The sequence below is a fragment of the Rhizobium sp. BK060 genome (assembly GCF_014193145.1).
In the GTDB taxonomy this organism is placed as follows: domain Bacteria; phylum Pseudomonadota; class Alphaproteobacteria; order Rhizobiales; family Rhizobiaceae; genus Rhizobium.
Map to the genome: position 1 here is coordinate 1 of NZ_JACHYW010000016.1, position 56,534 is coordinate 56,534.

Annotated in this window: 52 protein-coding genes and 4 pseudogenes (1 of these 56 running past the window's edge); 26 read left to right on the forward strand and 30 right to left on the reverse strand. The window is 61.2% G+C overall.

The features are described from left to right. Nucleotides 1–5,128 (forward strand): proprotein convertase P-domain-containing protein (locus FHT71_RS18165; RefSeq protein ID WP_183721289.1); only part of this gene is annotated, 5,128 nt, incomplete at its 5' end. Between the two features lie 338 nt (nucleotides 5,129–5,466). Here the strand turns inward: FHT71_RS18165 and FHT71_RS18170 are convergent. Next, entirely contained in the window at nucleotides 5,467–6,090 is a 624-nt protein-coding gene (locus FHT71_RS18170; protein ID WP_244423722.1) for a GGDEF domain-containing protein, read from the reverse strand. A gap of 454 nt (nucleotides 6,091–6,544) precedes the next feature. Here FHT71_RS18170 and FHT71_RS18175 point away from each other — a divergent pair, with 454 nt between their 5' ends. The 5 genes from FHT71_RS18175 to FHT71_RS31750 all read left to right on the forward strand — a co-directional run bounded on the left by FHT71_RS18175 (nucleotide 6,545) and on the right by FHT71_RS31750 (nucleotide 13,161). Continuing rightward, nucleotides 6,545–7,906, forward strand: coding sequence for a TolC family outer membrane protein (locus FHT71_RS18175; RefSeq protein ID WP_037081881.1), 1,362 nt, complete (start codon nucleotides 6,545–6,547; stop codon nucleotides 7,904–7,906). 19 nt (nucleotides 7,907–7,925) lie between these two features. Next, a complete protein-coding gene (locus tag FHT71_RS18180) occupies nucleotides 7,926–10,088 on the forward strand; it encodes a type I secretion system permease/ATPase (RefSeq protein ID WP_007789234.1) in 2,163 nt (720 codons plus the stop codon). Further along, entirely contained in the window at nucleotides 10,085–11,380 is a 1,296-nt protein-coding gene (locus FHT71_RS18185; RefSeq protein ID WP_007789232.1) for an HlyD family type I secretion periplasmic adaptor subunit, read from the forward strand. The genes FHT71_RS18180 and FHT71_RS18185 overlap by 4 nt, the downstream gene beginning before the upstream one ends. A 1-nt stretch (nucleotide 11,381) precedes the next feature. Then, nucleotides 11,382–12,041, forward strand: coding sequence for a ribbon-helix-helix domain-containing protein (locus FHT71_RS18190; RefSeq protein WP_132592176.1), 660 nt, complete (start codon nucleotides 11,382–11,384; stop codon nucleotides 12,039–12,041). A 508-nt stretch (nucleotides 12,042–12,549) separates the two neighbouring features. Next, nucleotides 12,550–13,161: a hypothetical protein gene (locus FHT71_RS31750; protein WP_246699424.1), complete on the forward strand. Its 612-nt coding sequence runs from the start codon at nucleotides 12,550–12,552 to the stop codon at nucleotides 13,159–13,161. Nucleotides 13,162–13,242: 81 nt separating this feature from the next. Here the strand turns inward: FHT71_RS31750 and FHT71_RS18200 are convergent, their stop codons facing one another. Next, complete coding sequence (locus FHT71_RS18200) at nucleotides 13,243–14,079, reverse strand: transglutaminase-like cysteine peptidase (protein WP_246699423.1); 837 nt, start codon at nucleotides 14,077–14,079, stop codon at nucleotides 13,243–13,245. Between the two features lie 349 nt (nucleotides 14,080–14,428). Between FHT71_RS18200 and FHT71_RS18205 the strand changes: the two genes are divergently transcribed. After that, complete coding sequence (locus tag FHT71_RS18205; protein WP_183721295.1) at nucleotides 14,429–15,676, forward strand: hypothetical protein; 1,248 nt, start codon at nucleotides 14,429–14,431, stop codon at nucleotides 15,674–15,676. 18 nt (nucleotides 15,677–15,694) lie between these two features. Here FHT71_RS18205 and FHT71_RS18210 read toward each other — a convergent pair whose 3' ends face one another. Beyond that, nucleotides 15,695–17,215, reverse strand: a complete 1,521-nt coding sequence (locus FHT71_RS18210; RefSeq protein ID WP_132592170.1) for an ABC-F family ATP-binding cassette domain-containing protein — start codon at nucleotides 17,213–17,215, stop codon at nucleotides 15,695–15,697. 459 nt (nucleotides 17,216–17,674) lie between these two features. Between FHT71_RS18210 and FHT71_RS18215 the strand changes: the two genes are divergently transcribed. Next, entirely contained in the window at nucleotides 17,675–17,977 is a 303-nt protein-coding gene (locus tag FHT71_RS18215; protein ID WP_132592168.1) for an alkylphosphonate utilization protein, read from the forward strand. Between the two features lie 64 nt (nucleotides 17,978–18,041). Here FHT71_RS18215 and FHT71_RS18220 read toward each other — a convergent pair whose 3' ends face one another. Next, the gene (locus FHT71_RS18220) at nucleotides 18,042–19,601 is read right to left on the reverse strand and encodes a helicase HerA-like C-terminal domain-containing protein (protein WP_132592188.1); all 1,560 of its coding nucleotides are present in this window, start codon (nucleotides 19,599–19,601) and stop codon (nucleotides 18,042–18,044) included. Between the two features lie 231 nt (nucleotides 19,602–19,832). Between FHT71_RS18220 and FHT71_RS18225 the strand changes: the two genes are divergently transcribed. Further along, on the forward strand, nucleotides 19,833–20,228 hold the full coding sequence (locus FHT71_RS18225) for a hypothetical protein (RefSeq protein ID WP_132592166.1): 396 nt from the start codon (nucleotides 19,833–19,835) through the stop codon (nucleotides 20,226–20,228). A 56-nt stretch (nucleotides 20,229–20,284) separates the two neighbouring features. On the opposite strand, the gene FHT71_RS18230 is transcribed toward FHT71_RS18225, so the two are convergent. The 7 genes from FHT71_RS18230 to FHT71_RS18260 all read right to left on the reverse strand — a co-directional run bounded on the left by FHT71_RS18230 (nucleotide 20,285) and on the right by FHT71_RS18260 (nucleotide 26,406). After that, nucleotides 20,285–20,716, reverse strand: a complete 432-nt coding sequence (locus FHT71_RS18230; protein WP_007789212.1) for a hypothetical protein — start codon at nucleotides 20,714–20,716, stop codon at nucleotides 20,285–20,287. Between the two features lie 120 nt (nucleotides 20,717–20,836). Then, on the reverse strand, nucleotides 20,837–21,043 hold the full coding sequence (locus FHT71_RS18235; protein ID WP_007789209.1) for a hypothetical protein: 207 nt from the start codon (nucleotides 21,041–21,043) through the stop codon (nucleotides 20,837–20,839). Nucleotides 21,044–21,416: 373 nt separating this feature from the next. Next, complete coding sequence (gene zwf, locus FHT71_RS18240) at nucleotides 21,417–22,925, reverse strand: glucose-6-phosphate dehydrogenase (protein WP_132592164.1); 1,509 nt, start codon at nucleotides 22,923–22,925, stop codon at nucleotides 21,417–21,419. A gap of 146 nt (nucleotides 22,926–23,071) precedes the next feature. Continuing rightward, entirely contained in the window at nucleotides 23,072–23,842 is a 771-nt protein-coding gene (gene tam / locus FHT71_RS18245; RefSeq protein ID WP_132592162.1) for a trans-aconitate 2-methyltransferase, read from the reverse strand. A gap of 260 nt (nucleotides 23,843–24,102) precedes the next feature. Next, nucleotides 24,103–24,570, reverse strand: a complete 468-nt coding sequence (locus FHT71_RS18250) for a cupin domain-containing protein (protein WP_037081872.1) — start codon at nucleotides 24,568–24,570, stop codon at nucleotides 24,103–24,105. 393 nt (nucleotides 24,571–24,963) lie between these two features. After that, a complete protein-coding gene (locus FHT71_RS18255; protein WP_183721298.1) occupies nucleotides 24,964–25,308 on the reverse strand; it encodes a patatin-like phospholipase family protein in 345 nt (114 codons plus the stop codon). Nucleotides 25,309–25,365: 57 nt separating this feature from the next. Next, nucleotides 25,366–26,406 (reverse strand): zinc-dependent alcohol dehydrogenase family protein, encoded by a 1,041-nt coding sequence (locus FHT71_RS18260; protein WP_132592160.1) that lies wholly within the window; start codon nucleotides 26,404–26,406, stop codon nucleotides 25,366–25,368. Nucleotides 26,407–26,655: 249 nt separating this feature from the next. On the opposite strand from FHT71_RS18260, the gene FHT71_RS18265 reads away from it, so the two are divergent. Next, the gene (locus FHT71_RS18265; protein ID WP_132592158.1) at nucleotides 26,656–27,543 is read left to right on the forward strand and encodes a branched-chain amino acid aminotransferase; all 888 of its coding nucleotides are present in this window, start codon (nucleotides 26,656–26,658) and stop codon (nucleotides 27,541–27,543) included. A gap of 179 nt (nucleotides 27,544–27,722) precedes the next feature. Here FHT71_RS18265 and FHT71_RS18270 read toward each other — a convergent pair whose 3' ends face one another. Together FHT71_RS18270 and FHT71_RS18275 are read right to left on the reverse strand one after the other, a co-directional pair. Then, a complete protein-coding gene (locus FHT71_RS18270; RefSeq protein WP_132592156.1) occupies nucleotides 27,723–28,952 on the reverse strand; it encodes a multidrug efflux MFS transporter in 1,230 nt (409 codons plus the stop codon). Continuing rightward, nucleotides 28,949–29,258: pseudogene (locus tag FHT71_RS18275) on the reverse strand (YbhB/YbcL family Raf kinase inhibitor-like protein); the annotation flags it as partial. The gene FHT71_RS18270 and the pseudogene FHT71_RS18275, both read right to left, overlap by 4 nt. Before the next feature lie 96 nt (nucleotides 29,259–29,354). Between FHT71_RS18275 and FHT71_RS18280 the strand changes: the two are divergent. Next, a complete protein-coding gene (locus tag FHT71_RS18280) occupies nucleotides 29,355–29,699 on the forward strand; it encodes a nuclear transport factor 2 family protein (protein WP_132592154.1) in 345 nt (114 codons plus the stop codon). 187 nt (nucleotides 29,700–29,886) lie between these two features. On the opposite strand, the gene FHT71_RS18285 is transcribed toward FHT71_RS18280, so the two are convergent. After that, a complete protein-coding gene (locus FHT71_RS18285) occupies nucleotides 29,887–30,330 on the reverse strand; it encodes an SRPBCC family protein (protein ID WP_132592152.1) in 444 nt (147 codons plus the stop codon). A gap of 156 nt (nucleotides 30,331–30,486) precedes the next feature. Between FHT71_RS18285 and FHT71_RS18290 the strand changes: the two are divergent. Next, nucleotides 30,487–30,789 (forward strand): annotated as a pseudogene (locus FHT71_RS18290) (HIT family protein); the annotation flags it as partial. 10 nt (nucleotides 30,790–30,799) lie between these two features. Here the strand turns inward: FHT71_RS18290 and FHT71_RS18295 are convergent. From FHT71_RS18295 to FHT71_RS18310, 6 genes are all read right to left on the reverse strand, one after another. Continuing rightward, entirely contained in the window at nucleotides 30,800–31,600 is an 801-nt protein-coding gene (locus FHT71_RS18295; RefSeq protein ID WP_132592150.1) for an ATP-dependent Clp protease proteolytic subunit, read from the reverse strand. Beyond that, complete coding sequence (locus FHT71_RS18300) at nucleotides 31,597–32,898, reverse strand: hypothetical protein (RefSeq protein ID WP_132592148.1); 1,302 nt, start codon at nucleotides 32,896–32,898, stop codon at nucleotides 31,597–31,599. The genes FHT71_RS18295 and FHT71_RS18300 overlap by 4 nt, the downstream gene beginning before the upstream one ends. 104 nt (nucleotides 32,899–33,002) lie before the next feature. Further along, on the reverse strand, nucleotides 33,003–33,551 hold the full coding sequence (locus FHT71_RS31755) for a hypothetical protein (RefSeq protein ID WP_246699422.1): 549 nt from the start codon (nucleotides 33,549–33,551) through the stop codon (nucleotides 33,003–33,005). A 77-nt stretch (nucleotides 33,552–33,628) separates the two neighbouring features. Further along, the gene (locus FHT71_RS32170; protein WP_281040979.1) at nucleotides 33,629–33,757 is read right to left on the reverse strand and encodes a hypothetical protein; all 129 of its coding nucleotides are present in this window, start codon (nucleotides 33,755–33,757) and stop codon (nucleotides 33,629–33,631) included. 30 nt (nucleotides 33,758–33,787) lie between these two features. Continuing rightward, nucleotides 33,788–34,408 (reverse strand): hypothetical protein, encoded by a 621-nt coding sequence (locus tag FHT71_RS31760; protein ID WP_245505507.1) that lies wholly within the window; start codon nucleotides 34,406–34,408, stop codon nucleotides 33,788–33,790. A 110-nt stretch (nucleotides 34,409–34,518) separates the two neighbouring features. Next, nucleotides 34,519–34,848: a hypothetical protein gene (locus FHT71_RS18310; RefSeq protein WP_007791840.1), complete on the reverse strand. Its 330-nt coding sequence runs from the start codon at nucleotides 34,846–34,848 to the stop codon at nucleotides 34,519–34,521. A gap of 200 nt (nucleotides 34,849–35,048) precedes the next feature. Here FHT71_RS18310 and FHT71_RS18315 point away from each other — a divergent pair, with 200 nt between their 5' ends. The 4 genes and pseudogenes from FHT71_RS18315 to FHT71_RS31765 all read left to right on the forward strand — a co-directional run bounded on the left by FHT71_RS18315 (nucleotide 35,049) and on the right by FHT71_RS31765 (nucleotide 37,819). Further along, nucleotides 35,049–35,651 carry a superoxide dismutase gene (locus tag FHT71_RS18315; protein WP_183721301.1) on the forward strand — a complete coding sequence of 201 codons (603 nt, stop codon included), beginning with the start codon at nucleotides 35,049–35,051 and terminating at the stop codon, nucleotides 35,649–35,651. A 106-nt stretch (nucleotides 35,652–35,757) separates the two neighbouring features. Further along, nucleotides 35,758–36,351, forward strand: a pseudogene (locus tag FHT71_RS18320) (metallophosphoesterase); the annotation flags it as partial. A 329-nt stretch (nucleotides 36,352–36,680) separates the two neighbouring features. Next, nucleotides 36,681–37,475, forward strand: a complete 795-nt coding sequence (xth, locus tag FHT71_RS18325; RefSeq protein ID WP_132592186.1) for an exodeoxyribonuclease III — start codon at nucleotides 36,681–36,683, stop codon at nucleotides 37,473–37,475. A 31-nt stretch (nucleotides 37,476–37,506) separates the two neighbouring features. Next, nucleotides 37,507–37,819 (forward strand): annotated as a pseudogene (locus FHT71_RS31765) (hypothetical protein). Between the two features lie 29 nt (nucleotides 37,820–37,848). On the opposite strand, the gene FHT71_RS18330 reads toward FHT71_RS31765, so the two are convergent. Continuing rightward, a complete protein-coding gene (locus FHT71_RS18330) occupies nucleotides 37,849–38,757 on the reverse strand; it encodes an AraC family transcriptional regulator (RefSeq protein WP_132592144.1) in 909 nt (302 codons plus the stop codon). Between the two features lie 169 nt (nucleotides 38,758–38,926). On the opposite strand from FHT71_RS18330, the gene FHT71_RS18335 reads away from it, so the two are divergent. Then, nucleotides 38,927–39,706, forward strand: coding sequence for an SDR family oxidoreductase (locus FHT71_RS18335; protein WP_132592142.1), 780 nt, complete (start codon nucleotides 38,927–38,929; stop codon nucleotides 39,704–39,706). A 60-nt stretch (nucleotides 39,707–39,766) separates the two neighbouring features. Here FHT71_RS18335 and FHT71_RS18340 read toward each other — a convergent pair whose 3' ends face one another. Then, nucleotides 39,767–40,468 carry a YafY family protein gene (locus FHT71_RS18340; RefSeq protein WP_132592140.1) on the reverse strand — a complete coding sequence of 234 codons (702 nt, stop codon included), beginning with the start codon at nucleotides 40,466–40,468 and terminating at the stop codon, nucleotides 39,767–39,769. Nucleotides 40,469–40,595: 127 nt separating this feature from the next. Between FHT71_RS18340 and FHT71_RS18345 the strand changes: the two genes are divergently transcribed. From FHT71_RS18345 to FHT71_RS18360, 4 genes are all read left to right on the forward strand, one after another. After that, the gene (locus FHT71_RS18345) at nucleotides 40,596–41,234 is read left to right on the forward strand and encodes a LysE family translocator (RefSeq protein WP_132592138.1); all 639 of its coding nucleotides are present in this window, start codon (nucleotides 40,596–40,598) and stop codon (nucleotides 41,232–41,234) included. 147 nt (nucleotides 41,235–41,381) lie between these two features. Then, nucleotides 41,382–41,831 carry a cytochrome c gene (locus FHT71_RS18350; protein WP_132592136.1) on the forward strand — a complete coding sequence of 150 codons (450 nt, stop codon included), beginning with the start codon at nucleotides 41,382–41,384 and terminating at the stop codon, nucleotides 41,829–41,831. Nucleotides 41,832–41,928: 97 nt separating this feature from the next. Next, entirely contained in the window at nucleotides 41,929–42,846 is a 918-nt protein-coding gene (locus FHT71_RS18355; protein ID WP_183721304.1) for a cytochrome c, read from the forward strand. A gap of 133 nt (nucleotides 42,847–42,979) precedes the next feature. Further along, a complete protein-coding gene (locus FHT71_RS18360) occupies nucleotides 42,980–43,945 on the forward strand; it encodes a hypothetical protein (RefSeq protein ID WP_007791959.1) in 966 nt (321 codons plus the stop codon). A gap of 19 nt (nucleotides 43,946–43,964) precedes the next feature. Here the strand turns inward: FHT71_RS18360 and FHT71_RS18365 are convergent, their stop codons facing one another. Further along, nucleotides 43,965–44,543 (reverse strand): type 1 glutamine amidotransferase family protein, encoded by a 579-nt coding sequence (locus FHT71_RS18365; RefSeq protein ID WP_132592132.1) that lies wholly within the window; start codon nucleotides 44,541–44,543, stop codon nucleotides 43,965–43,967. Nucleotides 44,544–44,583: 40 nt separating this feature from the next. Beyond that, complete coding sequence (locus tag FHT71_RS18370) at nucleotides 44,584–45,078, reverse strand: GNAT family N-acetyltransferase (protein WP_132592130.1); 495 nt, start codon at nucleotides 45,076–45,078, stop codon at nucleotides 44,584–44,586. 352 nt (nucleotides 45,079–45,430) lie between these two features. Between FHT71_RS18370 and dmeR the strand changes: the two genes are divergently transcribed. From dmeR to bla, 3 genes are all read left to right on the forward strand, one after another. Then, nucleotides 45,431–45,703: a Ni(II)/Co(II)-sensing transcriptional repressor DmeR gene (gene dmeR, locus FHT71_RS18375; RefSeq protein WP_007791950.1), complete on the forward strand. Its 273-nt coding sequence runs from the start codon at nucleotides 45,431–45,433 to the stop codon at nucleotides 45,701–45,703. 24 nt (nucleotides 45,704–45,727) lie between these two features. Next, a complete protein-coding gene (gene dmeF / locus FHT71_RS18380; RefSeq protein ID WP_183721307.1) occupies nucleotides 45,728–46,720 on the forward strand; it encodes a CDF family Co(II)/Ni(II) efflux transporter DmeF in 993 nt (330 codons plus the stop codon). Between the two features lie 66 nt (nucleotides 46,721–46,786). Beyond that, the gene (bla, locus tag FHT71_RS18385; RefSeq protein WP_132592126.1) at nucleotides 46,787–47,677 is read left to right on the forward strand and encodes a class A beta-lactamase; all 891 of its coding nucleotides are present in this window, start codon (nucleotides 46,787–46,789) and stop codon (nucleotides 47,675–47,677) included. Nucleotides 47,678–47,749: 72 nt separating this feature from the next. Here bla and FHT71_RS18390 read toward each other — a convergent pair whose 3' ends face one another. From FHT71_RS18390 to FHT71_RS18400, 3 genes are all read right to left on the reverse strand, one after another. After that, nucleotides 47,750–48,208 (reverse strand): hypothetical protein, encoded by a 459-nt coding sequence (locus tag FHT71_RS18390; RefSeq protein ID WP_132592124.1) that lies wholly within the window; start codon nucleotides 48,206–48,208, stop codon nucleotides 47,750–47,752. 117 nt (nucleotides 48,209–48,325) lie between these two features. Then, on the reverse strand, nucleotides 48,326–50,665 hold the full coding sequence (locus FHT71_RS18395; protein WP_132592122.1) for a glucose/quinate/shikimate family membrane-bound PQQ-dependent dehydrogenase: 2,340 nt from the start codon (nucleotides 50,663–50,665) through the stop codon (nucleotides 48,326–48,328). A gap of 133 nt (nucleotides 50,666–50,798) precedes the next feature. Continuing rightward, entirely contained in the window at nucleotides 50,799–52,307 is a 1,509-nt protein-coding gene (locus tag FHT71_RS18400) for a protein adenylyltransferase SelO (protein WP_132592120.1), read from the reverse strand. Between the two features lie 45 nt (nucleotides 52,308–52,352). Between FHT71_RS18400 and FHT71_RS18405 the strand changes: the two genes are divergently transcribed. After that, a complete protein-coding gene (locus FHT71_RS18405; RefSeq protein WP_183721310.1) occupies nucleotides 52,353–52,544 on the forward strand; it encodes a hypothetical protein in 192 nt (63 codons plus the stop codon). Between the two features lie 165 nt (nucleotides 52,545–52,709). Further along, nucleotides 52,710–54,161, forward strand: a complete 1,452-nt coding sequence (locus tag FHT71_RS18410) for a DHA2 family efflux MFS transporter permease subunit (RefSeq protein ID WP_183721312.1) — start codon at nucleotides 52,710–52,712, stop codon at nucleotides 54,159–54,161. Between the two features lie 3 nt (nucleotides 54,162–54,164). On the opposite strand, the gene FHT71_RS18415 is transcribed toward FHT71_RS18410, so the two are convergent. From FHT71_RS18415 to FHT71_RS18425, 3 genes are all read right to left on the reverse strand, one after another. Beyond that, complete coding sequence (locus tag FHT71_RS18415; RefSeq protein WP_183721315.1) at nucleotides 54,165–55,118, reverse strand: homocysteine S-methyltransferase family protein; 954 nt, start codon at nucleotides 55,116–55,118, stop codon at nucleotides 54,165–54,167. A gap of 97 nt (nucleotides 55,119–55,215) precedes the next feature. After that, nucleotides 55,216–55,737, reverse strand: a complete 522-nt coding sequence (locus FHT71_RS18420; RefSeq protein ID WP_132592114.1) for a DUF1697 domain-containing protein — start codon at nucleotides 55,735–55,737, stop codon at nucleotides 55,216–55,218. 218 nt (nucleotides 55,738–55,955) lie between these two features. Then, nucleotides 55,956–56,534, reverse strand: the 3' portion of a protein-coding gene (locus FHT71_RS18425; protein WP_132592112.1) for a S9 family peptidase. It continues 1,530 nt past the right edge of the window; the window shows 579 of its 2,109 coding nt (coding positions 1,531–2,109); its start codon lies beyond the right edge, outside the window; its stop codon occupies nucleotides 55,956–55,958.

Below are 56,534 nucleotides of genomic sequence, written 5' to 3' on the forward strand. Positions count from 1 at the left end.
GTCCAACAGCGAAAACACGCTGTCGCTGACCTTCAACTACACGGCAACGGATTCGGATGCCGACACGGCGTCGAACACGTTCACGGTGAATGTCGTCGATGATGTGCCAGTTTCCACCGGCGCGATCATCAACATATCGATCGACGAAGACATGGCAGGTTCTTCGATCACAGGCAGCCTTGAGGCTCTGGTCTCGACCGGCGCCGATGGCGTCGGACGGTATGGCGTCGACTTGAACACTCTCTCCCCGAGCCTGACTTCGCTGACCTCAAACGGCGTCGCACTCGCCTATACGGTGGTCGACAACACCTTGATCGCCAAAGCTGGCTTGGCGACGATCTTCACGTTCGCCGTCAATGCGCAGACAGGAGCCTATACCTTCACGCAGGTGGGTGCGCTCGACAATGTCGATAGACTGTTGATCAACGGTCACGCGATCACCCCGGCTACGGCGCTTGACACCCCCGGTTCCCATTTCGCGCTTGCGGACGTGGGAGGCAGCAATCTCGCCTTCGAAGGCCGATTGGCCGACGGCGACGCAATTATCCGCGTCACCAACGACAGCAACACGGACCGGACCTGGACCCTCGACAACCACAGCGCAGGACCGGACTACGTCCTCAACATTCCGGCGCACACCACCTGGTATGTGAATGTCGGCAATGTCGCCGACAGCACGAAGTTCGATCTCGACGGAAGCGGCGCTCCGAACGGCAATACAGTGGTCAACCCGGGCCACGGTGACAATATCGTCGCCATCGATAGCGACACGTCCTTGGCCCTCGATCTTTCTTCGACGGTGACGGTGACCGACGGCGACGGCGACAGCGTCGCGCTCAACGGTCAGCTGATCGTCACGATCAACGACGACGTGCCGGTTGCCACCGGCGCGGCTCAGACGGTTACCCTGTCGGAAACGGCCCTTCCGGTCGTCGACGTCGATTTCGCCAGCTTAAACATCAATATCGGCGCCGACAGCAAGAATACCCATATAGAGATCGGCAGGGATGGTAATGGAAATCCGATCATCAACAACGACCTCACCTCCGACGGCGTGCCTTTGGAATACCTCGTTCGCACGGCGAATGGCGTCGATCAGGAAATCGTTGCGTTCAAGGCCGGCGATACGGCCGATCATCCGGTCTTCATCGTCAGCGTCTTGCATCCCGGCAGCTTTGCCGCGACGCTCTTCCAGAACCTCGATCACCCGGCTGACAGCGACAATATCTCGCTGAACCTCGTCGCTCGCGTCTTCGACGGCGATGGCGACTACGTCGACCAGCCCTTGACCATCAATGTTGCCGACAGCGCTCCGACGCTGGTTGCCAACACGACGGTGTCCGGCGACGTCGTGGAAGGTGGCTCGACGCTTGAAACGCACAGCTTCGCGTCGGGTGCGGTCAATCTTGCCATCCCGGACGTCAGCACGATCACCTCGACCATCACGGTACCCGCTGGTGGAAGTATTCACGACGTCAACGTGTCGATCGATCTCACTCACACGTTCATGGCAGACCTTGAGATCACGCTGATTGCCCCGGATGGCACGAGGGTTCGGTTGGTTGACGACAATGGCGGAGGTGGAGACCCGAACGGCACCATCAAGTTCGACGACGAAGCGGCAAGCTTCTTTACCGCTGCCACCCAGCCATATGCCGGTACATGGCGTCCGGCGATCGACCAGCTTTCCCTGTTTGACGGGAAGAGTATGGCGGGAACCTGGACGCTGGAAATAAGGGACGATCTTGGGGCCGATGTAGGCACCCTGCGCAACTGGAGCCTCGAGATCGAGGCCAGCCACGATGTATCGTCTGACACTATCGATCTTTCCTCGCTGGTTTCCGTTGGTGCTGACGATGCCAACGGCGCGGCGGTATTCGCGCTGAAAACCATCGCAACCGCGGAAAATCTCGGCACGGTTACAGCCGGCGGCCAGCAGGTGAAGGTGATTTCCGACGGAACCACACTGACCGGTTATGCCGAAGGTGCGCCGGCAACGCCGCTCTTCACCCTGACGGTTTCGGCACATGGCACGGCGACCTTCACAATGCACGGCGAGTTCGATCACGCCGCCGGCAGCGATAATCTTTCGCTCGATCTCAGTGCCTATGTTCAGGCGTTCGACGGCGACCACGATGCAGTGACGCTCGGCACCGGCCAGTTCGTCATCAATGTCGCAGACAGCTTGCCGACGGCAATCGATGTGGCTGCAGCCATGTCGGAGAACGAGAGCAAGAGCATCACATTGACCGAAGGTACTCACTACACCTTCGGCGCCGATGTGACTGGCGCTGCTCTTTCCCTCGGCACGCCGAGCTACACCGGGGTTCCCGCTGGGCTCGTTCTGGGTACACCGTCGATCACGCTCGGCGCTGACGGCCACACGATCTCGATTGTCCCTGGCACGGCCTTCGACGGCCTGCCGGCGGGCCAGACCGCGGTCCTGCACATTCCGTACACCGTGACGGACGGCGATCACGACGCGGTCACGAAGGATATTGCGGTCACGATCACCGGCACCAACGATGCGCCGGTTGTCAGCGGCGCCGTCACTGGCGCGGCGACAGAGGATGGCACAGGCGCCACGCTTGACGCGCTTGCCAGTGCAAGCGACGTCGACGCCGGCACGATCCTGTCGGTCACCGGCGTGCCGGGTACTCTGCCGGCCGGCGTGATCTACGATGCGGCGACGCATTCCTTCACGCTCGATCCGAGCCATTCGGCCTACCAGTCGTTGGCATCGGGCCAGACGACGACGGTCACGGTGAACTACGGCGTCTCCGACGGCACGGTCTCGACGCCTGCTTCCGTCTCCTGGACGGTGACCGGCACCAACGATGCGCCGACTGCGGTCGTTCTGTCGAACAGCGCGGTCAACGAGAATGCAGCCGGCGCGGTGATCGGTACCTTGACAACGACGGATCCGGACGCGGGCGCTACTCATAGTTACACGGTCTCGGACAGCCGCTTCGAAGTGGTAAACGGCGTTCTGAAGCTGGTAAACGGTGTCTCGCTGGACTATGAGGCCGGCCATACGGTCAACCTGACCGTGACAGCGACGGACCAGGGCGGCTTGTCGAAGCAGCAGGCCTTCACGATCCAAGTCGGTGACGTCAACGAAGCTCCGGTCATCACCTCCGGCACGACCGGCAGCGAACCGGAGAACACGGCGGTTTCCAATGTCGTGTATCAAGCAATCGCGAACGATCCGGAAGGCGCAACGCTGATCTACAGCCTGACGGGCGCGGACGCGGCGCTGTTCAACATCTCGTCAAGCGGCGCGGTTACATTCAAGTCCTCGCCGAACTTCGAGGCGCCAGCGGATGCGAACCACGACAACGTCTACAGCATCGTGGTCAACGCCGGCGACGGCGTGAACCCGGGGGCGACGAAAGCCGTTGCCATCTCTGTAACGGATATTAACGAAGCACCTTCCATCACGTCAGGCGCGACAGGAAGCGAAGCGGAAAACACCGCAACGTCGAACGTGGTGTACCAGACGGTTGCAAACGATCCTGAAGGCGCGGCTCTGACTTACAGCCTAACGGGCGCGGATGCTGATCTGTTCAACATCTCCTCGACCGGCGCGGTTACGTTCAAGTCCTCGCCGAACTTCGAGGCGCCGGCGGATGCGAACCACGACAACGCCTACAACATCGTGGTCAATGCTAGTGACGGCGTGAACCCGGCGGCGGCGAAAGCTGTTGTCATCTCAGTGACCGATGTCAACGAGTTAGCAGGCAACGCTAACACCTATGATATCGGTAAGAGTGCTGGTGCCAACGCGGCCACGGCGCTGAATTTGAATGACAGTGCATACGTATATGTCAAATCGAATGATCCCGACATTCAGGACGCATCAACGAGTTCTTCCATCACGATCAGCGCAAAGACGCAGCAGGGAGAATATGATTACTATAAGTTTGTTGTGACCGAAAACGGGACAAAGGTCGTTCTCGACATTGACCATTCGAACTTCGACAACAGCCTAACGCTATTTAAAGCTTCGGGACCGCCAATCGCCTCCACTGATGATGCCGGTGGCGATGCGGGTTCGACGGGAAACCTGGACGCAGCAATTGTCGCAACGCTAGATGCGGGCACCTACTATGTCCGCGTGTCTGAATATTCGTCTGGAAACGCGTATGACCAATTCAAGAACTCGAGTGGTCAATACGAACTCCATGTATCGTTCACTAAGCCGAATGGCGACCCCATCATCCTCGACCTCGACCACAACGGCGTCGCCCTCACGTCCCTCGACAATGGCGTGCAGTTCGACATCAATGTCGACGGTCACAAGGATCAGATCGCCTGGACGGCCGGCAGCGACGGCATCCTGGCGCTCGATGTGGATGGCAACGGCAAGATCGACAATGGCAGCGAGATCTTCTCGCCGCACTTTGCCGGGGGTACATATGTCGACGGCCTGGCGGCGCTGGCAACGCTCGACAGCAACCATGACGGCAAGATCGATGCGGCCGACGCTACGTTCTCGAAGCTCACCGTCTGGCAGGACCTGAACCACAACGGCATCACCGACAGCGGAGAGCTTTCGAGGCTGGCGGATCATTCGATCAGCAGCATCTCGCTCGATGCGACCGCCTCCAACTCGGAGATCAACGGCCAGTCGATCCTCGCCGATGGCAGCTACACCCTGACGGACGGCTCGGCCGGTCACTTTGTCGAGGTTGCCTTCGACACGACGCTTGGCGACAGCGAAAATGGCAGCAATGCCTATTCGCTCATCGGCAACGATGGCGATGATACCCTGTCGGGCAGCGGCGGCATGTTCACGATATCGGGCGGGGCAGGGGCTGACACCTTCGTCCTCGATGCCGATGCCCTGAACGACGTCAAGCTCGCCGACGTCATCACCGACTTCAAGGCAGGCGAAGGCGATACCCTCGATGTCTCGAAGCTCCTCGACAGCCTGCTCGGCCACGAGGCAACCGAGGCGGAAGCACTCGCCAGCATCAAGACGACGGTCAGCGGCACGGATACCGTGGTCAGCGTCAACGCCAATGGCGGCTGGCACGACGTGGCGGTTCTCCAGAACACCACGGAAGCGGTCAAGATCCTGTTCGACGACAAGCACGACACAACGACGGCACCGCACGTCGGCTGACGTTCGGACAAACCGGCAAAAGAAGAGGCGCCCTCCGGTGCCTTTTCCGTTTGGTATCAGCTCAGGGAGCTTCGTCTTACCGCCGCTGCACGCCATTTCGTCGGCTGCAGACGGATGTGATTGAAGTCCGGTGGCCCTCGAAGGCCGTGCCCGACGGCGTCAATGATATTCGCGTACCCTCTGCCGAGAAAGAGGCTTCGGCTAGCGGCTGGCGCACATGCGGGTGCCAACATCCTGAGCGTTCTCGACGATCGAAAGACGCCGAGCTCGTTGACGCGAACAACAACGAAAAGGGCGCCTCTCGGCGCCCTACCTTCGTTCTTGTGGCTCCTGTCAGCTCATGCGGCAGGCAGCCGCGACATCGGGATGGCGTCTTCGCTCTCGCCGCCGCGCTCCATCGCCATTTCGTCGGCCAATTGGCGGATGTGGTTGAAGTCGGTCGCTCCCTCGAAGACCGCGCCGCCGAGGCGTACGCCGATCGTCATCGGCGTGCCTTCGGCCGAGAAGGAGGCCTCGGCCACGCGCCGGCGGATACGCGTGCCGACATCCTGGGCATTCTCGACCGTCGCGCCGGGAAGAAAGACCCCGAGCTCATTGGAGGCGAGGCGGGCAACAAGATCGCCCTTTCTGACCGACGACTGGATGATTGCGGCAAGCGACTGCATAACCGTGTCGGCCCATTGCGGACCGTATCGCCGGTTGATCTCGTCGAGCGTATCGATGACGACCGCGATCATCACACCGCCTGCATCGGTCGCGATTCGCTTGCGCCGGTCGATGTAGTGTTCGACGGCAGCCGCAAAGGCCGTGCCGTTCAGCGTCTTGGTCACGCTGTCGTGGCGCGCAGTATAGTTAACCGTTTCCTGCAGTTTCCGGAGCTCGCTGACCTTGAGCTGCAAGGTCAGAAGCAGCGGAAATGCAACAAGAAGTGAAATTAAGCCCGCGCCGGCAAATCCTACCAAAAATGGTCGATCCGGCGCGATAAGGTTTAAGATAAGTAAAACGCCGACGGATCCAGCCGCAAAGCAGACAGCGCCGAGGGTGGCGATCCGAAGAGCTGAAACGATTGTGGCGGAAGAGTAACGCTGGCTGAAATTCATCGCGGTTCATGTCCGTTTGAAAGTAATGCCAGATAAACAGGTTCGGGCAAAGCCCCCGTTAAAAAATCCTGTAAAATTCTCGCTTTAGGCAGTTGTCCACCGCGATTAACTGTCTTGGCAGGAATGCTCGAAGTCGCGATTGGAATGTGGAAAGATTGGTGTTACTTACTTGCTAAAGAAAATCTTTGGTATACGGGTACGCCGGGTGAATCTGTGATGTTGAGGGGCATCGATCTTGTTTAAAGGCAAAAGAATTTTTGCAGCATTGTCTGCTACGGTTGCTTTAAGTTTTTCGTTTTATGCTGATGCCAATGCAATATCTCTGCAGCAGGCCATCGAAAAGACGATGAAAACGAATCCGCAGATCTTGCAGGCTGCGAAGGATCGTGAAGCTGTCGAGTTTGAACTTCGCCAAGCGCGCGGTTTATACTTGCCATCGGTAGATCTGGAGAGCGGAATCGGGCGTCGTCGGCTGTCGAATGCCAGCTCCGGTTCGCTGAGAGATGATAATGACTATCTGTCGCCGAGCGATGTTGGTCTTACGATCTCGCAGACACTTTATGATGGCGGCAGCCGCCGCGCTCAGGTCGAGCAGCAGGCTTCGCGCGTCGATGGCGCCTCCTTTCGGGTCCTTGAACGCTCTGAGTCGCTCGCCCTCGAAGTGACGCAGGACTATCTGGAATACGTGCTCCAGAACCAGATCGTGGCCGCTGCCAAGCAGAACGTCGCCTTCCACACGCAGATGGTCGGCGATATCGACGAGAGCATCAAGGGCGGCGCCCTGACGGACGCTGATCGCCTGCAGGGCAGCGAGCGTTTGCAGGCCGCCAAGGCGCGGCTGCGTGAAGCGCTCGAAGAGCTCGAGCAGACGAAGATCCGCTTCCTTCAGGTCGTTGGCGAGCCGATCACCAATGCGCAGACGCCGCCGTCGGTCGGCAAGTTCGTGCCGAAGACATTGAACGACGCGGTCTTTGTTGCTGGCAAGAACAGCCCGCGCATCTATTCGGCCAATGCGGATGTCAACGCAGCCGATGCCGGCGTTCGCGGCGCGCGCGCCAACTTCCTGCCGAAGGTCAACCTCGAAGGCACGGCCCGAGTCGGCAACGATATCGATGGCGATGAAGGCAACACCAACGACTACCAGGTCCGCGTCGTTGCCCGCTGGAACCTCTACCGCGGCGGCATCGATGTCGCCCGCGAGCAGGAGCAGATCCGCCGCGCCGGCGAGCAGCGCTATAATCTCGCCCAGGTCCAGCGCGAAGTCGAGCAGTCGGTCCGTTCCGCCTGGAACGAACGTGTCAGCCGCGGCGAGCTTTCCGGCATCCTGAACAAGCAGGCCTCGATCAACAACCAGCTCGTCGGTTCCTACCGCGAGCAGTTCAAGGTTGGTCAGCGCTCGCTGCTCGATGTGCTCGATGCGCAGAACACGAAATTCAACACTCAGGTTCTCGCCGATACCGCGCGCGTTGCCTCGCAGTTTGCCGAGTACAAGATCCTGGCGGCATCGGGCAATCTGCTTCAGACGATGAAGCTGAAGCCAGTCGATCAGTCCAAGCCTTATGCGCGGGAAGAGTTTGCTGTCCCCGCGAGTGTCGCGAATCCTGGATATGTCGAGCTTGATTCCCATCAAAAGGCTGGCATGCCCCTGGATCTCCTAGCGCCAATTCGACAGCAGTAGTCGAGATGGCCATGGAACAATGCTGAACGTAGCACTCGAGACTTCCAGCAGCACATCGCTGCAGACATTCAAAGCCGCGTTCAAATCCGTGGCTGCGTTCTATGGCCGACCAAGCTCCGACACGGTCCTCTTCTCCGGTCTTCCGGATGAGGTGACCGAGTCGCTTGAGGTTGACGATGTCGAACGCATGGCCGAGCGCATCGGCCTGCAGGTGATCAAGCATCAGGAGCGCGAATGCCGCCAGGGCAATTTCGATTGCCCGGCGATCGTCGCGTTTGCCGATGGCAGCGTGCTGCCGCTGCTCGAGGTCGCCGAGGACGGATCCTACGTCACGGATATCGTTCCGATTGCCGGCAGTCCGATCCGCCTGACGCGCGAAGAATTCCTGGCGCTGAAGCCGCAATTGGCGTTTGCCTTTACGCTTTACTATCAGAACGCCTCGGAGGAGGCGCTGGTCGGCAATGCCGTGGAGATCGAGAAGCGGCATTGGCTGGCGACGACGCTTGCGCCTTACTGGCGCACCTATCTACGCGTCATGGTCGCGGCGCTCTTCATCAACCTGATTGCCCTCGGCTCGCCACTGTTCACGATGAATGTCTATGACCGGGTGCTGCCGAACAAGGCGATCCCGACGCTCTGGGTGTTGGCCGCGGGGATCTCGCTTGCCTATATCTTCGACTTCCTCCTGAAGACGGCGCGGTCGTCGCTCATCGATTATGCCGGACGCAAGGCCGATCTGCGCCTGTCGCAGTTGCTCTTCGACAAGGTGCTGAATTCCACGCTCGCCTCGCGGCCGATGTCGACAGGCGAATATGCCAACCGTGTGACGCAGTATGAATTCGTTCGCGAGTTCTTCACTTCGAACACGATCGGCGTACTGATCGACAGCCTTTTCGTCTTCATCTTCCTGGCAGTTATCTATCTGATCGCCGGCTGGCTGGTGGTCATCCCGGCCGTGGCATTCGTGCTGTCCGTCGTCATCGGCCTCTACGCGCAGGCGGCGATTGGCAAGCGCATGGCGACTGCCGCCAACGAGGCCTCGCGCCGCCAGTCTCTGCTGGTGGAGACGATCTCGACCATCGAAACGCTGAAGAGCCTGCGCGCCGAAGCGACGATGCTGCGCCGCTGGCAGGAGCTAAGCAAGTATTCGAGCCGCACCAGCGAGGATATCAAGCATATCTCGACGAATGCCATCAACATGACGATGTTCATCCAGCAGATGGTGAGCGTCCTGATCGTGATTGCCGGCACCTACGAGTTCTCCGAGGGTCGCATTGCGATGGGCGCGATTGTCGCGACCGTCATGCTGGCGAGCCGTGCCGGCGCACCGCTTGGCCAGATCGCCATGACGCTGGCGCGTTTCCGCCAGGCGACCATGTCGCTACGCATCCTCGACAAGATCATGGAACAGCCGGACGATCGCCCGTCCACGGTCGGCTTCGTCAACAGGGAGATCACGCGCGGCGCCTTCAGTTTCCAGGATGTGTCCTTCCAGTATCCGGGCTCGGACTATCCCGTAATCAACAAGCTGTCCTTTACCGTGCAGCCGGGCGAACGGATCGGCATCATCGGCCGCATCGGTTCCGGCAAGACCACGCTCGGCCGCTTGCTCGACGGGCTCTTTAGCCCCTCGGGCGGCCGCATACTGATCGATGGCGTCGATATCCGCCAGTATCACATGGCCGAGGTGCGCTCGGCGGTCGCCGTGGCCGGCCAGTCGTCCGATCTCTTCTCGGGAACGGTCAAGGAAAACCTGCTCATCGGGCGCGCCGACGCGACCGATGAGGATCTCCTTGAAGTCGCCCGCATGACCGGCGTCGACGAATTCGTGGGCAATCATCCGCGCGGTTTCGACATGCCGGTCGGCGAACGCGGCACCAATCTCTCGAGCGGCCAGAAGCAGGCGCTGACGATCGCCCGTCTGCTGCTCACCAAGCCGAAGATCGTATTTCTCGACGAGCCGTCCGGCGCCATGGACCTGGCCACCGAGCGCAACCTGATTGCGCGCCTGTCGAAGGCGATCAGCCGCGACACCACGCTGTTGATCGCCACCCACCGCTACAGCATGCTTGAGCTTGTCGACCGTCTGATCGTTGTCGACAAAGGCCGGATCATCGCAGATGGGCCGAAGAATGCCGTCATCGAGGCTATGCAGCGCAAACCGGCGGGGGCACAGCCATGAGCCTCAGCAATCGTCACGACAATCCTCCGCTTCTCGCCCGTGGCATTCTGGCGTTGGTGGCCCTCGTCATTGCCAGCTTCATCGCCTGGGCGGCGATCGCTGATATCAACGAGATCGCCCGCGGCGAAGGCAAGGTCATTCCGGTGTCGAAGACGCAGATCATCCAGTCTTCGGAGCCCGGCGTCGTCCAGCAGATCGCCGTCGTCCTCGGTCAGGTTGTCCGAAAGGGCCAGCTGCTCGTCCAGCTCGACAACACGACGACGACGTCCACCCTTGGTGAATCCGTTGCCAAGGCACGCGCGCTCGGTGCCAAGGTGGCCCGATTGAAGCTCGAGGAAGCCGGTCAATACGATACGCCGTTCATTTGCCCGGAAGAGATTTTGGCCGTCGCCAAGGATGTCTGCGCAAACGAGGAGCAGCTTTTTGCTGCAGATCGTGCCAGCTACCAGAACAAGCTCGGGGTGCTGAAGGAACGGGTTCGCCAGCGCGAAAACGAACTGAGCGAAGCGCACGCCAATATCGACCGGCTCGAGCAGAATATCGATGGCGCCCAGCGGCAATACGATCTCATCAGCCCGCTGGCGAAGAAGAAGCTGGTTGCCCAGACCGAAGTCCTGAAGACAGAGCGCGACCTGACCGACCAGCAGGGCCAGCTCAAAGTCTATCAGGAGAGCATCGACCGACTGCAGGCGGCCGTGCAGGAAGCCAAGCTGCAACTTGGCGACCTTGCCCTCGAATTGCGCCAGCAGGCGCTGACGGACAAGGCGCAGGCGCTGGCCGAGCTCTCGGTCGTCGACGAGACCATTCGCGGCGCGTCTGACCGCGTCAAGCGCACCGACATCCGCTCGCCCGTCGACGGCATCGTCAACACGCTGGAGGTCAACACCATCGGTGCCTACGTGGATCCCGGCCGCGTCATTGCCGGTATCGTGCCGACCGCCGATACGCTGCTGGTCGAAGCCAAGATTTCGCCGCGCGATGTTGCCTTCGTGCGTCGCGGCCAGCCGGCCGTCGTCAAGATCACGGCCTACGATTTCTCGATCTTCGGCGGCCTCGAGGGTATCGTCGAGAACATCTCGGCCGACAGTCTCGTGGAGAAGGAAAAGGGTGAGACCTACTATCTGGTGCAGGTCAAGACCGACAAATCTGCCCTGGAGCGTGACGGCAAGTCCTATCCGATCATCCCCGGCATGGTTGCCTCGGTCGAGATCATGACCGGCAACAAGACGGTGCTCAGCTACCTGATGAAGCCGATCAACAAGGCGCGCAGCGAAGCGCTGACGGAGCGATAGGATGCTGATCGTCAAGCCAGGCAGCAATGCACTCTCCGAGCTTGAACCGATCGATGAGCCTTTGCCGGCCATCGGCGCCGATGAGATCGAGCCGCGCTTCCGCGCTGTCGTCGGCCGCGGCGGCGAGCGACGTGGCATCCGCCTCGAACGGATCTACTGGGATGGCCTCGGCCGCATGTCGTCGGCCGGCAAGATGAGCACTGCCGACCTCGTGCACTATACTGCCTCGCAGATGCCCGAGCCCGGCAACCTCGCCTCGCTGCTGCGCGTCCTGAGCTTCAAGTGGGCGCTGCGCCGGCTGGATACCGTCGAGGACGCCTCGTCGATGGTAAATGTCAACGCCATCATTCAGGCGTCGCCGTCACCGACCATCCTGGTGACGCAGGAAAAGAAGATTCAGCTCTTCAACGATCCCTTCCTGACCATGCTGCGCCAGCGGCTTCCACTTGGTGATGCCGCGCAATTGACGAAGAGTTTGCGGTTCTCGATCGACACGCAGATCGACGAGGCCATCGCCACGCTCTATCGCAACCGCGGCAAGACGCTGAACACCGGCTTCACCATTGCCGTCGGCTCGGCCTCAATGAAGGGGCAGATCAATCTGGCGCTGGCGCCAACGCACGAGAAGTCGATGCTGATTGGCTACATCTCGCGCTACTGATCGCGCGTATCTGCGATTGGAAGGCCGACCGAACTGCAGCGCTTGGAATTTGCCACAAGGTAGGCTTCCACTTGGAGTCCCTGTAACATCGTGACGGTGGCTTATGGCGGGACTTGCGATGCGATGATGGTGCCAGTTGGATTCAGGGAGGGTGTCTCCTTCGATGAAACGAGACAGAATTGGAACGGCACTGGCGCCCGGCCATTGGTATGGTCGGCTTGGTATCCGGTTGGAACGGCGGCGTTAGTAGCTGTTTCAACTGAGCCTTCATGGTTTAGGAGAAGACTGGTTGCTCGTGATGCGCCACTTCGGTCGTCTGCTAAACCTCTCGCCTTGGTGTTGTTGTCACATGGAAGCGGGGCGAGCACCGCGGCGCTGGCGTGGCTTGCGTACCGGTTGGCACAACGGGGCTATGTGGCCTTGGCCGTAAATCACCACGGTCACACTGGCGCTGAACCATCTCGAGCGGAAGGATTTCTATGTCTAGGGGAGCGCGAGAGATCTTAGCGTGCTCTTGAGCGAGCCGTCATGGCGGCTCGCTTTAGGCGGGACGATTGCCGATCGCGCCAATGTCGCTGGGTTTTCCGCTGGTGCTTATAGCGCGATGCTTATCATGGGTGCGCGGGTCGCCTACTCCCAATTTGAACCGGGTAATCCCGTCAAGACCCCAATCTGGGGTCCGAGAGAGTTCCCCAATCTCGCTAATCAACTGCAAGTGCTTCAGGCCAATCCGATTTTCCGGGAGTCATGGGAACGGAGGCATGGCGATTATTCCGATGCCAGATTCCGAAGCGCTGCTGTGATTGCGCCCGGCCGTGCGGTGTTGTGTCTTGCTGCGGTGAGTTTGCAACGCATTCGGAATCCCATTCAGATATTTGGGGGAGATGCGGACACGGTGGCTCCTCCAACTGACTGCTGCGAATGGTTGCATAACAATGTGGCCGGTAGTTCACTCGAAGTTCTCAGCGGCGGAGTAGGTCACTACACTTTCCTGCCAGAAGGGTCGGAAACCGGAGTGAAGGCCGATCCAGAGCTATTCCACGACAAACCGGGCGCCAAGCGAAGCGCGATACACAAGCATGTGGCGCGCAGTATTGCGAACTTCTTCAACCGCGCCTGATAGTTGGAGTTCTTGCGACGATGTCGCCGCCCAAACGCCGGTGGCGGTGGCGCACTCTCGCTGTCCCGCTTTTTTAGCGTCTCAGAACGCCACGCCTTCGCCCGGAGCTACCTTTTCCAGCGGCATTGCGGAGGCGACCTGCTTGGCGCCGGTGCGCGTTCCGTGGAGGTAGCCCCTGCCGTCCGCAATCGAGTAGAGCGGCACGTAGTCGGGCAGCTTCGTATCGGGCAGAACCTCGTCGCGCATGTTGTCGAGGATGAAGCGATTGCCGTTGACCGCGACGGAAAGCACCGCATGGTAGAAGTGCCGTTTCTGATCGAAGAGCACAACGACGGACATGTCCTTGAGATCGATGCCTTCGGCGTGTAGGGCCGCCATCTTCAGGATCGCGAAATCTTCGCAATCGCCCTGCTGGCGCGAGAGCGTTTCGGCGGGCGTCGCCCAGTAGTCGGCCACCTTGTAGGTATCGATGTCGCGGCTGTAGCGGATCGTGTGGTTGATGGTGACATTGACCGCGTTCAGCTTGTCGCGGATCGAGGATTGCGAGGTCTTAGTGAAGGCAACCTTGATCGCGGTCGCGGCCTCGGAGCATTTGCCGGCGCTGCAGTCGATTGCCGTTCCATCCGTCATTTCCGACAGGGAGGGTGCGAACTTCTTCAGAGCGGCGAGCCGCTTGAAGGGAATGGCGACGGTTCCGAATGCGGCGCTGCCGGTCGGCACAGCAATCGCCGGACGCGCGGCTGGCTGCTCCGGTGCGACGCTCTCCTTCACCCAGCCGGCCGGCTCGGGCTGCAGCGAGCGCGTCAGCGCAGCAACGTCGATGGTGCCGATGGCGTTTGTCGCTAGGCTGAGGAGGTTGGCGACACCACCAAGGGTCAGCGCGCGGGCGGTATCCGCAGCGAAGTCAACGGAGTACATTGCACCTGACATCCGGGAAGACGGAAGTGTGGAGGCCGACGAAATATTCGGCGAGAACGCAAGGGAGAATGCAGAGAAAGCAAACGCGGCGATACTGCTTATTTTTAAACTGCGCTTCATGGATCGTCGTCTCTCGGTTGGTTGAGAGAAACGTACAAAACAGCTATAAAAATCAGGTATTTAAGCGTGGATAAGGTCGGTATAAATTATCCATTCAAAAGAACATAAAAGTTTAGTGCGTCCGTCAACCAAGTTTGGGCGAAGGGTTTGCCTTCCCGTTTTGCCTGTGCAGATATGAAATCCTGCCAAAAGGCCGGAAGAGGCCGCGATTGCGAGAGTGGGGGAACAGGTGACAGTGCAGTCAATCGAGCCGGTGCAAGGCTCGCATGGTTTACGCTCGACACGGCAAGTGTCGCCTTCGAAAGACGTCGGTTCCCTGAAATTCGTCAAGTCCGTTCTCGCAATGTCGATCGTCGTCGCCTTCGGCGTGCTTGCGGGTTGCCAATCCGACGTCGATGGCGTCGCCAAGCACGTGAAGACCAACGACATCAAGGCACCGTCGAGCGAGGTCGACGAGACCTTTGGAGAAACCGGAGCGGAGATCACGCTGCTGCTGCCCAAGGGCGCGACGGGCATCTACGAGGGCACTGCGCGTGACGTGCGCGACGGCGCGGGCCTGGGAGTCGGCGAACTCGGCGGCAACCAGGTCTTCGTCAAGGTTGTCGACGTGGCTTCCGGCGCCCCTGCTGCCGCGACTGCAGTCAGCGCTGCCAGAGCGCGTGGTTCCGTGCTTCTTGTCAGCTATGCATCGCCGGCCGTCACTTCCGCTGTTGCAGCGATTCCGGCTGACCAGCGACCGCCTTTGCTCAATCTCGGCGCGCCTGTGCCGCCGACATCCGGAAATGTCTACAACTTCGTTTCCGATGAGATCGACAGCGCCATCGAAGGCGTGCGGGCAGCTTCTGCCAGCGGCCATAAGAAGGTGCAGGTTTTCGCACAGAGCGACTTTCCGGCTGTGGACGAGGAACGGCTGGCAAGCGCCATCCGCGCCGGCGGCGGTACCTATCTGGGCCTTGCCCGCTACGATCTGACCGATGCTGCCGCCGCTGATGCGGCCAAGAGAGCCAGCGCCAATCTGCAGAACGCCGACACCGTGCTTGTTCTGGGGAAAACGGTAATCACGACGACCGTTGCCGGCGCCGTGAAAGCCAGCGGCAAGGCGAACGTCACCTTCGTCGGCACCAACGCCTGGCCGCCGCAGACTTACTCGGATCCCTCGGTGGCCGGCACGGTGATCGCCATGGTCGAGCCCGAAGGCGCGACGCTGATCGCCGAGCGCTACCAACGGCACTACAAGCGCACGCTCTCCACCGATGCGGCTTATGGCTACGACGCTGTGGCCGTTGCCTCGGGCATTGTCCGGACAAAGGGGCCGGAGGGAATGAACGCGCAGAACCTGACGAGCAAGGTCGGGTTCCGCGGCGTGACCGGGCTCTTCCGGCTGACGCCCGCCGGTACGGTGGAGCGCAAGATGGGCCTCTATTCCCTCAGCGGCGGCAAGCTGAACCTGCTGGGCGCTGCGCCGGCATCGTTCTGAGTATCCAGCAGTTGCAGTCTAAGGCCGTGCCGACGCGAAGAAAGGCTCTGGGCTTTCCACTTCGATGAGCCGTCGGCGCTCGATCTGCCAGAACCGGTTGCCCACGGCGCGCACGAAGCTGCGGTCGTGGGAAACCACGAGGCAGCTCGCCTGATGGTCCATGAGCTCACCCTCCAGCGCTTCCTGCCCGTCAATGTCGAGATGGTTCGTCGGCTCGTCGAGCAGGTAGAAGTTCGGCTCCGTCAACCGCAGAACCAACATGCCGAGCCGCGCCTTCTGACCGCCCGACAGCCGCCCGACGGGACGCGACTGCATGCCGATGGTCATGCCGGCACTCGCCAGCAGCGCCCGCGCCCGCTGATCGCCGACGTCGAAACGGCGGATGATCGTCTCCATCGGCGTGTCCTTGTCCTTGAGGTCGGCAAGCGCCTGGTCGCTGTAGCCAAGTACCAGCGAGGGGGTGGCCTTGATGCCGTCCTGCGCCGTCTCCGCGTTGCCGATCGCCTTTCGCAACATGGCAATCAGCCGCGATTTGCCCGCGCCGTTCTCCCCGAGCAGCACGATCCGGTCACCCTGGCAGATGAACTGCTTGCCGGTCCGGAACAGCGGCGTGCCATCCGGCGTGCGGACCTCGGCGTCGTGGAGTGTCACCAGTACCTTGGCATGCGTGCTGCGGTTGGCGAGCTTGATCGCCCCGGCCGATCGCTCGAGATGGGCGGGCTTGGCCGCATCCTCCAGCTTCTCGGCGCGCTGCTTCAACTGCTTGGTCTTGACCACCAGCAGGTCGCTGCCGGAGTTGATGCCGATATTGTTGAGCTTCGCCGCCTGCTTGCGCAGCTGCTCGGCCGTCTTCATGTCGCGTTCGTAACGTCTCCTGTCGGCCGCATCCGCCTCGTCGAGTGCCGCCCGCGCCCGGCTGAAGGGCAGGGAAAAGACCTGTGATTGCTCCGGCCGTAGAAAGAGCGTGCGATTGGTGACGGCATCGAGGAAAGCGCGGTCGTGGCTTGAGATGATAACGGGCACATCGCGGGGCAGCGCATTGAGCCAATCCTCGAGTGCGGCTATCTTGCCGAGATCGAGGTGGTTGGTCGGCTCGTCGAGCAGCAGCGCGTCCGGCTCCATCACCCAGGTGCACGCCAGCATCGCCAGCCGCTGCCAGCCGCCGCTGAGCTGCCCGACCGGGCGGCTGCGCAAGGTTTCCGGCACGTCGAGCGAATCCAGCACGATGTCGACGCGCCAGCTTTCGTTTGCCTGCTGATCGGCGGGCAGCGCCTGCAGGACGGCATCGTGGAACGGCACGTCAAGCAGCCTGGTCGGTACGTCCTGTTCGACACAGCCGATCGTCAGCCCACGCGACCGCGTGATGTCACCATGCGTTGCTTCGAGCGCGCCTGAAATGCAGCGCAGCAGCGTAGACTTGCCGCGGCCATTCGCGGCGACGAGCCCGAGGCGGTCGCCCGCATTGATGACGAGGTCGAGCTTGGCAAAGAGCGGTGCGCTCAGGGTGACACCGAGATTACGGATATTGATAAGGGTCATAATCTTGCTCTGGTCTTGCCGAGCGATCACACGGGCGAGGGCATGCAGCCTTCATCGCATGCGTGTGCTCAAGCTCGGTGGATGATAGTTGCAGCCGAACTGAATGCCCGAACTGCTGCCACGAGGGGCAGACCAGGAAGAGAGTTTGTGAGAAACGGTCTCTGGTCAGCCCTGCAAACGCATCTGCAGGGCGTTGACTGGGCCACGCTGCCGGTTGAACCGGAAATAGAAATTTTGCACGCGACCCTCCTTTCTCTTTGAGTGCATAGGAGAAATAGCATCGCGCATGCAGAAATGCAACCGAAACGGTTGCATCAGGCCTCCTTCAGAAACGCCGTGCGCAGTACGAACCCTTGCCGTCGGCCGGATGCCACGCAGCTTTACGAGCCTAACTTGCACAGGGCAGTTTGGCTGCTATAAGCCCCTCGATCAGCAAATTCTTGCTTTCAGGAGAAGACCATGGCAGGCGGCGGCGACGAATACGTTTATGACGAAGTGACGGGTGAATGGCGTCCGGCTTCGGAACCGGCTGCCGCCGGGCAGGGGACTAGCGAGGTTCGAGATGCTTCCGGAAACGTCCTCAAGGATGGCGATTCCGTCACCCTCATCAAGGATCTGAAGGTCAAGGGGGCCAATCAGACCCTGAAGCAGGGTACTGTCATCCGGTCGATCCGGTTGACGGATAACCCTGAAGAGATCGACTGCCGCCACGACACAATCAAAGGCCTTGTCTTGCGCACGGAGTTCGTGCGCAAGCGTTGAGTGGCGTGATTGGCGGAGGACTATTGGGCATGGGGCAGGATGAGGGCGGCAGCGTCCTTTCCGGTCAGCGCTTCAAACTCCCCAGGATACCGCGCACCAGTGCCCGGCCGACCTGTGTCGCGACCGTACGAGCGACGCTCTTCATCGCGGCTTCGACGACCGTCTCGCGCTGGTAGCCGGACGAGCGGGCGCGACCCTCGGTGTTGCTCTGCTGCTCGTTGTCGTCATCGCCGAAGCCGGGCAGCGTCCAGCGGCCCGAGGCACTGCCCTCGGTCGGCTGCGTCGGCTGTGCCTGCTTGGCTGCGTCGGAGTCGGACGCCTTCTTGGCGCGTGCCGCTAGGATCTCGAAGGCGGATTCGCGGTCGAGATCTTCGTCGTAGACGCCGAGCACCGGGCTCTTGTCCATCACCTGCTGGCGCTCCGGATCGGTCAACGGACCGACGCGGCCTGACGGCGGGCGGATCAGCGTCCGCTCGACGATCGAGGGCGCGCCCTTGGCCTCCAGCGTGGACACCAACGCCTCGCCAGTGCCGAGCGTGGTGATGACGGTGGCGCAATCGAAGGTAGGGTTGGGACGGAAGGTGTCCGCGGCCGTCTTCACTGCCTTCTGCTCGCGCGGGGAATAGGCGCGCAGCGCGTGCTGGACGCGGTTGCCGAGCTGCGCGAGTACGGTCTCCGGCACGTCTAGCGGATTCTGCGTCACAAAATAGACGCCGACGCCCTTCGAGCGGATGAGGCGCACGACCTGTTCGACGCGTTCAATCAGCACCTTCGGGGCGTCGTTGAAGAGGAGATGCGCTTCATCGAAGAAGAAGACGAGGTTCGGCTTCTCGGGATCTCCCACCTCAGGCAATTCCTCAAAGAGTTCGGAGAGCAGCCATAGCAGGAAGGTTGCATAGAGCCGCGGGTTCATCATCAGCTTGTCGGCGGCGAGCACCGAGATCTGGCCATAGCCGCGGTTGTTGGTCCGCATGATGTCGGTGATCTTGAGTGCGGGTTCGCCGAAGAAATGCTCCGCGCCCTGTTGTTCCAGCACGAGCAGGCCACGCTGGATCGAGGCGACCGACGACTTCGAGATCAGGCCGAACTGGCTGGAAAGCTCCGTCGCGTTCTCCGCCATGTAGTTCAGCAGCGAGGAGAGGTCCTTGAGGTCGAGCAGGGGCAGGCCGCCCTGGTCGGCGATCTTGAAGGCGATGTTGATGACGCCTTCCTGTGGCTCGGAGGCATCCATCAGGCGCGCGAGCAGCAACGGCCCCATTTCGGCGATCGTGGTGCGGACGCGATGGCCCTTTTCACCGAAGAGGTCCCAGAAGATGACCGGGAATTGGTCGAATTCGTAGTCGTCGAAGCCGATCTGCTCGGCGCGCTTGGTGAGAAAATCCTTCGGCTCGCCCTTGGCGGCGATGCCCGAGAGGTCGCCCTTGATGTCGGCGCAGAAGACAGGTACGCCGGCCTTCGAGAAGCCCTCGGCGAGCACCTGCAGCGTCACCGTCTTGCCGGTGCCGGTGGCGCCGGTCACCAGGCCGTGGCGATTCCCGAATTTCAGGTCGAGATATTCCGGCTTGTTGATGCTGTCGTCCGGATTGCGGCTGACGCCAACGAAAATCTTGCCATCCTCGAGCATTTCGAAAATTCTCCCTGCGGCCGTCGGCGCCGATTGCGTCAAAATGCGGAGCATGGTTTTCCGCACGGTCATTGTAATATCGCCTCTCTGTTATAAGCAGGGAGTTCAGTGCGGACAACTGTCTGCATTAAAAGGAAAAGTGGGATAAAGCCTGCTTCCGCGGCGCGCGGCTTGAGTTGCTCCGCGAGTTCGATTAACGTTGACGTTAACGTCAAAAATAGGAGGCTGACAATGAATGAAATCGTAGACCAGATCGCCGCGCGTGTGGGTATCACTCCAGAGGTGGCCGAAAAGGCGGTGGGCATGATGCTCGGCTTCCTGCAGCGTGAAGCGGCAGACGGTCCGGTCGCCAAGATGATCGAGGCCATTCCGGGCGCGTCCGATCTCGTCGCCAAGTACAACGGCGAGGGCAATGGCAATGGCGGCGGGATCCTCGGTAGCATCATGGGCGCGCTTGGCGGCGGTGGCATCATGGCGCTCGGCCAGCAGCTGATGTCGGCAGGCCTCGGCATGGCCGAGATCACGACGCTTGCCAAGGAAACCATCGCGGTCGCTGAGCAGCACGCTGGCAAGGAAGTCGTCGACGAGGTTGTTGGCTCGGTGCCGGGTCTCAGCCAGTTCGTCTGAGCGACAAGTCAAGACTTTCGGCGGGCGGGCTTGCTCTCGCCCGTTTGCGTTTGTAGCTATGGCGTTACGCCGAGCAAGGTCAGCCAGGTTTGCGACCGGTCGCTGGCGGCCTTGCGCCCGGCATCGTCAAGCGCGCGAGGCCCGCAGTAACGCTCGATGTTGGTCCGGTCGGCGTCGTTGATCTGAGGATTGCGCGATGCGGCGATAACCTGACGCCAGGCGCAGCCAAGAACGGGCTCGACAACGATGCCTTTGTTGCAACCGGTGCTCAGGCAGAAAGAGACTTTCCGCTGACTTTCGATGCGGCCGGCGATCGCATCGGCGTAAAGGCCGGTCCAGGCCGCACGAATTTCTTCGCAGCGCTCGGCGGCGTCGCTTTGGTGGCAACTGATTTTCGGCACATAGCTGTCCGCAGGCGGCCAGTCGGCAACCTCGGCGAGGCTGACGCATCCACAGGCAAGAAGAGCTGCGGCAATCAACTGCAACATCGGGCTCCTTTGCTTGGCGCAAACGGCAAGAGAATCACGCGAGACAAGCTCAAGGATTTCTTTACTCGCTGAAGGAGCATTTCTGAAGCGTCATTGCATCAGGTTCGGCAAGGCAAGCTGTCAATGCTTGCTCTTCGTTTCCCTTGCCAGCTGAAGGATGACGTCGTCAGCCGCGTCGGCCAGTGCCATCGCGATTTCAGCCGCCTTCCATCCCCGCTTCTCACCGTTGCGGATGAGTTCGAAGAGGATGGGCTCGAACTCCGACCGGCAAGTCTCCATACGTTGATCGGAAATCGAACGATTCTTAGACAAATGAGTATCTGCCATGTCAATACCCCAAAACCCTCAAGATAGATTTAGCAAGGCGGTGGAAGAGCGCAAGTAAATATATTAATCGAGCTTTAACAATTTCGACTAATATATACTTTATTCGCTAAATGATAGAAAAACGCAAGAAGGGCTCGTCGGGGTTGGACGAGCCCCGCCTTCTTTGTCGCATTGGAATAGCAACGCGGTCAGCAGGAAAAGCTTCACCGTACAAGCTGGGAGGGTCAACGCATCCATATTTTGTATAGCGTACCGTAAATGTGCTGCGATGGATCACGCCAACACATTCATGATACAATATTTCCGCTCGTCATGCGGGAAGCATCGCGAAATTCCTTTCCGCTTTACTTTAGTTAAAAGTGCATTTCTGAAATTACTTTCGGTCATGGTTGTGGATGATCACACCCAGTTCGTGCCATTCTCGGCCATCGCGCCGGATGAGATTCTCGGCGCAAGACGGACCCATGCTCCCCGGTGCATAGGCCTCCGGGGTTTCACTGCTTTTCGCCCATATATCGAGGAACGGCTGCACCGCCGCCCACCCGGCTTCGATGCCGTCGGCGCGCTGAAACAACGTCTGGTCGCCGATAAAGAGATCATAGAGAAGTGACTCGTATCCAGTCATCTTGCCGATGTCGAATTTGTCGGCATAGCGGAAGTCGAGCGAGACGGGGACGGTGTCGACGGAAAGGCCAGGCGACTTGATTGAGATCTCCATGCTCAGCCCTTCATCCGGCTGCACCTGGATGACCATCTTGTTTGGCGGCAGGTTGCGCTGGACATCTGTCTCGCGAAACTGCGCGAAGGGCACTTGCCGGAAGGTTATGACGATCTCGGTATCGCGCGCCGTCATCGCCTTGCCGGTTCTGAGATAGAATGGCACGCCCGCCCAGCGCCAAGAGTCCACATAGAGCTTCAGCGCCACGAAGGTTTCGGTGTTGCTGTCGGGCGAGACGTCCTTCGTCTCCCGGAACGCCGTGATATCGTTGCCATCGAGCTTGCCGGCCGTATAGGCGCCGCGTACGGCATGGGCAACTGCTTCCTCTGGCGTGTAGATGCGCAGCGCGCTCAGCGCCTTGCTTTTTTCTGTACGGATCGCTTCCGCACCAAAGCCGTTCGGAGCCTCCATCGCGATCATTGCCAGTAACTGGAACAGGTGATTGGGGACCATGTCGCGCAGCGCGCCGGTGGCGTCATAGAATTTGCCGCGGGTGCCGACGTCGACCGTTTCTGCGGCGCTGATCTGCACGTGGTCGATATAATTGTTGTTCCAGAGGGCTTCGATCATCATGTTGGCGAAGCGGGCGGTGAGAATGTTCTGCACCGTTTCCTTCCCCAGGAAATGGTCAAGACGATAGACTTGGCTCTCTGAGACGTTGCCGAGGATGCGGGCGTTCAACGCGCGGGCCGAGGCGAGGTCGGTGCCGAACGGCTTCTCGATTGCAATGCGCCGGAAGCATCCATCGGCCTCCCTGGTCAGCCCATGCGCGGCAAGCTTTTCGACCAGCGGTCCGAAGAACTGCGGCGGCACGGCGAAATAGAAGGCGGCGTTGCAGCTCGTCAGGTGCTTCTTGATTTCGAGGAATATTTCGTCCCGCGTGAAATCGCCTGAAACGTAGGAAATGCGCTGGCGCAGCCGCCGCCATGCCTCGTCCGTCTCCGGTCGGATCGGATCGCTCAGCCCCGCGAGGAAGCTATCCAGCCGCGCTACCAGCGAAGCGTCGTCGCCAGGGTCTATCCCGACGCCGAGAATCTTCAGGTCGTCACCGACCAGCCCGCTTCGCGTCAGATTGATGATCGCCGGTATCAGCAGGCGCCGCGTCAGGTCGCCGGTGGCGCCGAAGATGACAAGTGTGGCTGGCGGAATAGGTGCGGCGTCCATGAAGGTCTCCTCGCTGTTCCCGTCGACTATAGTGCATGCTGGTGCGGCGACAAGCAGCAGCATGCCGCTCGCCCATTGCAGGGTAATGTCAGCCGAGCTAGCCGCCGTCCTGTTGGTTAGCCCTGGCGCCTTGGCACAACCGCCCCTTAGCCCTTGACGGCCACCATGAAGATCCGCGGGAACCGCAGCAAGACGCGACCGTCCGACATCTTCGGGTAGGCCTTTTCAACGCGGCCGAGATAGTCTGCCAGGAATGCTTCACGGTGCTCTTCGCCGGCGTGATCAAGATAGGGCCTGAAGCCCGTTCCCTTGACCCATTCGACGATCGCCGCGGCATCCGCCATGGGATGGTTGTAGGCGGTATGCCAGATGTCGACGCGGGCAGCCTTGCCGATGAGCCGGCTGTAGTAGGTCGACGGTGGTGGCAGCGACTGACGGCGAACGCTTTTGGCTTCGAAGGCGGCTTTCCAAGGCCCGGCGTGTGCCGTCTCCTCCATCAACAGATGCGTGGGCTCGGTGAGATTGTCAGGCATCTGCACCGCCAGCACACCGCCTGGCGCAAGTCCGTCCATCAAGCGATCGAAAATGTCGAGATGGTTCGGCAGCCATTGGAAGACGGCGTTTGCAAAGAGCAGGTCTGCCGGTTCGCTCGGTTGCCAGATGGCAAGGTCGGCCTCGACGAAGGGCGTGCCGGGCATACGCTTGCGGGCGGCTTCCAGCATATTCAGGTCGCTGTCCAGGCCGGAAACGCCGGTTGCCCCGAAGCGCTCGACAATCAGCTCCGTCGAATTGCCCGGCCCGCAGCCGAGATCCACGGCGTGACGGACGCGCTCGAGCGGCACCTGCGCCAACAGATCGCGTGCAGGGCGCGTGCGTTCATCCTCAAATTTGACATACTGGCTGGCAGACCATGCCATGGGTCTTCTTCCCTGTTATGCAGCTGTCCCGGAACGCTGAACGCGCACCTTGTCGATGTTGCGGCCATCCGGCCTCGCGAGTGGGTTCGTCCGTCGCAGCCGACGCTTGATACCAGCGGATGAGGCCGGCGAGCGCCAAATTCAGGGAACGGAGAGCAAGAGGCCCGCAAGAATTCGCCCTTATCGCCGCTATATGACAGTATTTCCTGAAAGGGAGAAGAGGGCCGCCCGACCGCATGCCCGGGCGGAGCTTAAAAATGTCAGGCCGCCAGGATGGTGATGCCGTGGGCGTTGGCTGCGGCCTTCATGCGCTCCATCGTTTCCGCGGAAGGCGTCGCCTTCGGCGGTTCCTGCGAGCCGGCAGCTTCCAGGAATTCCGCCATCTCGCTGTCGACGATCGCCGAGAAGACGGCGGCTTCAGGACCGGGATTGGAATAGGCGTGCGGCTGGTTCGCCTCGATGCGGACAATGTTGCCTGCCGTGGCTTCGAATTCTTCCAGGCCGTTCTCCATCGCGCGGCGAATGGTCAGCCGGCCTTCAATGATCCGGAAGACTTCGGGGCTCGCATGGCGGTGCAGCGGCGTCCGGCTGCCCGGTGGCACGGTAATATCGAAGATGTTGAGCCAGGCTCCCTGCAGACGAGCCCGTCGCTCGATCCGATCGCCCAGCACGAAGAACACCTTCGCGCTCGCCTGGGCAGGCGCTTTCACAAATGAGTTGGACATCATGTCTCGCTTTTCTTTTTCTTGACGGCGAGCCCGTTAGACTTTTCCGAAGCCCTTGGCAACCCGCAGCCGCCGATCGTCGCTGTCGCGATTTGTCCCGGCGCATATGGGTTCTTACATTTGCCGCTTCAAGCGGCGGCACTCTCTTGGCCGACTTTCTGCGCCGCGAGAATGCGTTTGGCGACTTCCTCCCAGGCTTTCGCGTTGTCCTTGGCGATGGATCCGGCGATGGCTTCAGCGCTGCAATATTGCCCGGCGAGGCATCATCGAGAGCGTCGTTTTCCTTCTATGTCATAGGCGGGTATGAGGACAGTGGACAGACCCTTGTCCAGCGTCGCTGTTCCCAGCCGCTGCTTCAGCTTTGCCTCAAGCACATCAGCATCGTAGCTCGGATCGTTAAGGCCGAACGGATTGAAGACGTCGGAAAGAGAGGACTCCCGGATCGGCGTCTTCGTTTGCGTAAAGACCGAGCAGATCGGCCGGTGTGCAGGCTGCCTCGCCGGCTTTTGATGGCTGAGGGCAGGTCAGGCCGGCCGCAATGATGCCGCCGGTCGAGGTCCCCGTGATCAAGTTGAAGGCCTTATGCAGCGGCAGCCCGTCACGTTGCTTTGCCAGTTCCACCAAGATGACGGCTGGAATGATGCCGCGGATACCGCCGCCGTCGTCGGAAGAATAAAACGCGTTGCCATTTGCCCCTCCACACCGGTTTATCCGGTCATGGAGAGTATGAATTACAGCCATAATAATACTATAAACTGAAGCGCTCTTTTTGATTGAAGCCGGTTGTCGGGCTGGCGGTCAGAACTGCGTTATGACCCTGATCCCGACGCCTTCGGCTCGATCCAGCGTCATCAAGCCTGGAATTGCCTCCTCAAGTGTGATGCGCCGACCGATCAGCTTCTGCGGCGCGATCTTGCCGGTCGTGACCATCGACAGCATCGCATCGTAGCGCCAGGCCTGCATGCCATGACTGCCGTAAATCTCCAGCTCGTGACTGATCACTTGCGCCATCGGAATCTGCGGCGTCGCGTAGTCGTCGAGCATCAGGCCGACCTGCACGTGCCGCCCGCGCCGGCGAAGGTTCTTGATCGAGTTGAAGCAGGTGACCGGATGGCCGAGTGCGTCGATCGAGACATGAGCGCCACCCCTGGTGATCTCGCGCACCGCCTCCGCCACGTCGGCGACGCTGCTTGCGTTGATCGTCGCCACCGCGCCGCATTCGCGGGCGAAGGCAAGCTTCTCGTCGGAAAGGTCGATGCCGATCGCGTTGGCTCCGAGTGCCGTTGCAATCATGATCGCCGAAAGGCCGACACCGCCGCAGCCGTGCACGGCGATCCATTCGCCAGGGCCGGTGCGCGCGTGATCGACGACGGCGCGAAACGATGTCGCGAAGCGGCAGCCGAGGCTTGCCGCCGTCGCGTCGTCGATACTGTCAGGCAGATGCACGAGGTTGGTATCGGCATAGTCGATCGCCACGTATTCGGCGAACGACCCCCAATGCGTGAAGCCCGGCTGGAACTGGTTCGGGCACACCTGCTGGTTGCCAGAATGGCATTCGCTGCAATGACCGCAGCCGGAGACGAAGGGCACCGTCACCCGGTCGCCGACCTTGAAGCGCATGACGCCCTTTCCGGTCGCGACCACTTTGCCGGCCAGCTCATGGCCCGGCACATGCGGCAGCTTGATATCCGGATCGTGACCCATCCAGCCGTGCCAGTCGCTGCGGCAAAGCCCGGTCGCGCCGACGGCGATGACCACGCCATCCTCGCTGGGTGTCGGGTCGGGCAGGGTGCGTATTTCGGGAGCCTTCTCGAAGGCGTCGTAGAACATGGCTTTCATCGATTTTACTCCCTGTCAGTCGCAACGATTCCGGCACATGATGGCACGGCGCCGATGTCGCTTCCAATCGCGCCATCCATGATTTTCCGTGATACACCCATCGATCGCACTCACGGTCACGCGAACGAATATTACTCCGAGGCCAACGCATCCGCCATTTTCTTGCGTAGGATTCTCGGGCGCGGATTTCCGCTTGACCGGCTCTTCGCACGGGGATTTTGCTCTTCGAACTTTTCAAGGAGAATGCCCATGGCTGTCGATACATCGCCCCGTTCAAACACCTGGACCTACGCCGAGGGAGAGTGGCTTACCGGCAATCCGCCGCTGATCGGGCCGACCTCGCACGCCATGTGGCTGGCCTCGACGGTCTTCGATGGCGCCCGTTGGTTCGACGGCATCGCGCCGGACCTCGACCTGCACTGCCAGCGCGTCAACCGCTCGGCGGTCAACATGGGCCTGAAGCCGGTGAAAACGGCCGAGGAGATCGAGGCGCTCGCCTGGGAAGGGATCAAGAAGTTCGACGGCAAGACGCCGATCTACATCAAGCCGATGTATTGGGGCGAGCACGGCTCGGCCGGCAGCGTCGTCACGGTCGATGGTGATTCCACCCGTTTCGCGCTGTGCCTCTTCGAAGCCCCGCTCGGCAACCATGCGCCGAATTCGCTCACCGTTTCGCCCTATCGCCGTCCGTCGCCTGAAATGGCGATGACGGATGCCAAGGCCGGCTCGCTCTATCCGAACAGCGGCCGCGCCATCGCTGAAGCGAAAAGCCGCGGTTTCGACAACGCGCTGATGCGCGACATGAACGGCAACGTCGCCGAGACGGCGTCCTCCAACGTCTTCATGGTCAAGGACGGCATCGTCTCGACGCCGATCGCCAACCGCACCTTCCTTGCCGGCATCACCCGAGCCCGTGTTATCGGCCTCTTGCGCAAGGCGGGCTTCGAGGTGCGCGAAGTGACGCTCTCGGTCGAGGATTTCATGAATGCCGACGAGATCTTCACGACGGGCAACTATTCCAAGGTCGTCGGCATCAACCGCCTCGATGGCCGTGATTTCCAGGAAGGTCCGGTGACCCGCAAGGCGCTCGAGCTCTACATGAACTGGGCCTTCGGCCGCAGCGAAAGCGACAGCTAAGCCCAGCGCTTCTCACCTGAGTATAATGGCTGCGGCCATTCGGTCGGCCATTGGGAGGAAAGGCCGCCGCTGCCGATCGGCGGCCTTGCTGACGCGATGAGATCAATTTGCGCGAAGCGCTGGTAGAGACGGATCTGTCGCCGCTCCCAGTTCCGGTGAATTACCTGCTGATGTAGTGGCTATCCGGCCATGCTTCTCGGCCGCACCATCCACGCGCAGGCGGCCCCGGCGATCAGTAGCACGCAGGTTCCCAAAAACACGGCCCGCATGCCGATATGGCCACCGACGAAGCCGCCGAGCACGGGGCCGGCGACCTGGCCCACATATTGCGAGGAGACAGACAGGCCGAGAATGCTGCCCGCCGCACTGTCCGGCACGCTATGCCGGATGACCGCAGAAATGCAGGGCAGCAGCCCTCCGAGCGCTATCCCCATGAGGAAGCGCAGAATGATCAGCTGCCAGGAGTTCGTCACGAATGCCTGCGGGATCAGCAGCAGCCCGGCGACTGCAAGAGCACCCGCAATGACAGGCCAATGGCCGATCCGGTCCGCAAGCTTGCCGAGGCGCGAGGCCGACAGGATGCTGCCGAGTGCGGCCGCCGACATGACGATGCCTGCGATCATCGTCACCTTGCCCGGATCGTCCGCCAGCTGTGCAACATAGACGGTGATGATCGGCTCGATCGACATGTTGGCGAGCATCAGCAGCAGGCCCGTTGCGAGCATCGCGACCACGGGGCGCTTGTCTGATATCGAGGCCCAGCCGCCGCTCGCCTTCGCGGCCTGCTTGCGGGCAGGGGACTTCTCTTCCTTGATCAGGAAGGTGGTTGCGAGGAACGCCAGGAAGATCATTCCACCCGCGGCCAGGAACGTGCCGCGAATGCCGATCAGCGGCGGCAGCGCGCCGCCGATCAGCGGACCGACGAGGTTGCCCGCCATGATGCCGGAGGCGAGCATGCCGAGCGCCCAGGCGGAGCGATCCTTCGGCGTCTGCGTGGCGACTAGCACCATCGAGCCGGACGAGTAGCCGCCAGCGAGCCCAACGAACAGGCGCAGCGCCACCAGCTGCCAGACGTTGTCGGCCATTCCCATCAGCGAGATCGCAACCGTCATCCCGGCGCTGGCGCGCACCAGCATCAGCTTGCGTCCGTAGATATCGCCGAGCCGGCCCCAGAGAGGTGCCACGAAGGCCGCCGCCAGGAAGGTCGCGCCATAGGCGATGCCCGACCATTGCACGATCGCCGCGTGATCGCTAACCCCAAGCTCTTCGACGTAGAGCGGTAGGAACGGCAGCAGCAGCGTCATCGCGACGATCGTCGTGAAGGAGCCGAGCAGCGAAATGAGCAGATTGCGCTTCCAGTAGATCGAGCCGCTCTTGACGACGGCTGCGTCCCATTTTGTATCTGTCATTTCGTAGCCTTTGCATTGATCGTATAGGTCAGTTCAGCCGCGCCGGAGGCAAGGACATGCCCTTTGCGGCGGCAAGAAAATCGGCGCGGGTGAAGGCGCGGGAAGCATTAGCCGGTCGGTATCGAGCGCATAGACCGTTACCCCGCGGTGGATGCGCAGATCGTTCCAGGGTGGGCACGCGCCCATATAGCCTCCGTAAGGACCGTCCTTCAAGAAGGCTGCGAAGCCGTTCTGTCCGCGTCAGCCGTGCTCGGTCATTGTCAGCGGCAATCCGCCCTGTGGCAATCCGCTGCCATCGGCTCCTTCGCAGCTGCTTTCCGAGCAAGGGTTGCGCAAAACGGCTTCACCTGATATAAACTGATTGCATATTGCAATCGGAATTAAAGAAAAGGGACCGGTGCAATGGCAGGTGATGGCTCACGACGCGAGCGGGTCGTTCGCAGCCTCTACGAAGCCTATATCGACGGGCGCAAGGATGACGCGGGCACGATGCTGACGGAGGACTTCACCTTCTGCAGCCCGCGTGACGATCACATCGATCGCATCGCGTATTTCAACCGTTGCTGGCCCGAACCACCGCCGTTTCGCGCCATGGAGATCGAGTATCTCAAGATCGTGGATGACGAGGTGGTCGTCCGATACAGGGCCGAAAAGCATGACGGCGGAGCGTTCCGCAACATGGAAGTCCTGCGCTTCAGGGGCGACCGGATCGCCTCGGTGGACGTCTATTTCGGCCGCAATGTCTAGAACATTTCTGCAACCAGTTCTTCCAAATACCTCTGATGTCCGGAAGGTGACGCAAAGCGGTCATTTGGCCGCGGACCGGCGGCGTCAGCTACGACCGCGGGCCGACGCGCCTCGTCAGGCCGAAGTTCCCGCCTTTGCTCTCATAACGATCGAGCGGCCGTTCTCTAATCCGCGCAGGTTCTGAGACTTATTCGTTGATTTCCGGCTCAACGAGCCTTGCCAGATTACGGAGCGATTCCTGCCAACCGAGATAGCAAGCCTCTGGGGGTATCTCGTCCGGGACGCCCGCTTGGACGACATTGAGTTCAGTTCCCACCGAGACTTTCTTCAATGTCACGGTGACCTCCATTTCACCAGGCAAGTTGGGGTCGTCGAATTTGTCCGTGTAACGAAGCTTCTCGCCCGGCACCAGTTCGAGATAGTTGCCGCCAAAAGAATGGCTTCCTCCGGTCGTGAAGTTCCGGAAGGACATTCTATGCGTTCCGCCGACCGATGGCTCCAAATGATGTACCGTGCAGACAAACCCATTTGGCGGAAGCCATTTGGCCAGCGCATCCGCCTCCAGGAATGCGCGATAGACTTTCTCGGGACTGGCAGCCAGGACCCGGTGAAGGTGTATCGTGTTCGGCATGATGATCCTCCTTTGGATAGAACACTGAGAGTGCTCCTAGGACGAACCAGGTTTTGTCAATCCGACAATGAGATTGAAATATCCGGTCTCAGCCTATGTCGATCATTCTGCTGTTTCCAGCTGGACCACGCAATGTGTTCCCCATCCTTGCCAAAGCCGGGCTATCCGATCCATTTCCATGTCATCCCGATATATGCGTGGGTTGAGGAGCTTTTCTGGAGCGACGATCGCTACCGGCTGCTCGAAACCTTTGCGGACGGACCGGGCGAGACGCCCACCGATGGGGCGGAAATGACGCTGTTCGTCTGGCGCGAGTTTTGTGAACGAAGAGAGCCGCCGCCAATCAAAGGCCCTTCGGTGGATGAGGCCATCAATCTCTTAAGCCGTGCTATCCAACTTTCGCAAGGTTGGATGTCCGCGACCAGCGATCCGACAGATCGCGACGCGCCTTGGGCCTAAGACTGATCGCCTATTTCGCCTTCTTGACTACCGCGGTAGGGGGCGCAACGAGTGCGAATTCCTTCATTTCATCGGGCGAAAGATAATAGAGCCTGTCGGGCGGCGTCTCCATGGCGTGGATCCAGAGGTCGGGCTTGATTCCCATATGGTCGAGATGGTGGGTGACATCAGCCGTGGTGCGCTGCACCTCCGACATGGCGCGTTCGGCCGAAAGCCTTTCTCCGGTGCCATTGAAGACCTGATGCACGCCGATAATGGCATCCTTCTCCGCCGTGCGCACGACACCGCCCGCCATAACGATCGGACAGGAGGAGACACAAAGCGCCCCCTCGGCGACGGTAGTCGCGATCTTGCGTTCGCGGATGAGCGTGGAGATGGCGATCGCGTCGCCGATCGATCCGCCCGGCGAGTCGAGCGAGACTGTTTTGACATACTCGCCACGGGCCTTGATCTCGGCGTCGAAACGTGTGGCCGCGCCCGGTTCGATCGTGCCTTGTGCGAGCAGTACGCCGCCCGCCTGCAACTCGAAGCGGATCGGCTTTTTCAGTAACTCAGGGTCGGTCGTCATCTCAACCGGGGCGGCCTGTGGCTTGCCTTCGGTGAGCGCCGGTGGAAGTATGGGCAAGGCGCCCGGTATCATAGGGTCGTAGGCAGGCATGTTGGCGTTGGTGGAGCCGATTTCATGCCAGTCGACGACAACGAAGATTGCGGCCGTCGCGAGCAGGGTGTGGAACGCATGTCGCATCAGCGTGCCGTCATCGGCGGAGAGCAGATAATCCTTCAGCCTTTGCCCCGCCGTTTCCAGTCTCATGCCGGCGGCCCTTTGCGGGGTCCCTTGCCGGAAAGATCGAAGCTCGCAATGTTCGACTGATCGGCCGCTTCGGTGCGCTCCGCTGCATCCATGGCGGCTTCGATGTCAACGCCGTGCCGCCGGACCTCGCGTTGTACCTCCAGCGCTTGCAGGAGTTCGGCCGCAGTGATGCGTTCGGCGAAGGGCAGGCGCTGTTCCTGACGGCGGAGCGTCGAATGAACGATCGACAGCATGAAGATCAGCACCGCCGGCAGGATGTCGATCGAGATGGCGCCGGCCCAGCTCGGGATGAAATCACCGGCATAGCGCAGCACGGCTTCGGCAGAGGAGAGCGGCACGAACCGCCGCTCGGCCACCGGCTTGCGCTCGAGGATCTGGTCGGCCGCCTGCGACAGGACCTTGGATTGCGCTGCGACCGAGGATCGGATCGTCTCCATGACCTGGTCCTGCCTTGTGGCTAGATCCGCCTGGCGTCCATCCGCCACCGGCGCGATGAAGCCGAGCGACAGGTCTTCCGCCGCGCGCTTGACCGAGGGCGCGATCGAGGTCTGCTCTAGCGAGGTGATCACACCGGAGAGCCCAACGACCTCGGCCGAGAATTGATCGGCGCGCGGGTTGATCGCACCCGGCGCGGAAACCAGCGTGCGCATGGTCTCGAGATGCTTTCTACCCTCGTCGAACAGCGTCGTCACGCGCTCGCGCGAGGCGTTGATGCCGTTTTCCAGCTCGGTCAGCTGCGAGGCCATCTGCGACAGAAGCTGGACGACGCTGCCGGCCCCGGTCGTTCCGGTCAGCGCGCCCGTCTCCCGCTCCTGGTCGGCAAGGCGCTGGAAACGTTCCTGCGTGCGCTGGATGTCGGGAAGCAGGCTCTGTGCGGCGAGCGCATTCTGGTGTGCCTGATCGAGGTCAGCCGTGTAGTCCTCGAGCGTTTCCGCGAGATGCTGCTCGAGTGCGGCCGAACCGGCGAGCGCCGCCGCGTTCAGCCAGCTCGACATGGCGATGATCATCGCGCAGCCGAGCGCCATGACCCCAAGCATTGCCGCGCGTCCGGCTGTCCCGGTCACATGCGGATAGAAGCGGGCCATGTAGGTCCAGAAGGCGTAGATCGCCACCGAAACGGCGCTGGAATAGATGAGGGCTGCGAAGAATACAGCGGTTGCCGATCCGTCGAGGATGCTTCGCACGCCGAGATATGTGTAGACGCCGGAGGCGAGCGCCAGGATCGCGAACGCGAAACGGGTCATGGTCTCGACAGCTTCGACGCCGTCCTGCAAGCGATGCGATGTGCCGAGCGCCATGGTCCCCTCCGGGCTAGTCCCTTAAGAAACCACTACAATACAGGCAAAAGCAAGGCTTGGCACCGGGCAGGCCGACGGCGCCAAACCTGATCTCGTTCGGCCGCTTATTCGGCCGGCGCACTGTGGGTCGCTTCGGCTTCGAAAGCCGCCCCACCGGTCACGCGCAGCGACTTTTCGGAGATGTCTATCATCGGCGAGAAGCTGGCGGCCGGCATGCGGGCCTCGTCGCGTTCATCGGGGTCAGCCGCCCGTGACGCGCCGCCCACCCGTTCGCTGCGTGCGACGTCAAGCTGGCCGGTCAGGATGGCGCGCTCGGCGCGAAGCTGCCGGATTTCGGACTTGGCGATCTCCAGGCTGGTGCGTAGCTGACCGATTTCGTAGCGATCGGAATCCATGCGCGTGTCGATATCGCGACGCAGCGCATCGGCATCCCGGTCGCGGCGCACGCGCAGGCTCTCGGCTTCACGCAGCTTCCGCGTCAGCTCGTTGGTCTGCGTGGCGAGTTCGCGGCGGGCTGCTTCGCTCTCGGCGCCGCTCGTGCGCGCCCGCTGCAGTTCCACGGCAAGGCGCTCCGAGCGGGAGAGGGAGGTGGCGAGTTCCGATTTGATGCGCTTGAGATCAGCGCGTGCCGCCTGCAGGTCCTCGTCCGTCATCTTGTTGCGGCCATTCGCGGTGATGAGGAGCTTCTCGACGAGTTCGGCCTTGGAGCCGATCGCTTCGTGCTTCGTCGTCAGGCGCGCGATCTCCAGCGCCGAGGATGCCTGCAGGGCTCATGCTCGACCTCGAGCCGCTTGTGCCGTTCCTCGAAGAAGGAGAGGTCCTGTTTCAGGTTGGCAACGGCCATCTGCAGGTTGCGCACCTGCGCTTCCTGCTCGGTGAGGCTGGGACTTCAGATGGCTGCGTTCCTCGTTGAGGCGGGCCATCTGGCGTGTCTGGATGCCGTTCTCGCGACGCGAGTTTCGATCAGCAGCTGGTGCGCCGTCGCCTCGTTGTCGAGTTTCTCACGCGTGGCCGAGAGTTCGCGGCTGCGCTGGTCGAGCTCCGTCTGGGCGCGTTTCAGCAGCGTCGAGGCCTCGTCGAACTGGATGGCACGATCCGTCAGCTCACGTTCGGCGTCGAGCAGCCGGTTTTCGATGATCGTGAATTCCTCGCGGGTGACCTGATGAATGCCTTGACGTTTCGTCAGCTCATCGCGGAATGCTTCGATTTCGGAGCGAAGCTGCGTGTTGTCGGCGCGAAAATCCTTGTTTTCGGCGGTCAGGCGAACGTTGTCCTGGTCCGCCTTCCGGCGCGCGTTGCTTTCACAATCGAGAAGCGAGCTGATGCGCGCGCATTCGGCGCGGAGCGCACCGGCCTCATTCAGCGACTGGCTGTGCGTACCGAGCAGCGAGGAAACGCGCTCCTGCAGCGATGAGAGGCTTGACAGCAGGTCTTCCGACGTCCGCTGGTTTTCCTCCAGCGCCGAGCCGAAGGCGGCGAAGTCGTTGACGTCAGGGATGGCGTAGCGCAACGGCTCTTCGGTCGCTGGACACTGATCGGTTATCGATGCGGGTCGGTATCCCGCGGGCAACAGGTTTGACGGGCGAACCTGTGTCGTTTGCGCAACAGCGACTGACCACCTTATTCCTCGGGCAGAATCCGGATGTCATCAGCTTCCAGTTCGCTGCCCAGCTCTACCTCTTTCGTCTGTTTGTCGTAGACGCAGAAATAGCTGACGAAGCCGTTCGCACCCTTCGGCTTGCCGGTCACCAGAGCGATGCCAAAGTGTTCGCTGCCGAACGGATCAACGACGGCATGCGGAAACTCGATCGAGGCGCGCGCCGCCTGCTTGCACTTGCCTTCGACCTCGGTCGCGAACTCCTGCCAGGCATCGCCCGAGGAGGCGCGAGCCGCTCCCGCTGCAGCGATCACGATGGCAAGTGTGCAAAAGCGGATTTTATTCCTCTGCATATGAAAAGCCTCGTCTTCCTGCTGTTGTGAAAGACGCCCATGATCAGCGATTTAGGGCTGGAAAGCCAAGTCCTTGGTGGAGGCAATTTTTCCTCTCCGGCCGTCTTTTTTGATATTTCGCCGGTTGCCTCTCCATGCTTGCGCTCCTATGTTCCGCCTCACCTGCCGATTACGCAAACTATTGCCAAAGGAGACCCGCAATGGCTTTTGAATTGCCCGAACTTCCCTATGACTACGAAGCGCTTCAGCCCTTCATGTCGAAGGAAACCCTGGAATTCCATCATGACAAGCACCACAAGGCCTATGTCGACAACGGCAACAAGCTCGCGGCTGAGGCAGGTCTTTCCGATCTCTCCCTCGAAGAGGTCGTGAAGAAGTCGTTCGGCACCATTGCCGGCCTCTTCAACAATGCTGCCCAGCATTACAACCACGTCCACTTCTGGAAGTGGATGAAGAAGGGCGGCGGCGGCAACAAGCTGCCGAGCAAGCTCGAAGCTGCGATCAATTCCGATCTCGGCGGCTACGACAAGTTCAAGGCTGATTTCATCGCTGCCGGCACGACGCAGTTCGGCTCCGGCTGGGCATGGGTTTCCATCAAGAACGGCAAGCTCGAAATCTCCAAGACCCCGAACGGTGAAAACCCGCTCGTGCACGGCGCAACCCCGATCCTCGGCGTCGACGTATGGGAACACTCCTATTACATCGACTACCGCAACGCGCGTCCGAAGTACCTCGAAGCCTTCGTCGACAGCCTGATCAACTGGGATTACGTCCTGGAGCGCTACGAAGCCGCCGCCAAGTAAGCAGTTCGCAAGAACAAGATGTCGGCACCCGGCGTCTCGAAACGCCGGGTGTTTTCGTTCCGACGACCGTCACAAACCTGTCATGCCGCATGCCTAAAGCGCTGCCATGACATCCTTTTCCGATCTCCCCATTCTCCGCTTCGGCGTCGTCGCAGATCCGCAATACGCAGCGAGGGCGCCGCATCTTGGGATGAACCGCCACTATGCCAGGAGCCTCGCCAGGCTGTCGGAGGCGATCGAGGTTTTCAATGGGGAGGATCTGAGTTTCGTTATCACGCTCGGCGACATCATCGACCGCGATTTCAAGAGCTTCGACGACATCCTCCCGATCTACGATAGCCTGAAGCACCAGAATTTCTTCCTGCTCGGCAATCACGATTTTTCCGTCGTAGCCGATCGGTTGGCCGATGTCGCCAGCCGGGTCGGCCTGGCGTCGCCCTATTACAGCTTCATCAGGCAGGGCTGGCGGTTCATTGTTCTGAACGGCAACGAGGTGAGCACCTTTGCGCCGCCGCTTGGGCATCCGTATCGGGAGATAGCCGCCCAGCGGCTCGCAGCGCTCAGGGGTGCCGGCGCCATCAACGCGCAGGACTGGAATGCCATGCCGAGCGACGAGCAGTTCGCCTGGCTTTCCGAGCAGATCAAGGACGCCGGCGCCGCAGGCGAGCGCGTCATCGTCATGAACCATTACCCGGTCTATTGGACGCGGTAGCTGTCGACCATCGGGAAGCCGTAGATATAGGCTTCCTTGGCAATCGCGCGTGCCTCAGCGTTTCGTGAGTTGCATGGCTGCTGCTCCCATTGCCTCGATCTAAGACCCGTTGATCTACAAATCCGCGGGGCAGCCTTGAGCAAAAGTCGGCTAGCCGGAAGAACGTTACAGTAACATTGGCTGTAAATGGCCAACCGGCCCACAACGGGAGAATCCAATCGCTCTTTCAAGCCCCTAACGTCTCGGAAGTTCCTTGAACTTTATCAGGTGACGTCCATTTCCCTTCGATCGAAACTCATCGAAGCGTGTTTCGGCTCTTGAAGATCGCGACCTACAACGTCAACGGCGTGAACGGACGCCTGGAACTCCTTCTTCGCTGGCTGAAGGAGGATAAGCCTGACGTCGTTTGCCTGCAGGAGCTGAAAACCGAGGATGCCCGGTTTCCACGCGGGGCACTCGAGCGGGCCGGTTACGGCGCGATCTGGCACGGACAGAAGAGCTGGAACGGCGTCGCGATCCTTTCGAAGGGCTCGACGCCGATCCTGACGCGGCGCGGTCTTCCCGGCGATCCCGATGACACGCACAGCCGCTACATCGAGGCGGCCATCGACGGTATCCTCATTGGATGCCTCTATCTTCCGAACGGAAATCCTGCACCCGGGCCGAGATTCGACTACAAGCTCCGCTGGTTCCGACGGCTCCATGAATATGCCGCCGAACTGCACGAGCTCGACATTCCTGCTCTCCTCGCCGGCGATTTCAACGTGATGCCGACGGATATGGACGTCTACAAGCCGGAGCGATGGCTGGATGACGCCCTCTTCCGGCCGGAAGTCCGCAAAGCCTATGCCGACCTCGTCGCACAGGGCTGGACCGACGCCATAAGACATCTGCATCCGAACGAGCGCATCTATACCTTCTGGAAGTACTGGCGAAACTCGTTCGAGCGCGACGCCGGTCTTCGGATCGATCACTTACTGCTCAGCCCGACGGTTGCCCCGTGGCTGAGGTCGGCGAGCGTGCGCAGAAAGCCGAGGAGTTGGGAACACACAAGCGACCACGCTCCCGTGATGATCGAACTCGAGATCCCTCTATCAGAGAATAACGAATGAATACGAGCGATGAATCCGGAAGGAGCGGAAGCTGGATGCCGACCTCGATGCTATGTCGCGCAATGTATTGATCGCGGAAGTGAAGCGCTTTCGCGGCGCGAATCAGAGAACACCGGGATGCCACAGGTCACAACCTTTGCTGGCACCATTCGCAACTCTGGGACATGCTGCCGGAAAAGCTCAATCCTGACATTGCTGTCCCGCCTTGGCCGAAGTTGCTGCGAGGTTGCGTCCGCTATCGCGAAAGTTTGGATCGGCAGAGGCCCGACGCGCCGGTCTGGACGAAGAGTTTGAAGCCTGAGTGCGACGAAGCACACGCCGATAGGATTCTCGTTCTCCGCTAGAGGCAAGGAGTTGCTGTAGGTTCGCCCGTCTAGGCCGCCGTGACCATCGGCAACTCCTTCCGCTCCATCGCGTCGCGCTTCGGCGGCGTGCCGAACATTCGCGAATATTCGCGGCTGAACTGCGAGGCGCTTTCATAGCCGACCTGATAGGCAGCAGTTGCAACGCTGGCGCCGTCCGACACCATCAGCCGCCGTGCTTCCAACAGTCGCATGTTCTTCTGGTACTGCAGCGGCGTCATTGCCGTCATCTGCTTGAAATGCTGGTGGAAGGAGGAGGGGCTCATGTGTGCGACGGATGCAAGCTGCTCGATGCGCACCGGCGCGGCGAAGTTTTCGCGCAGCAGGTGGATGGCATCGGTCATGCGCCTGATATGGCTGCCGGGCAGCGCAAGCTTGCTGACCTGGCCCGCATTCGGCCCCGTCAGCAACCAGTAGCAGATCTCCCGCATGATCGCCGGATAGAGCACAGGAATTGCCTTCGGCGTTTCGGCAAGGCGCACGAGCCTCAGTACGCAGTCGGCCAGCACCCCGTCGAAATTCTGCACGAAAACACCGGCTGCGCCGTCGCCAACCGGGCGCGGCGGCTGCTCCATCGCCGCCATCACCTCGCGCATGATCGTCACATCGAAATCGATGTTCAGGCCGATATACGGTGCTTCCTTGCTGGCCTTGGTGATCTGTCCGAGGGCGGGCACCTCGAAGGTGACGATGAGCGACTGCATCTCGCCGTATTCGAAGACCCGGTCGCCGACCATGATCTCCTTCGCACCCTGGACGACGACGCAGATCGTCGGCCGGTAGATCATGTGGTTCGGCATGACAGGATGGGTGACGCGCGACACAGAAAGCGCCGGGAGCGGGGTCTCGAAGCGCCCATCGGCGTCACCGGCAGTTCTGTCGATGTAGGTCTGGATTGCTAGCTTCAGAGTATCCAACATTGCCAGGGTCTCCTCGGTCATTCCTCGGCGGCAACTGAAGATATGCGCCGTGCCGCCTAGTCCGCAAGAAGCTTGGAGGATTAGGCAAGAAATTCGAGAGTTTCGGCATTCAACAACAGCCCCTGGCAGGCGTACCGTAAGGGCATCAACTCCAGCAAAGGAAGAGATCATGCCGAACGAAACGCAAGCAAATTCAGTATCCAAGGTTGCCGTCGTCACTGGCGGCAGCCGTGGGCTTGGCCGCAACACGGCGATCAACCTCGCCCGTCGTGGTGTCAACGTCATCTTTACCTACCGAGCAAATCGGGCAGAAGCGGAGGCCGCTGTTCTGGAAATCAAGGCGCTCGGTACCGAGGTCATCGCTCTGCAATTGGACACCGGTCGCGTCCCAGACTTCGAGGCCTTCGTGGGCAAGGCGAAGGATGCCTTGCAAGGTCTTGGACGGTCTCAGTTCGACTACCTCGTCAATAATGCCGGCAACAGCTATCACGCAGCGATTGCCGAAACGACGGAAGAGGCCTTCGACGAGCTCGTCAATGTGCACCTGAAGGGCGTCTACTTCCTGACACAGAAGCTCTTGCCGCTGATGGCGGATGGCGGCCGCATCATCAACGTCTCGAGCGGCCTTGCTCGCTTCGCTGTGCCTGGTATCTCCGCCTATGCGTCGATGAAGGGGGCGGTTGAGGTCTTCACCCGTTACCTCGCCAAAGAACTCGGCCCGCGCGGCATCACGGCCAATACCGTTGCTCCCGGCGCGATTGCCACCGACTTCAGCGGTGGCATGGTGCGCGACAATCCGACCTATAACAAGATGGTCGCCGATGCGACGGCGCTCGGACGTGCCGGCGTGCCCGACGATGTCGGCCCGATGATTGCCTCGCTGCTTTCCGACGACAACCGCTGGGTTAACGGGCAGCGCATCGAAGTTTCCGGTGGCACATACCTCTGATCTACATCAAGGAGCTAGAGCGGGATGCCGAAAACCGCTTACACTTTTCGGCATCCCGCTCTAGGCGGTCGCGGCTGCCGGCGGGTTCGTCCATCCGCTCGTCCACAGTTGCCGCAACCGGTCGCCGTCGCCTCGGAAATAGGCGTCGGCCGTCTCGCAATGCTCGACACGGTCGCTGCGGAAATTGCGGATCGCCTGGCGCAGCTCGCACCAGGCGACAATGTTTGCGGTTTGCGAGTAGTAGATGAGCGCAATCGGCTGGATCCTACGTTCCGTCGCGCGGCCGAGTTCGTCGCGGTAGTCGAGCATCAGCTTCTGCTCGTCGCGTATGGCGCGGCGAACCAGACCAAGATCGAGTCCGGCCGGAGATTGGGCAACCGATCCCCAGGCATAGAGCGCTTTTCGTTCCATCGCCTGACGCAGCAGCGCCGGCACGGCCCCAGCGATCTTCTGGTTGACGCTCTTGGCCGCCCGTTTCAGCTCCTCGTCGCCGGTGCGCTCGAGCAGCGCCAGCGACAACACGATCGCCTCCATTTCCTCGACCGAGAACATTAGCGGCGGCAGGTCGAAGCCCGGCCGCATGATGTAGCCGATACCGCGGCCGCCCTCGATCGGGACGCGCATCGCCTGCAGGGCGGCGATATCGCGATAGATCGAGCGCACCGTCACCTCGAGCGTTTCCGCCATGGCCGCCGCCGTCATCGGCCTGCTCGCCAATCGCAGGATCTGGATGATCTCGAAAAGCCGTGAGGCCTTGCGCATTTTCGCCTCCTTCGGCCTAGGCTCCTGACAATACACTGTCAGTTGGGCCGTCGTATAGCACTCCTATCGAATTGAAAATCAACAAGGTCCCGGAAATCGACCTTGAATTGGATAGCGGGCAACTGACATGACTTACAGCGAAAATCTCTGGCTCTACTTCACGCTTCTCTTCGGCATCATCATCGTCCCGGGCATGGATATGCTGTTCGTGCTGGCCAATTCGCTGACCGGCGGCAGGCGCACGGGCATCGCTGCGACCGCCGGCATCATGGCAGGCGGGGCGGTGCACTCGCTCTATGGCGCGATCGGGGTCGGCGTGCTCGCCGTCCTCTTGCCGATGCTGTTCAACCCGCTGCTTTTTGCCGGTGCAGCCTACATGGCCTGGATCGGCTACACGCTGATGCGCAGCTCGATCACCGTCGATAGCGTCGGGCCCGGCGGCCTGCGCTCGGGCTGGCGGGCTTTTCGCCAGGGTGCCGCAACCTGCTTGATGAACCCCAAGGCGTATCTGTTCATGATCGCGGTCTATCCGCAGTTTCTGAAGCCGGTCTACGGGCCAATCTGGGCACAGGGTCTCGTCATGGGCTTCATGACCATGGCGACCCAGGCCGCTGTCTATGGCACCCTGGCGCTGACGGCGGCGCGAAGCCGCACGATACTGGTGTCCAATCCGAAGACGACAATCCTCGTCGGGCGGATCGCCGGCGCGCTCCTGATCGCCGTTTCGATCCTCACGGCGTGGCACGGCTGGCGCGCCGCGGCATGAAGCGCGAATACGAAACGATTTAGAACTCCGATTTTCCTGAAATCTCACCCACTTGTTACTTTTTGAGGCGAAAAAATTTGCCATGATGCCGCCCGTCTGCCGAAGCGCCGGGCTTCGCGGACGTTGCTATCAAAGAGGAGTGGAGACATGAGACTGAAAGCTATAGCCGCGGCAGTGCTCGTCGCCGGTCTGGGGGTCGTAGGCGTTGCCATTGCAGCGGAGGAAGGCACGCACGACGCGCGCTCCGCGCTGATGAAGAAAGTTGGCGGCGCGGCGGGCGCCATGGTGGCGATCGCCAAGGGCGAAAAGCCCTACGACGCAGAGGTGGTCAAGGCTTCCCTGACGACGATCTCGGAGACCGCGAAGGTATTCCCGGATCAGTTCAAGCCTGGCACCGAACAGGGGGACAAGGCGGCAAGCCCGAAGATCTGGGAAGATCCTGCGGACTTCAAGGCCCGTGCGGCGAAGCTTTCGGCGGATGCCAGCAAGGTCCTCGCGCAGCTTCCGCCCGACCCAGCCGCTGTCGGCGCCGCAATGAAGACGCTTGGCGCCAATTGCGGCGGCTGTCACGAGAAATTCCGCATAAAGACCGACTAACGATCCTGGCATTTCAGTCAAACGATCCGCAGCAGCCTTGCCGCTGGTGCGGATCGTTTTATGTTTTCGACAAGATTATTGGCAACAGGAGCGGTGAATGGTCCGCAGGTTCGTCCGGTTTTTACTCTGTCTCGTCGGAGTGTTCGTCATTGGCGGAGCGGTTTTCTATTTCATCACCGCGCCGAACGCGCTTCCTGAAAGTCACTGGGCCAACCTTGGTGAACCCGATTTGAAGAACGGTGAAATGGTCTTCTGGACGGGCGGTTGCGTCAGTTGCCACGCTGCGCCGGGATCGGAGGGGGACGCCAAGCTCACGCTGTCAGGCGGTCTGGCGCTGAAGAGCCCTTTCGGCATCTTCCACGTGCCCAACATCTCGCCTGACGAGAAGGCTGGTATCGGGACATGGACGCTGGCCGAGTTCGGCAATGCCATGAAGCGCGGCGTTGCTAAAAACGGCGAGCATCTCTACCCGTCCTTTCCGTACAATTCCTATGCCCGGATGAGCGACAATGACGTCAACGATCTCTTCGGCTATCTGAAGACGCTGCCGAAGAGCGGCAACGTTTCCCCACCGCACGAATTGCCGTTTCCTTACAATATGCGTCTGGCGCTGGGTGGCTGGAAGTTCCTGTACTTCAGCAATGAGCCGCGTGTCGCACTTGCAGCCAAGGTCGACGACAAGGTCAAGCGCGGGCAATATCTGGTCGAAGGCGCCGGCCATTGCGGCGAGTGCCACACGCCGCGCGATCAATTCGGCGGGTTCGAGGCAGACAGATGGCTGGCGGGTGCGCCAAACCCGGAAGGTCAGGGCAGGATCCCTGATATCACACCGGACTCGAAGACGGTCGGCTCATGGAGCCAGGAGGATATCGCCAACTATCTGGAAACCGGCTTCACGCCCGACTTCGATACGGCCGGCGGTTCGATGGCCGAGGTGCAGCGCAACCTCGCCCATCTGCCGAAACCGGAGCTCGAGGCGATCGCAGCCTACTTGAAGGCAGTCCCGAACCGCTAATATTAGCAATATCTCAAAAAAGGCCGCATTGCAGCACTCCACTGGGTCGTGCACACTGAACGCCCTGTGGCGAACCCTTCCGAGGTTCGCTTTCCGAACGACGCCCATCCACGTCTTCCGAAAGGACAGCTGCATGCACAGCACGTCGGCCAACCCTGCAGATGATCTCGAGTCTGTCGCCCGCAAGGGCGGCAAATTGCGGCGCATGGCGGTGCGGATACCGACCTACATGGCCGACATCCGTGAAAATCCTGCCTGGCTGCCGATGTTCCTGTTGGCGCGCACCATACCGGCGCGCAAGGCGCATTGGCTGACTGCACGACGCAGCAATGGCGCGATCGAGAATCTGCCGACGCTCTTCAAGGGCGTGGATCATGCAGATGCCGTCGCGGCGCTCAGGCGCGACGGGATATTTCCCGACCTGACGCTACCTCAGGCGATCACCAGTGAAATCGCAAGCTTTGCAAGCGCCACACCGTGCTTCGGCAATTTCGATCGGAAGATCGAGTTCCTGGCGTCGGATCATCGCGACGCAGAGCAGCAATGGGGACGATCGATCCTGAGCGGCCATCACTTCGAACGGGCGCTTGATTGCCCGGCGGTTCGTACCGTCCAGCGTGATCCTGTACTGTCGGAGATCGCGCGCTGCTATCTCGGCGCCCAAGCCCGCCTCATTACCACCCGCATCTGGTGGAGTTTTCCGACGAGGGCCAGCGAGGCCGATCGCAGCCTGGCGTCGCTGGACAAGTATCACTTCGATCTCGACGACTGGCGAATGCTGAAGTTCTTCTTCTATCTCGTCGACGTCGACGAAGGCGCCGGCCCGCATGTCTATGTCAGGGGCAGCCACAACAAGCGGCGTATCAAGCACCAATTGACCCTCCTGGTCGGCCACCCCGCGAATGAAATCCTGGATTTCTATGGAAAGGAGAGCGTGACGACGCTGACCGGCGCAGCAGGCTTCGGCTTCGTGGAGGATCCCTTCGGCTTTCATATGGGAACGGTCGCCAAGACCAAGCCGCGCCTGATGATGGAGGTGGGCTTCGGCGTTTCCAAGCCGTCGCGCCGCCGTTTCCACGGCGAGCCGGTGCTTCGATGAGCTAAGGCAGTAGCGTCGTTCACGCGGCTTTCGGCTGATGCTCGGCGCCGAACATCAGGACGTATTGGTCCAGTTCGTCGCCGGCATGTCCGAGCGCGCGGTAGATTTCGGCGGCAAAGGTCATCGGCGCCGATCCCGGCGCCGTCACCAGTTTTCCAGCGCGCACGGCCTGCGGGCTGTCCTTGTAACGGGCGTGTCCGGTGTACCCGGGCGCACCGGCGATGAAATCGGCGGCATTGCTGGTGTGGTCGGTGGCATTCAGAGCTCCGGCACGAGCAAGCGCCAGAGTTGCGCCACATATCCCGGCGACGAGTTTGCCGTGGGCAAGGAAGTCGTAGATGACGGTTCTCAGGTCGGGCGCCTTTTCCGTTTCCCAGATCGTCCCGCCGCAGAGCACGAGGCCGTCGAAGGCACTGGCATGCAGGTTTTCCGCGACGGTATCGGCCGCGACGCGCATGCCCCCCATCGAGCGCACTTCCGAGCCATCGGGCGTTGCGATCACTACGTCGAAGCCGAAGTAGGAACGTGCGGAGGCCGTCAGTTGCCCGACCTCCCAGTCGGCGAATCCGTTGGTGAGCACGATTGCAAGTCGGGTCATCGGTTTCTCCCTGCCGAATGTCCGCGGCGGCCACCGCCGCTCATGCCAAAGCCTGCATATAGCGCATGCCGGTGACCGGGCGAGGCACGAAGTCCATATTCTCGTAGAAGCGATGCGCCTGCACGTTGCCCGTGGCGGCGCTGACCGAGAGGTAGCCGCAGCCGGCGCTGCGTGCTGTGTCGCGGGCGCGGTTGACGAGGTGCTGCCCGACGCCGTGGCCGCGATGACCGTCACGCACAAAGAGATGATGCAAATCCATGCCGCGCGCACCATCCTGCGCCCTGTAGAGCGGGACGAGAATGGCGTAGCCGATCAGGCCTTCGTCGGTCTCTGCAACGAGCGCGTTGATCCACGGCACCGGGCCGAAAAGGTCACGTTCGAGTTGCTCTGGGCTCGAGGCGGAAGCATCCCCATGATGTTGGGCGAGCAGGGTAATCATTTCGCTGAGTTCGGGGAGGTCGCGCGGCTTAGCCGCACGGATATTGATCACCGGCGGGCGGATCATTGAGATTTCGCTGTCTTCGATTTCAACCATGGTCTTCGCGTCCTTGTGTGGTGTTCTGCCGTCAGGACGCTGCCGATACAACAAAGCCGCCTGACGGCGGCTTGTTGACAATATGATCTGTCCGGCCGCCCTTACAGGTACAGCCAAAAATACGTGCTGGTGATGTGCGCGTTCTTGATCATGCGTCGATAGATTGTCCAGAACGCGCCGTTTGTCAATGGGATTTACGCGCGGGCGCCGGCAAGCGCGCAGCGGCCTTCGGCGCAGCCGCCATCGATCGCTTCGCCGGCGGCATCGGAAACCGGTAGCGCCAGCGCCATTGCTACTTTTCATCAGCTTCATATTAATATAGGGTACCCCCCTATACTAAATGGAAAACCTCATGTCCCACACCACGCATCAGAAGAAAAAGCTGATGGCCCGCGTCAGCCGTCTGAAGGGCCAGCTGGAGGCTGTCGAGCGCGCGCTGGGGGCCGAGCGGCCCTGCGGAGAGATCTTGCAACTGCTTGCCTCGATCCGCGGCGCCCTGAACGGCCTGACCGGCGAGGTGCTGGACGATCATCTGCATGAGCATGTGCTGCACGCCGCCGATGAGAAGGCCCGCATGGAAGCCGTCGAAGAAATATCCGAAGTCCTGCGGACCTACATTCGCTGACACAACCGACATGAGGAGCGTGCGATGAACGCACAGACCGAAGGACTCGAGCACGACCACGTTTTCCTGGGCGCCGATCACGACCGCAACGCCCGTCGTGTCTGGTTCGTCATTGCGCTCACCGCCGTCATGATGGTGGTCGAGATCGGCGCCGGAACCTACTACGGCTCGATGGCTCTCGTCGCTGATGGCTGGCACATGTCGACCCACGCTAGCGCCCTGCTGATCTCCGCCGTTGCCTACCTCTATGCGCGCCGGCAGGCGCGCAATCCCCGCTTCACCTTCGGTACCGGCAAGCTCGGCGACCTCGCGGGCTTTGCCAGCGCCATCATCCTGGCGCTGATCGCCTTGCTGATGGCTTGGGAAAGCTTCCTGCGCATCACGCATCCCGTGCCGATCAGCTTTTCGCAGGCGATCGGCGTCGCCGTCGTCGGCCTACTGGTCAATCTGGCGAGCGCCTGGCTCCTGAAGGACGACCATCATGGCCACAGCCACGGCCATTCCCACCATCACGAGCACCAGCATCACCATCACCATGACCACGCTGATCATACCCATCCTGGCGATCATGCTCGTTCCGCGCATGCCTCCGACAACAATATGCGCGCTGCCTATGTCCATGTCATTGCCGATGCGCTGACATCGGTGCTCGCCATTGCCGCACTGCTGCTCGGCAGTCTTTATGGCTGGCTCTGGCTCGACCCGCTGATGGGTATCGTCGGCGGCCTGATCATTGCCCAATGGTCCTGGGGCCTGATGAAGTCTTCAGGCCGCGTGCTGCTCGATGTCGTACCGCGGGAGGCGGCTCTGCAGCGCGAGATTCGTTCGGCGCTGGAAACGGGCGGCGAGCGGATCACCGATCTTCATGTCTGGCAGGTCGGACCCGGCCATCACGCCGCGATCGTTGCTCTCGTGACGCCGCAGCCGGAAAGCCCTGCCTTCTACAAGGCAAAGCTCGAACCCGTTGCCGGCCTCTCGCACGTTACCGTCGAGGTAACGCAGTCGGCGGCCGCTTGACGCGACTCATCCGGGCCACAATCAGTCTCTAGCGCTGTGTCCGTTTGTTCAGGCAGAGGAATTTTCATGCGTGGCTTTTCGATCCGCCGCCGGACGCTACTTGGCTCGGCACTGCTTTCATCCGCCCTGTTCCTGCCGCGCATTGCGCGGTCGGAAGACAGCGATGATGAAATCAACCGGCGGATGGAAGCGCTCGAAAAAGCGATCGGCGGTCGCATCGGTGTCTCCGCCATCGACACCGAGACCAACATTTCATTCGGCTATCGCGAGACCGAGCGCTTTCCGCTCTGCAGTACGTTCAAGGTGCTGGCCGCAGGGCTGGTGCTGGCGCGCGTCGACAAGGGGCAGGAGACTCTCGAGCGACGCGTCGTCTACGACCAGGACAAGCTCGTCACCTACTCGCCGGAGACGGAAAAGCACGTCGGCGGCGAGGGCATGAGCCTCAGTGAACTCTGCGAGGCGGCGATCACGCTCTCCGACAATACGGCCGGCAACCTGCTGCTGGAAAGCTTCGGCGGCCCCGCTGAGCTCACCAAATGGCTGCGCACGCTGGGCGATCGGTCGACGCGACTCGACCGATGGGAAACGGCGCTCAACGAAGCCAAGGACGGCGATCCGCAGGATACGACCACCCCCGATTCGATGGTCGACACGCTCGGCAACCTGACGCTGGGCTCGGCCCTGTCGGAACCGTCGCGTGACAAGCTGGTCGAATGGATGGTGGCGAATACGACAGGCGGCGCACGTCTGCGCGCGGGCCTGCCGGATGCATGGAAGATCGGGGACAAGACCGGCACCGGCAACAACGGCAGTGCTGCCGATATCGCGATTGCCTGGCCGCCCGGTCATGGCGCGATCCTGGTTGCCGCTTACGTAACGCAGGCCAAGGCGCCGGCGTCAGAGATCAACCCCATCTTCGCCGAGGTCGGAAAGATCGTGGCCGACATGGTCGGATAAGACTGTCGTGTCAAAGAGATGCGATGGAAACGTGAATCTCCGTCGCATCGATCTGAATCAATTTCTGAGGTCTCAGACGCTGACAATTTCGTCGACGCTCGACTTTTCCTTGCTGTCGTCGTCGCCGGTCAACTGCCGCTTCAGCTCGTCCGAGATCTGCTTTTCGATCGCCTCGCGCTCTTCTGGTGGCATGGCCTTCAGGTCGTCTTCGGTGAGCCCGAGCCGCTCGAGGATCTGCGCGCGGATGCGCTCCGCCGGCGTCATGTTGGCGAGGTCCGTGAACTCCGAGGCAACAGCCTCATGGCGCGCTTTCGCGGGATCCTCGGTGCCATCCATGCTAGTGGTGCCGCTGCTCTGCAAAGCCCACATCGTACTGGAAATCGACGTCGGCGTGCTGCTTGGCTGAAGTGCTGTGCCGCTCTGGCGAACGCTCACCTCGGTATCGCCGGACTGTTGCTTGCTGCGCTGGCCGGATTGGCCGAAGAGGTTGGTCAATCCATAGGTACTGGAAATGTTGCTGCCGATCTTCATGAAAATTCTCCCTGAAACAATGGGTGGGAGAATGGTGCGCCAGACATGCCCGGAGCTTGTGTCGGCTGGCTTGGGTTGGCGTCGTCAGCGGCGGCCATCCGGCAGGTTTCGGAAGCTTCAGGGTAGGGCGTAGCCGATCACATAGTCGCCGGGCTTGGTGCCGATCGAGCCGTGTCCGCCGGCGACCATGACGACGAACTGCTTGTTGTCACTGGTGGTATAGGTCATCGGTGTCGCCTGGCCGCCGGCCGGCAGGCGGGCTTGCCAGAGCTGGTCGCCATTGGTCACATCATAGGCGCGCAGAAAGTTGTCGACGGCGGCCCCGAGGAAGGCAACGCCGCCTCTCGTCAGGATCGGGCCGCCGATGCCCGGTACGCCAACCTTGAAGGGCAACGGCAGCGGCGTCATATCGTAGACGGTGCCGTTCCTGCGCTTGTAGGCAATCTTTCCTGTACGCAGATCCACACCTGCGACATAGCCCCATGGTGGTGCCTGGCAAGGGATCTTCAGCGGTCCGAGGAACGGTCCCATGAAGACGCCATAGGGCGCGCCCTCGTTGCGGTTGAGGCCCTGTTCACTGCCTTTTTCATCCTGCCCCTTCGGCGGGATATCAGCGGCGGGAACCAGCCGCGAGGTAAAGGCAAGATAGGTCGGCATGCCGAACATGATCTGCCGCTCGGGATCCACCGCAACACTACCCCAGTTGAAGGTGCCGAAATTGCCGGGATAGATGATCGATCCCTGTAGTGACGGCGGCGTATAGCGGCCTTCGTATTTATAGCGATGGAACTGGATACGGCAGGCGAGCTGATCGAACAGCGAAATCCCCCACATATCCCTCTCCTGAAGCGGCGGCGGCGAGAAGGTGAGGTCCGAGATCGGCTGCGTCGGCGCCGTATGGTCTTCAGGGATCGCGCCGCCCGGGGCGGGTATCTCCTTGAACGGGATGATCGCCCCGCCAGTGCGCCTGTCGAGCACGTAGATGTCGCCCTGCTTGGTCGGGGCAACGAGCGCCGGTACGGACGTTCCATCGGATTTTGTCATGTCGAAGAGCACGGGCTGGGCGGGGACGTCCATGTCCCACAGGTCGTGGTGCACGAACTGCTGCACCCATTTCACTTGCCCGGTGGCGATGTCGAGTGCGACGATCGAGGAGGAGTATTTCTCGACATGGGCGCTGCGATTCATGCCGAGCTGGTCGGGCACTTGGTTGCCGAGCGGTATGTAGACCATGCCGAGACCGTCATCGACACTGAAGACGGACCAACTGTTCGGAGAGTTGGTGGTATAGGTCTGGCCTTCGGCGATCGGCGTGGTGACATCGGGATTGCCGGAATCCCAGTTCCAGATGAGTGCGCCGGTATTGATGTCGTATGCGCGGATAACGCCGGACTGCTCCTTTGTGGAATAGTTGTCGTTGACGGCGCCGCCGACGATCAGCTTGCCGGCGACCGCGACCGGCGGCGACGTCGCGTAGTAGTAGCCGGCCGGATTGTACTGCATGCCTTTTTCAAGATGCAGCACGCCATCTTCAGCAAAGCTCGCGCAGATCTGGCCATTTGCGGCATCGAGCGCAATCAGCCTGGCATCGGAGGTCGGCAGAAACACGCGCTCGGCGCAGGCAGCGCCGGGGGCTGCGGCCGTGTCGCGATAATAGGTGACGCCGCGGCAGGTCTGGTGTTGGCGGTTCGGGTTCATGCCGGAGTTGGAATCGTACTGCCATTTCTCCTTGCCAGTCTTGGCGTCGAGCGCGATTGCCCAGTTGTGCGGCGTGCAGAGGTACAGCGTGTCGCCGACTTTCAGCGGCGTCACCTGATAGGTCGTTTCGCCGACATCCTCGGGTCGCTTCACATCACCGGTCTGGTAGCGCCAGACCTCCTTGAGATCCTTGACGTTGCTGACGTTGATCTGGTCGAGCGGCGAGTAACGTTGGCCGAAGGGTGTGCGGCCGTATTGATGCCACTCTTCATTGGGCACAACACCGCCGAAAGCCGCGGGGCTAGTTACGGCCTCGGTCGGCAGATTGCCCGTGATCCGGTGTGGATCCGTGGTCATCGAATAGCCGGCGATCGCGAACGCAATCACAACCGGTATGGCGAGCGGCCAGGGGTTTGCCCCATAGGAGATCCCGGTCGGGCTGAGAAAGCCGAGCGGGCGGCGGATCCAGGGTGTTAACAACCAGAGGCCGAGAAGAATGATCAACCCGCCGCGCGGCCCAAGCTGCCACCAGTCGAGGCCGACTTCCCAGATCGCCCATACCAAGGCCACGGCGATCAGCGCCGCATAGACCCACAACGCGGCTGCCCTGCGCAATAGAAGCAGGATAGCGGTCAGCAGGAAGATGGCGCCTGCGAAGAGATAAAAGAAGCTGCCGCCGAGCATGACGAGCCAAAGACCGCCGCCGCCGAGCGCAAGGCCAATCAGGATGAAAAATATGGAAGTAATGATGATTGCCATCTGGGAAGACTCCCGCTGATGTTAGCCGGGTGCGATCAGAGCGCGAAAAAAGTCCGCGAATCAGCGAGATAGTGCTGTCGCAACGAGCGTCAACTGCGACCATAGGTGTCAGAGGGAGAAGGTTCTCGCCCGATCACGTGCCGCAGAAGGTCTGCAACACGCGTTCTTCCGGCTTCGGCGGCTCCATGTATGCCGCAAAGCCAGGCTGGTCGTCATAGGGCTTGGCGAGCACTGCAAGCAACGCCTCGAAGAGTGAGAAGTCCCCATCTTCGACGGCCGCATTGATCGCCTGCTCGATACGATGGTTGCGCGGAATGAAGGCGGGATTGACGGCGCGCATTGCCGTCCTGCGGCCGTCCTCGGTCCGGCCCTCGTCGCGCGTCAGGCGATCGCGCCAGCGGCCAAGCCATTCGCCTACCCCATCCGGTTCGCGGAAGGTGGAGAGGAAAAGCGCCTCGCCATCTCCAGAGCCGCCAGCGTCGGAAAGGCGGCGGAAGGCGAGGGTAAAATCAGCCTGCTGCGTCTGCATCCTGGCAAGCAGTGACTGGATAAGGTCCAGATCGCCATCCTCGACCGTCGTCAGGCCGATCTTCTCGCGCATGCCGCGAAGCCAGTGGATCTGGAAGCGCTCGCCATATTGCTGGATCACGACGTTGGCGAGCTCGACGGCCCTTTCCGCATCGGCATCGAAGAGCGGCAATAGCGTTTCGCCGAGCCGCGCCAGGTTCCATTGGCCAATGCCGGGCTGGTTGGCATAGGCATAGCGCCCGCCCTGGTCGATCGAAGAGAAGACGGTGCGGGGATCGTAGGCATCCATGAAGGCGCAGGGGCCGAAATCAATCGTCTCACCCGAAATGGCCATGTTGTCGGTGTTCATGACGCCGTGGATGAAGCCGATATGCAGCCACCTTGCGATCAAAGCAGCCTGCCGCTCGCAAACGGCCTCGTAGAGCGCGAGGTAGGGATTGTCCCTGTCTTTGAGTTCCGGATAGTGCCGGTCGATCACATAGTCGGCAAGCGCCCGCACGCCGTCCGTATCGCCGCGCGCGGTGAAGAACTGGAAAGTGCCGACGCGGATGTGGCTCGCGGCTACGCGGGTGAAGACCGCGCCCGGCAGAATGCTTTCGCGATAGACGGGTTGCCCTGTCGAAACAGCTGCAAGCGCTCTGGTCGCCGGCACGCCGAGTGCATACATCGCCTCGCTGACGATGTATTCGCGCAGCACCGGCCCGAGCGCGGCGCGGCCGTCGCCGCGGCGAGAGTAGGCCGTCTGGCCGGCACCCTTCAGCTGGATATCGCGGCGCTGACCATTGCGGTCGATCACCTCGCCGAGCAGGATTGCCCGCCCGTCGCCAAGCAGCGGCACGAAAGCACCGAACTGGTGCCCGGCATAGGCCATCGCTAACGGATCTGCACCTTCAGGCACGAGGTTGCCGGAAAAGATCGCAGCACCATCAAGCTTCAGCGCCTCGACATCAAGACCGAGTTCTTCCGCAAGCGGCTCGTTCAGCTTGATCAGCCACGGCTCGGCGGCTTGCGAGGGAGCCTGGCGCGTAAAGAACTGCTGCGGCAACCGCGCATAGCTGTTGTCGAAGGCGAAGGGCGCGCCGGTGCGCGCAACATTCTGCAGGGCTTGGGTCATGCTCCATAGGTAGTGCCCGGCGGCGGTTGCTGCAAGCAACATGCGGTGGTGGGATTTTATCCTGCTTCTGAATGGAGCGCATTCGATGGTGTGGCAAGACCGGACCTCGGCGCCAACCTGCGCATGGCGGTTTTTGAGAGAGGCATCGTGATACACGTCGTCGAAGATGATGTGGTCAAAATCACCAACATCTTCTCCGGCGGACAGGATTACGAAGCACTGCTGCGCGGCAATTGAGCAGGTTTCCCAGCCATTCCCAAACGACACGGCTGCCTTTCCATTTAAGCATAACGCCGCCACATTTGCGGGCGTATACATCAATCTCCCCTTTTGGCATCACGCCATACCATACCGCGGCCATCGCTTCCGCGCCGGCCACGCCATTGCGAGTGATCCCTGACGATGTCGGATCAGATCTACCGGGCGGCCACCATCGGGCGCGCCAAGCCCAATTTCCGCGTGATAGCGATGATCGTTGCGAGCGCCATGTTCATGGAGCAGCTCGACGCGACCGTACTGGCGACGGCGCTGCCGACCATGGCACGCGATTTCGGCGTCAGCGCCCCGTCGATGAGCATCGCGCTCACCTCCTACCTCCTCAGTCTTGCGATCTTCATCCCGGCCAGCGGTTTGATTGCCGATCGCTTCGGTTCGCGCACCGTTTTCCGCTCGGCGATCGCCGTCTTCGTCACCGGCTCCATCTTCTGCGCGCTTTCGCCCAATCTTCTCTGTCTCGTGCTGGCGCGACTGCTGCAGGGTCTTGGCGGCGCCATGATGCTGCCGGTCGGCCGCCTCGTGCTGCTGCGCAGCGTCGACCGCAAAGACATGGTCAACGCCATGTCGTGGCTGCTGGTGCCGGCGCTGATCGGCCCGATCCTTGGTCCGCCGGTCGGTGGCCTGATCGTCACCTATCTCGACTGGCGCTGGATCTTCTACATCAATGTGCCGATCGGCATCATCGGCTTCACGCTGGTCTCGATCTTCATCGAGGACTTCAAGGGCGAAGCGAAGCGCCCGTTCGACACGGTTGGCTTCATCCTCTCCGGCATCGCGCTCGGCTCTCTACTGTTTGGCTTCGAAAGCTCGAGCCGGCCGGGCGAGGGCGCTTTCTCGGTGTTTCTGATCGCCGTCGGCTTGCTCTTCGGCATAGCCTATCTCAAGCACGCCCGCCGCTATCCGTCGCCGATCATGGATTTCTCGCTGATGAAGGTGCCAAGCTTCGGCACCTCGGTCATCGCGGGCTCGCTGACCCGCATCACGCAAGGCGCGCAGCCTTTCCTACTGCCGCTCTATTTCCAGCTCGGTTTCGGCCTCTCGGCAGCCAAGGCCGGTCAACTGGTGACAGCCGCAGCGATCGGCTCCATGGCGATGAAAGCCGTTGCGCCGCGCGTGCTACGCCGCTTCGGCTTCCGAAACAGCCTTGTCGCAAACGGCGTCATCGCTACTTGCGGCTATGCGCTTTGCGCTGCCTTCCGGCCCGATTGGCCGTTGGGCTTGATCTTCGCGATCCTTGTCATATGCGGCTTCTTCATGTCGTTCCAGTTCACGGCGTACAACACGGTTGCCTACGATGAGATCGACCGCGACCGCATGAGTTCGGCCACCAGCTTCTACACGACGTTCCAGCAGCTAATGCTGTCGCTCGGCATCTGCGTTGGTGCGCTGGCGCTGCACACGTCGATGACGGTCAACGGCAGCGAGACGCCGCAACTCCACGATTTCTCCGCAGCCTTCCTCTTCGTGACCGCGATCTCGATCACTGCGACGTTCTGGAACCTGCGCTTTTCGCGCAGCGCCGGCGCCGACATAAGCGGCCATGGCGTTGAAAAGGCAGCGCACGCCACCGAGCACTGACCCTCAGGCGCGGGCGAGCTCCGGCAGACAGGCCTCGCAGATGGCGGCCACATGCCGGTGATCGGTGCCGCAGCAGCCGCCAACGATCCTGACCTGTGGCATCTTGCGCATCAATTGTCTGTAGCGCTGCCCGAGATCAACAGGATCGCCCGCATCGAGCGTCTCGCTCTCGTCGAGCTCCGCATGGCTCATGCGCGAGGCATTGGCGCGCAGCCCGCGGATGCGTTTCGTCCAGCTGGCGCGATGATCGAGCGCCTTGGCGAAATGCGTCGGATGGGCGCAGTTGATCATGTAGTAGGCGGGTGAACCGCCGGTCGCCGCATCCGTCGTCTCGATCGCTTCCTGCATGCTGCGCCCGGTCACCAGCCTGCCGTCCGTCTCGACGGTGAAGGAGATCGCACAGGGCATGCCTCTGGCAGCGGCCGCTCGCGCTACGCCGATCGCCTCGTCGATGTTGGTCAGCGTGAAGGCGGTCACCATGTCGGCATCGCTTTCGGCGAAGCTGCCGATCTGGACGCTGTGGTAATCCTCGGCTTCGGACGCATCCATGTTGCCGGCCTTGTAGCCGTCGCCGCGCGGCCCGATGGCACCGCTGATCACGATCGGCCGTCCCGGTTGCTCGTACCTTCCGCGCAATCCTGCCAGTAGCGCGACGCTGCCGACATTGGCCGCGTACAGCGCTTGGCGCGTGTAGCCGAGCTTCCCGCCCCAATCCGGATTAGCCCGCCATGTCGGCGTGTCGAGAATGAAGCCGGCGCCATGCTTGCGGGCGATATCAAGATAGCGGCGATAGTAGGCTTGTAGCCGGTCGCGCCCTTCCTCCGAGGCCAGCATCACAAACGATGCGAAGTGCGGCAGCTGCAATCCGTCGAGAAAGATGAAGGTCGTCTCCATGCCGCCATCGGTCACGAAGAAGCCGCCCTCGAGCTGCGGCAAGCTGTGTCGGTAGGTCGCCATCGTATCTCTCCTTTGCCGGATGAAAGAGAATGCTGCGACGCAATACTGATTATTTAGTATGTTCTAAAATATGCCCCCGCGGTGGTACAGCGAAATCTCAGCGGTCTTCCATAGCAGCCGCCATCTCGGCGAGCTTGCGTACCGTATTCAGGTTGCGCGCCGTTCCCGGTTTCAAGGCCGGCAGCTTGAGCTTCGATTTGCCGGAGCCGATCGGGAAGTGGACATAGATTTCGCGCCCGGCGAGAACTGCCTCTTCGCCATTGGGCGCGACCATTTTGTCCAGCGCATCGCTTGGTGCTTCCTCGGGCAGGAAGCTCACCAGCAAATAGTTGGGCTTGGCGTCGGGAAAGGGCGCGTTGGCGGCAATCGCGTCCAGCTCCTTGCGGCTGCGCAGCATCACGCCGGGCTTCTTGCCGAGCAGCTTCCCGAGCGCCTCGTCCAACTTTTGCTCGACCTCAGCTTCCGGCTCGTCGGCGCGAAACAGCACGTTGCCGCTCTGGATGTAGGTCTTCACGTCGCTGAAGCCGAGCTCTTCGCAGACCGCCTTCAGCGTCGTCATCGGCAGCTTGCCCGTGCCGCCGACATTCACAGCTCGAAGCAAAGCGACGTAGACAGGCATGGGCTTCCTCCTGTGATCAGCCGGAGAGCGGCCGCACAACCTCTCCGCCTCATTCCCGTCCTTGTGACAGGAATCCAGCCACGGCGCGTCCGCGCCGTGAATAGAGACTTCGGCGCGCAAGGACCTGCGTGCGCCGGATTCCTGTCACAAGGACAGGAATGAGGGAAGCGAGGGCGGGTAACTTTAGTGTCAGGCGCCTACGGCACGTGACATCCCCGCTAAACCTTCCCCGCGACCTTGATCGCGAAGGCGTATTCGAAGGCGATCTCCTCGAGGCGCTGGAAGCGTCCCGATGCGCCGCCATGGCCGGCATCCATATTGGTCTTCAAGAGGATCGGCGCCGAGCCGGTCGTCTTCTCGCGCAGCCTTGCCACCCACTTTGCCGGCTCCCAGTAGGTGACGCGCGGGTCCGTCAGGCCACCGAGCGCCAGGATCGGTGGATAGGCTTTCGCGCCGACGTTGTCGTAGGGCGAATAGGCGGCGATATGTTCGTATTCTTCCTTGCTTTCGATCGGGTTGCCCCATTCCGGCCATTCCGGCGGGGTCAGCGGCAGCGTGTCGTCGAGCATGGTGTTCAGCACATCGACGAAGGGAACCGCGGCGATCAGGCCGGCGAACTTTTCCGGTGCCATGTTGGCAACTGCGCCCATCAGCATGCCGCCGGCCGAGCCGCCCTCGGCGATGATGTTGGCGTAGGAGGTGAACTTCTCCTGATTCAGATAGTCAGCGGCGGCGATGAAGTCCTTGAAGGTGTTGGTCTTCTTCTCCATCTTGCCGTCTTCATACCAGGCAAAGCC

Bases quoted from the DNA above. Each gene is read 5' to 3' on its own strand.
- FHT71_RS18180 (WP_007789234.1), top strand. From the start codon at position 7,926: ATGCTGAACGTAGCACTCGAGACTTCCAGCAGCACATCGCTGCAGACA.
- FHT71_RS18185 (WP_007789232.1), top strand. From the start codon at position 10,085: ATGAGCCTCAGCAATCGTCACGACAATCCTCCGCTTCTCGCCCGTGGC.
- FHT71_RS18190 (WP_132592176.1), top strand. From the start codon at position 11,382: ATGCTGATCGTCAAGCCAGGCAGCAATGCACTCTCCGAGCTTGAACCG.
- FHT71_RS18200 (WP_246699423.1), bottom strand. From the start codon at position 14,079: ATGTACTCCGTTGACTTCGCTGCGGATACCGCCCGCGCGCTGACCCTT.
- FHT71_RS18210 (WP_132592170.1), bottom strand. From the start codon at position 17,215: ATGACCCTTATCAATATCCGTAATCTCGGTGTCACCCTGAGCGCACCG.
- FHT71_RS18215 (WP_132592168.1), top strand. From the start codon at position 17,675: ATGGCAGGCGGCGGCGACGAATACGTTTATGACGAAGTGACGGGTGAA.
- FHT71_RS18220 (WP_132592188.1), bottom strand. From the start codon at position 19,601: ATGCTCGAGGATGGCAAGATTTTCGTTGGCGTCAGCCGCAATCCGGAC.
- FHT71_RS18225 (WP_132592166.1), top strand. From the start codon at position 19,833: ATGAATGAAATCGTAGACCAGATCGCCGCGCGTGTGGGTATCACTCCA.
- FHT71_RS18230 (WP_007789212.1), bottom strand. From the start codon at position 20,716: ATGTTGCAGTTGATTGCCGCAGCTCTTCTTGCCTGTGGATGCGTCAGC.
- FHT71_RS18235 (WP_007789209.1), bottom strand. From the start codon at position 21,043: ATGGCAGATACTCATTTGTCTAAGAATCGTTCGATTTCCGATCAACGT.
- zwf (WP_132592164.1), bottom strand. From the start codon at position 22,925: ATGGACGCCGCACCTATTCCGCCAGCCACACTTGTCATCTTCGGCGCC.
- tam (WP_132592162.1), bottom strand. From the start codon at position 23,842: ATGGCATGGTCTGCCAGCCAGTATGTCAAATTTGAGGATGAACGCACG.
- FHT71_RS18250 (WP_037081872.1), bottom strand. From the start codon at position 24,570: ATGATGTCCAACTCATTTGTGAAAGCGCCTGCCCAGGCGAGCGCGAAG.
- FHT71_RS18255 (WP_183721298.1), bottom strand. From the start codon at position 25,308: ATGGCTGTAATTCATACTCTCCATGACCGGATAAACCGGTGTGGAGGG.
- FHT71_RS18260 (WP_132592160.1), bottom strand. From the start codon at position 26,406: ATGAAAGCCATGTTCTACGACGCCTTCGAGAAGGCTCCCGAAATACGC.
- FHT71_RS18265 (WP_132592158.1), top strand. From the start codon at position 26,656: ATGGCTGTCGATACATCGCCCCGTTCAAACACCTGGACCTACGCCGAG.
- FHT71_RS18270 (WP_132592156.1), bottom strand. From the start codon at position 28,952: ATGACAGATACAAAATGGGACGCAGCCGTCGTCAAGAGCGGCTCGATC.
- FHT71_RS18280 (WP_132592154.1), top strand. From the start codon at position 29,355: ATGGCAGGTGATGGCTCACGACGCGAGCGGGTCGTTCGCAGCCTCTAC.
- FHT71_RS18285 (WP_132592152.1), bottom strand. From the start codon at position 30,330: ATGCCGAACACGATACACCTTCACCGGGTCCTGGCTGCCAGTCCCGAG.
- FHT71_RS18295 (WP_132592150.1), bottom strand. From the start codon at position 31,600: ATGAGACTGGAAACGGCGGGGCAAAGGCTGAAGGATTATCTGCTCTCC.
- FHT71_RS18300 (WP_132592148.1), bottom strand. From the start codon at position 32,898: ATGGCGCTCGGCACATCGCATCGCTTGCAGGACGGCGTCGAAGCTGTC.
- FHT71_RS31755 (WP_246699422.1), bottom strand. From the start codon at position 33,551: ATGACGGACGAGGACCTGCAGGCGGCACGCGCTGATCTCAAGCGCATC.
- FHT71_RS18310 (WP_007791840.1), bottom strand. From the start codon at position 34,848: ATGCAGAGGAATAAAATCCGCTTTTGCACACTTGCCATCGTGATCGCT.
- FHT71_RS18315 (WP_183721301.1), top strand. From the start codon at position 35,049: ATGGCTTTTGAATTGCCCGAACTTCCCTATGACTACGAAGCGCTTCAG.
- FHT71_RS18330 (WP_132592144.1), bottom strand. From the start codon at position 38,757: ATGTTGGATACTCTGAAGCTAGCAATCCAGACCTACATCGACAGAACT.
- FHT71_RS18335 (WP_132592142.1), top strand. From the start codon at position 38,927: ATGCCGAACGAAACGCAAGCAAATTCAGTATCCAAGGTTGCCGTCGTC.
- FHT71_RS18340 (WP_132592140.1), bottom strand. From the start codon at position 40,468: ATGCGCAAGGCCTCACGGCTTTTCGAGATCATCCAGATCCTGCGATTG.
- FHT71_RS18345 (WP_132592138.1), top strand. From the start codon at position 40,596: ATGACTTACAGCGAAAATCTCTGGCTCTACTTCACGCTTCTCTTCGGC.
- FHT71_RS18350 (WP_132592136.1), top strand. From the start codon at position 41,382: ATGAGACTGAAAGCTATAGCCGCGGCAGTGCTCGTCGCCGGTCTGGGG.
- FHT71_RS18355 (WP_183721304.1), top strand. From the start codon at position 41,929: ATGGTCCGCAGGTTCGTCCGGTTTTTACTCTGTCTCGTCGGAGTGTTC.
- FHT71_RS18360 (WP_007791959.1), top strand. From the start codon at position 42,980: ATGCACAGCACGTCGGCCAACCCTGCAGATGATCTCGAGTCTGTCGCC.
- FHT71_RS18365 (WP_132592132.1), bottom strand. From the start codon at position 44,543: ATGACCCGACTTGCAATCGTGCTCACCAACGGATTCGCCGACTGGGAG.
- FHT71_RS18370 (WP_132592130.1), bottom strand. From the start codon at position 45,078: ATGGTTGAAATCGAAGACAGCGAAATCTCAATGATCCGCCCGCCGGTG.
- dmeR (WP_007791950.1), top strand. From the start codon at position 45,431: ATGTCCCACACCACGCATCAGAAGAAAAAGCTGATGGCCCGCGTCAGC.
- dmeF (WP_183721307.1), top strand. From the start codon at position 45,728: ATGAACGCACAGACCGAAGGACTCGAGCACGACCACGTTTTCCTGGGC.
- bla (WP_132592126.1), top strand. From the start codon at position 46,787: ATGCGTGGCTTTTCGATCCGCCGCCGGACGCTACTTGGCTCGGCACTG.
- FHT71_RS18390 (WP_132592124.1), bottom strand. From the start codon at position 48,208: ATGAAGATCGGCAGCAACATTTCCAGTACCTATGGATTGACCAACCTC.
- FHT71_RS18395 (WP_132592122.1), bottom strand. From the start codon at position 50,665: ATGGCAATCATCATTACTTCCATATTTTTCATCCTGATTGGCCTTGCG.
- FHT71_RS18400 (WP_132592120.1), bottom strand. From the start codon at position 52,307: ATGACCCAAGCCCTGCAGAATGTTGCGCGCACCGGCGCGCCCTTCGCC.
- FHT71_RS18410 (WP_183721312.1), top strand. From the start codon at position 52,710: ATGTCGGATCAGATCTACCGGGCGGCCACCATCGGGCGCGCCAAGCCC.
- FHT71_RS18415 (WP_183721315.1), bottom strand. From the start codon at position 55,118: ATGGCGACCTACCGACACAGCTTGCCGCAGCTCGAGGGCGGCTTCTTC.
- FHT71_RS18420 (WP_132592114.1), bottom strand. From the start codon at position 55,737: ATGCCTGTCTACGTCGCTTTGCTTCGAGCTGTGAATGTCGGCGGCACG.